Raw genomic sequence first — 57,671 nt, forward strand, 5'->3', positions numbered from 1 at the left:
CGGTGCAGCGATCGATATGCCGGCGGGCCCGTCTGAAGTGCTGGTCATCGCTGATGAAACGGCTGATGCTGACTTTATCGCGGCAGATTTGCTCAGCCAGGCAGAACACGGCCCTGATTCACAAGTGGTTTTAGTGACGCCGTCACCTGTTATCGCTGATCAGGTCACTGATGCGGTGCAAAAGCAGTTGGCGCAGCTTTCTCGCTCTGCAATTGCTGAGAAGGCACTGGCATCAAGCCTGATTATTATTGCCGAGTCCCTGACTCAGGCGGTCTCTATCTCTAACTACTATGGTCCGGAACACCTGATTGTTCAGACTAAGAATCCACGTGAACTGGTGCCTTTGCTTGATAATGCAGGTTCTATTTTCCTCGGTGACTGGTCACCGGAATCTGTCGGTGACTACGCTTCCGGTACCAACCACGTATTGCCGACATACGGTTATACCCGTACGTACTCGAGTCTTGGTCTGGCGGATTTCAGTAAACGTATGACAGTGCAGGAGCTAAGCGCAGATGGTCTGCAGGCTCTGGCTCCGACAGTGGTTGCAATGGCAAATGCGGAAGGTTTGGATGCACACCGACGTGCAGTCACCATCCGGGTTGAAAAGTTACAAAAGGCGTAATCATCATGGAAAAACTCGCTCGTAAACAAGTTCAGGCACTGACACCTTATATGTCAGCGCGCCGCATCGGCGGTAGTGGTGATGTTTGGCTCAATGCCAATGAATCACCATTCGACAACGAGTATAAAACGGATTGTACCCGTCTTAACCGTTACAGCGATTGTCAGCCGCCTGCACTTATCGAGGCTTATGCGGCCTACGCTGGTGTGCAGGGTAATCAGGTGCTGACCTCACGTGGTGCCGATGAAGGCATTGAGCTGCTGATTCGCGCTTTTTGTGAGCCGAATGAAGACGCGATTCTTTACTGCCCGCCGACCTATGGTATGTACGCGATCAGCGCTGAGACAATCGGTGTTGAGCGTAAAGTAGTGCCTCTGACGGCTGAATGGCAGCTGGATCTGGATGCGATCGAAGCCAATCTGGACAACGTCAAACTGGTCTTTGTCTGCAGCCCGAACAACCCGACCGGTAACCTGGTGAAGCGCACTGATATCGTTAAGCTGCTGGAAATGACCAAAGACCGTGCCATTGTCGTGATGGATGAAGCTTATATTGATTTCTGTCCGGAAGCCTCGACGGTTGATCTGCTGGCACAGTACTCAAATCTGGCGATTCTGCGCACGTTGTCAAAAGCGTTTGCGCTGGCAGGATTGCGTTGTGGTTTCACCCTGGCGAATGAAGAGCTGATTAATGTACTGCTGAAAGTGATTGCGCCGTATCCGGTACCGGTACCGGTCGCCGATATCGCGGTGCAGGCACTGTCTGAAGCCGGCCTGGCTCGTGCTAAGTTCCAGGTTCTGGATCTCAACGCCAACCGTGCTTATCTGCAGGTGGGTCTGCAGATGATTGCAGGTCTCACCGTATTTGAAGGCTGGGGTAACTACCTGCTGGTGAAATTCCCGGATGGCGATGCGCTGTTTAAAGCCGCCTGGGACCACGGCATCATTCTGCGTAATTCACCGATTGAAAACTGCGTACGAATTTCAGTCGGAAACCGGGAAGAGTGTGAAAAAACCGTTGCGTTTATTCGCAATTATTACCAGTAATCGATAATTAATGAACACTGATCTGTGATGAGTGTGGCAGTGCTGTCCGCGCTGCCGTTAAGAAAAGGATATTCCCGTGAGCAATCAACAAAAAATTCTTTTTATCGACCGTGATGGCACCTTAATTGTTGAGCCGCCGGTTGATTTTCAGGTTGACCGTTTAGATAAACTGAAGCTTGAACCTTATGTCATCCCGAGCCTGCTGGCGCTACAAGATGCCGGTTACCGTCTGGTGATGGTAACCAACCAGGACGGTCTTGGCACCGACAGCTACCCACAGCAAGATTTCGATGCACCGCACAATATGATGATGGACATTTTTGCATCGCAGGGTGTGAAATTTGACGATGTGCTAATCTGCCCTCACTTTGAGAAAGACAACTGCTCCTGCCGTAAGCCTAAACTGGGTATGGTGAAAGAATACCTGCAAAGCGGCCGGGTGGATTTCCAACACTCTGTTGTGATTGGCGACCGTGCGACGGATTTACAGCTGGCTGAAAACATGGCAATTCGTGGTATCCAGTACCACCCGGAAACCATGGGTTGGCCAGCAATCGTTAAAGATCTGACGATCAAAGCGCGTACCGCTCAAGTGGTGCGCAAGACCAAAGAAACCGATATTCAGGTGGCTGTCAATCTGGATGAAACCGGCGGCAACCAGATTGAAACCGGTCTGGGCTTTTTTGACCATATGCTGGATCAAATCGCCACGCACGGCGGCTTCCAGATGAAACTGAAAGTGGTGGGCGATCTGCACATTGATGATCACCACACGGTTGAAGATACTGCACTGGCCCTGGGGCAGGCATTGAAAGATGCGCTGGGCGACAAACGCGGTATCGGTCGTTTTGGTTTCAGTCTGCCGATGGACGAGTGTCTGGCACAGTGTGCGCTGGATCTGTCTGGTCGTCCTTACCTTAAGTTTGATGCTGAGTTCAGCCGTCCTCAGGTGGGCGACTTGTCGACTGAAATGGTGTATCACTTCTTCCGTTCTCTGACTGACACGCTGGCGTGTACGCTGCACCTGTCTTCAGCAGGTGAGAATGATCACCACATCATTGAGAGCCTGTTCAAAGCCTTCGGCCGTACGCTGCGCCAGGCCATTCAGGTGCAAGGCAATGAGCTGCCGAGCAGTAAAGGGGTGTTGTAATGAGCCAGAGTCAGAAGGTCGTTATCATTGATACCGGTTGTGCCAACGTTTCTTCCGTGCGCTTTGCGATTGAACGTCTTGGCTACGTGGTGACCATCTCCAAAGAGCCTGCTGTAGTGCTGGCGGCAGATAAACTGTTTTTGCCTGGGGTGGGCACTGCGAGCGAAGCGATGCAAAACCTCAAGCAGCGCAATCTTATTGAGCTGGTCAAGAAAGTTGAAAAGCCGATGCTGGGTATTTGTCTTGGCATGCAGCTTTTGGGCAAACTGTCGGAAGAGAAAGGTCAGAAGGCCGATGAGATCGTTGACTGTCTTGGCCTGGTAGAAGGCGAAGTCCGCCTGATGCAAACCGGCGACCTGCCACTGCCGCACATGGGCTGGAATACCGTATCAGCCACGCCAGGACATCCGCTGTTTAAAGATATTGAAGAAGGTGAGTACTTCTACTTTGTGCACAGCTTTGCGATGCCGGTGGGGGATTACACTATTGCTCAGTGTCAGTATGGCAACCCGTTTAGTGCTGCGATCCAGAATGGCAATTACTACGGCGTACAGTTCCACCCGGAACGTTCTTCAAAAGCCGGTTCAAAGCTGATTCAAAACTTTTTGGAATTGTAAGGATGAGTGCCTGATGACTGTTATCAGGCCTTAATAAGGAATAGTGATGATCATTCCCGCATTAGATTTAATTGAAGGCCAGGTGGTACGTTTGTATCAGGGCGATTACGGCCAGGTCACCGAATATAAAGTGGACCCAGCAGAGCAGTTCAATCTGTATCACCAGGCTGGTGCGAACTGGCTGCACCTGGTTGACCTGACTGGCGCCAAAGATACCACGGCACGTCAGCTCGACCTGATTGCCAGACTGCTGGCCAGCACTCCGGCTCACATCCAGATTGGTGGTGGTGTGCGCAGTGAACAAGACGTGATTGATTTGCTGGAAGCGGGTGCACAGCGCGTTGTGGTTGGTTCTACCGCAGTGAAACAACCAGAATTGGTTAAAGGCTGGATGAGCAAATACGGCGCAGAAAAGATTGTTCTGGCGCTGGACATCAACATTGATGCTGACGGCGTGCGTAAGGTCGCGATTTCCGGCTGGCAGGAAGACTCAGGTGTAACCATCGAAGCTCTGATAGATGACTACCTGACGGTCGGTCTTAAGCACGTGCTGTGTACCGACATTTCCCGTGACGGTACACTGGCGGGCTCGAACGTTGATCTGTATGTTGATTTATGTAAGCAGTATCCTCAGGTGCAGTTCCAGTCTTCGGGCGGTATCGGTAGCCTGGCGGATATCGAAGCACTGAAAGATACTGGTGTAGCAGGTGTGATCGTAGGTCGCGCCCTGCTGGATGGTAAATTTACCGCACAGGAGGCGTTCGCATGTTGGCAAAACGCATAATCCCTTGTCTCGACGTTCGTGATGGTCAGGTGGTGAAGGGCGTTCAGTTCCGTAACCACGAAATCATCGGTGACATCGTCCCGCTGGCACAACGTTACGCCGCAGAGGGCGCGGATGAGCTGGTATTTTACGATATCACCGCATCCAGTGATGGCCGCGTGGTGGATAAAAGCTGGGTGTCTCGTGTCGCGGAGGTGATTGATATCCCTTTCTGTGTCGCCGGCGGCATCAAGTCAGCAGAAGATGCAGCGCGTATTCTGGAGTTCGGCGCGGATAAAGTGTCGATTAACTCTCCGGCTCTGGCCAACCCGCAGTTGATCACGGATTTGGCGGATAAATTCGGCGTGCAGTGTATTGTGGTGGGTATCGACTCTTACTTTGATAAAGAGACCGGTAAATACCAGGTGTATCAGTTTACCGGTGATGAAGCACGTACCAAAGCAACCCAATGGGAAACCAAAGACTGGGTACAGGAAGTGCAGAAACGCGGTGCCGGTGAAATCGTGCTGAATATGATGAACCAGGACGGCGTGCGTAATGGTTACGATCTTGAGCAGCTCAACATGGTGCGTTCAGTGTGCAAAGTGCCTTTGATCGCGTCTGGCGGTGCCGGTGCGATGGAACATTTCGCCGATGCTTACAAGCTGACTAATGTCGATGGCGCCCTGGCGGCATCGGTGTTCCACAAACAGATCATCAATATTGGTGAACTAAAACAGTATTTAAAACAACAAGAGATCGAGGTAAGACTATGAGCCAAGCAGTACCAAGCCTGACAGAGCTCTCAGACCGCATTAACTGGGAAAAGGTCGATGGTCTTGTACCGGCAATTGTCCAGGATTTCGCATCCAGCCAGGTGCTGATGATGGGTTACATGAACCAGGACGCTCTGGCAAAGACGCTGCAAACTGAACAGGTGACGTTTTTCTCACGCACCAAAGAGCGTCTTTGGACCAAGGGTGAAACCTCGGGCAATGTGTTACAACTGAAAAATATCGCTTTGGATTGTGACCAGGACACGCTGTTGGTTAAAGTCAACCCAATCGGTCCGACGTGTCACACCGGTACCACGACCTGTTGGGATGGCGACTCGCAAGAGGAGTCACAAATGGTGTGGCTTCATCAACTTGAGCAGCTACTGGCTGCCCGCAAGAGTGCCGACCCAGAGTCCTCTTACACTGCCAGCCTATATTCGCGTGGTACCAAACGTATTTCGCAGAAAGTGGGCGAAGAAGGCGTTGAAGTCGCGCTTGCGGCGACGTCGGGCGATAAGGCGGAACTGATTTGTGAATCGGCTGACCTGATTTACCACCTGCTGGTGTTGTTGCAAGATCAAGGCCTGTCGATGAGCGATGTGATTGATAAGCTCAAAGAGCGCCACAAGTAACGCTTAGTGATACGACAGTACGACATAATACAAAACGCCCTTGAGGGCGTTTTGCTTTTGGCCTGAGAAACAACAATGGGCCGGAGAAGTTTGATCTGTGTGTCAGAGCTTGATCTCTTTCCATTCACCCGGCTGCAGGTCGCCGAGTACAATATCACCCATAGAATAGCGGATCAGGCGTAGGGTAGGGAAGCCGATATGTGCGGTCATGCGGCGCACCTGACGGTTGCGTCCTTCGATGATGGTGATGGCCAGCCAGGTGGTCGGGATTGCAGCGCGATAGCGTACCGGCGGATGGCGATCCCAGAGTTTTGGCTCGGTCATAATAGCCACCTTTGCAGGCAGAGTCGGGCCATCTTTGAGCGTGACTCCGCGCCGCAGCTGTTCCAGATCTTGCTCTTGCGGGGCGCCTTCCACCTGCACCCAGTAGGTCTTCGGCGATTTAGACTGCGGCTGAGTCAGGCGGGCCTGCAAAATACCATCATTAGTCAGAACCATCAGTCCTTCACTGTCACGGTCAAGGCGACCGGCGGCATAAATGTCCTTGAGCGGAATAAAATCCGCCAGAGTTTTACGCCCTTCACCGTCGGTAAACTGGCTCAGCGTGTCAAACGGCTTATTGAAGATCACCACTTTACGGTCTTGAGGAGACACTCTTGGCTTATCGGCACGCGCACGTTGCCCGTTTGTTGGTTTGCGATGACGTTGTGGACTCTTGGCATTACGCACAGAATCGGAAGATTTTGCTCGTTTAAAATGCGGCTTTGAGGCGCCGTGTGTTGAGGTAGCAGAAGCTCGCGGCGAGCGGGATGACATGTTAAGTACCTTGCAAAAATGTGAATGACTTGTATTTCAAAGTTTCCAGACGGGCGGATTTAAGCTATTATTTGCGCGCCCGAAAACAGTAATGACGAACAAGATGATAGACTATTATCTTAGTTTTGTTTAATTATAACTGCCTTCACTCACGGACTGTATCCCAAGTCATTGGATCTGCTGTCAGACCAGAAGCGCATCGGCCCTCAAAAGCAACTTATTGTATGGAATTGAGTTGTATAGAATTGAGGACAGGGAGCGCGGCGTCGGCATCAAAGCAGCGACAAAGCGACTGGGTATTGGACGGACGCGCAGATTCATCGTGTTCGGCCCGGGACTTGAAGACCGAGACTTGAAAAAGTGGGATTATCGTACCCTGGTTGGACGGCGCTTCCTGCTGGGCAGGAGGGGTCAACAGAGTACGGACATTCACACAGTGTGATGCAATTCATTGCGCTGTTAGAACAAATAGGGAAAGTTCATGCCTACAGAAAAACCTACAATTATCTACACCATCACTGACGAAGCTCCGGCACTAGCCACTTATTCATTGCTGCCAATCATTCAGTCATTTACAGCATCGTCAGGTATCAACGTTGAGACGCGTGACATTTCGTTAGCAGGCCGAATTCTTGCCAACTTCCCTGAGCACCTGAAAGAAGACCAGCGTATCGGTGATGCACTGGCTGAACTGGGTGACCTGGCTCAGACTCCAGAAGCGAACATCATCAAGCTGCCAAATATCTCTGCATCTGTTCCTCAGCTGCGTGCAGCCATCAAAGAGCTTCAGGAAAAAGGCTACAGCCTGCCTAACTACCCAGATGAGCCAAGCACTTACGAAGAAGAAGCGATCAAAGCAACTTACGACAAAATCAAAGGTAGTGCGGTAAACCCTGTACTGCGTGAAGGTAACTCAGACCGTCGTGCGCCTGCATCAGTAAAAAACTATGCGAAGAAGAACCCGCACTCAATGGGGGCCTGGTCTGCAGATTCTAAGTCACATGTTGCAAGCATGGACGACAAAGATTTCTTCGGCAGCGAGAAGTCACTGACTGTCGATGCAGCCACTCAGGTTTCAATTGAATTTGTTGGTAAAGATGGTTCAAGCAAAGTGCTGAAAAAACCATTTGCACTGCAAGATAAAGAAATCATCGATACCACAGTAATGAACAAGAAAGCTCTGGTTGAGTTTTTCGAGAAAGAGATCGCTGAAGCGAAGAGCCAGGATGTACTGCTGTCTCTGCACATGAAAGCGACGATGATGAAAGTCTCTGACCCGGTGATTTTTGGTCACGCGGTTAAAGTGTACTACAAAGAGGTATTTGCTAAATACGGCGAGCTGTTCGAACAGCTGGGTGTTGATGTGAACAACGGCCTGGGTGATGTATACGCGAAGATCCAGACTCTGCCAGAAGCCCAGCGCACTGAGATCGAAGCGGCAATCGCAGCGGTTTATGAAACCCAGCCTGCACTGGCGATGGTTGACTCAGACCGTGGTATCACCAACCTGCATGTACCAAGCGACATCATCGTTGATGCCTCTATGCCAGCCATGATCCGTTCTTCCGGCCAGATGTGGGGCCCGGATGGTAAACAGAAAGACACTAAAGCACTGATCCCGGATCGCTGCTACTCAGGTGTTTACCAGGCCGTGATCGAATTCTGTAAGGAAAACGGTGCTTTCGACCCAACCACTATGGGCAGCGTACCAAACGTCGGCCTGATGGCGCAGAAAGCAGAAGAATACGGCTCACACGATAAGACCTTCATCCTCGACGCTGAAGGTAGCGTACGCGTTGTAGACGCGGCGGGTAACGTGCTGCTGGAACAAGCGGTTGAAGCTGGCGACATCTTCCGTATGTGCCAGGTGAAAGATGCACCGATCCAGGATTGGGTTAAACTGGCGGTTGCCCGCGCTCGCGCAACGGGTGCACCAGCGGTATTCTGGCTGGATGAAGCTCGCGCTCACGATGCAGAGCTGATTAAGAAAGTGAACCAGTACCTGCCTGAGCACGACACTGCGGGTCTTGAAATCAAGATCCTCTCGCCAGTCGAAGCGACTAAGTACTCTCTGGTTCGCATTAAAGAGGGGCTGGATACGATTTCTGTCACTGGTAACGTTCTGCGTGACTACCTGACTGACCTGTTCCCGATTCTGGAACTGGGTACTTCAGCGAAAATGCTGTCTGTTGTTCCTCTGATGAACGGTGGCGGTCTGTTCGAAACCGGTGCGGGCGGTTCTGCGCCTAAACACGTTCAGCAAGTAGAGAAAGAGAACCACCTGCGTTGGGACTCACTGGGTGAATTCCTGGCTCTGGCTGCATCTTTGGAGCATCTGAGCGAAGTCAGCAATAATCCTAAAGCTCAAGTGCTGGCGGATGCACTGGACAAAGCGACCGGTCAGTTCCTGGATACCAACAAATCTCCTTCACGTAAAGTGGGTGAACTGGATAACCGTGGCAGCCACTTCTATCTGGCTATGTACTGGGCACAAGCTCTGGCTGAGCAGACTGCAGATGCCGACCTGGCCGCAGAATTCGCACCAATCGCGAAACAGATGCAAGACAACGAAGCAAGCATTGTTGCTGAGCTGAACAGCGCGCAAGGTGTGAGTGTTGACCTGGGTGGTTACTATGCACCGGTATTTGAAAAAGCATCCGCTGTTATGCGCCCAAGTGCGACTCTGAACAGCATCATCGATCGTGCGTAATACCTGACACGGAGTCGTTACTCACATACAAGTAACCGTTACTCACATACGGGTAACGGTTTCACGGTAGTCAACGCTCAGATGTATCAGATGTAATAAAAAGAACACCCGCCATATGGCGGGTGTTCTTTTTACGGCAGTCGGTAACGCTTACCGAACAAAATATCTATCATCTTTTGGCAGCGATTATTTTGCTTGTTGACCCTCAATCGGTACAACGCTGCTGGCGTGGTAACCTTTAGGGCCTTGTTCAACTTCATACGATACTGTCTGGCCCGCTTTCAACGTCCGATAGCCATCCATCTGGATCGTTGAATAATGGGCAAAAATGTCTCCGTCTTCACCTTCCGGACAAATAAATCCAAATCCTTTGGCGTTGTTGAACCATTTAACTGTACCTGTAGCCATGCTTTACATCCCTCATGCATTTTCGTTACTGATGTTGTTTAAGAGAAAACTCACTTGTTCTCCATCGTCGTGAGCTCTCCAAGTAGTGAATAGCCATTTAGCCGCTGCCAAATTTTTAGTCACTATTTGACCAATGTAGCCAATGATTGAACACAGTCAATAGGAAAACCGTATAAAGATATGTAGTTTTATAAGTAAATCACTATTGGTCGTACGTAACTCAAACTTATGGCACATGTTGGTGAGTAATTTGCAATTTGTTAATGGCAGGTTGCTAATTTGATAATTTTAACAGTTGCAAATAGCGAAGCATGTTGTGAGTTTATTTGCATATTGACGGTTGCTTTTTGTTCAAATGCATGGGTGATGGCACTGAATAGCAATCTTTTATTTGCAGCGATACAATTGCTGCATTAGTCTCTAATTAAGGGTTGTTTTTCACCTGAAGTGACAGCATGTTAGGTTATGAAACCGTGTTGTGAATGGGACTGAATAGGTTATTGATTTGAGAAACAGTCTGAATAACGGCCGTCATGAGCAAAAACTTTGAATGGGTGTCTCCGGGCTCAGAACTTCTGGAGCGAGAAGAAACAGGGATCAAGCCACCGGCTATGTATAACGTATTGTTAAACAATGACGATTACACACCGATGGACTTTGTCATCGAAATCCTGGAACGTTTTTTCTCGATGGATATCGAACGAGCGACGCAGGTAATGCTCAAGGTGCATTACGAAGGTAAAGCAATTTGTGGCACATTTACTGCAGAGGTTGCAGAGACGAAAGTCGCACAGGTGACAATGTACTCAAGGGAAAATGAGCACCCACTGTTATGCACCATGGAGCAAGCTTAGAACTTGCGACGACGATGTGGTTGTTCCTTAAGGAGGACTTATGCTTAACAAAGAACTAGAGTCGAGTCTAAATGGCGCGTTCGCTCGAGCGCGGGACAAAAGACATGAATTTATGACCGTCGAGCACCTCCTACTCGCATTGTTGGAAAACGATGCCGCGAAGGAAGCACTGCTGGCGTGTCAGGCTGATATCGACACATTACGTCGTGAGCTGGATACATTCATCGATCAAACGACGCCCCTCATCCCGGAAAATGACGAGACGCGTGAGACACAACCAACGCTGAGTTTTCAGCGCGTTTTGCAGCGTGCCGTTTTCCATGTTCAGTCATCCGGGCGTAGCGAAGTGACCGGAGCTAATGTCCTGGTCGCCATTTTTAGTGAGCAAGAGTCTCACGCAGCTTACCTGCTGAAGAAAAACGACATCAGTCGTCTGGATATTGTTAACTTTATTTCACACGGCATCACCAAAGCGTCCAGCTCCGGCGAAGACTCTTCATCCGATTCTTTCGGTACCGAGAGCGGTGAAGAGGTGAGTGCAGACGAACGTCTGGAAAGCTTTGCCACTAACCTCAATCATCTGGCCAAACAAGGTAAGATTGACCCGCTGATTGGCCGTGACAAGGAGCTGGAAAGAACCATTCAGGTGCTGTGCCGCCGCCGCAAGAACAACCCGCTGCTGGTGGGTGAGGCCGGCGTTGGTAAAACGGCGATTGCTGAAGGTCTGGCATGGCGTATCGTTGAAGGCCAGGTACCTGAAGTGATCAAAGACAGCGTGATTTACTCGCTGGATATCGGCTCTCTGCTGGCGGGTACTAAATACCGCGGCGATTTTGAGAAGCGCTTCAAGTCGATTCTTAAACAACTGGAAAAAGAGAAAGACGCTATCCTGTTTATCGATGAAATCCACACTATTATTGGCGCGGGTGCAGCATCGGGTGGCCAGGTTGATGCCGCTAACCTGATTAAACCTCTGCTGAGCAGCGGTAAACTGCGCTGTATCGGTTCGACGACTTATCAGGAATACAGCAACATTTTTGAGAAAGAGCGTGCGTTATCGCGCCGTTTCCAAAAAATTGATGTGGTAGAGCCATCATTGGATGACACCACCAAGATTCTGATGGGGCTAAAGCCTAAATACGAAGCGCACCACGACGTCCGCTATACCAACAAAGCACTGCGTGCGGCTGTTGAGTTGTCGGCGAAATACATTAATGAGCGTCACCTGCCAGATAAGGCTATCGATGTGATTGATGAAGCCGGTGCGCGAATCCGTCTGCTGCCAGCCAGTCGTCGTAAGAAAACCATCGGTGTGGCTGAAATTGAAGCCATGGTCGCAAAAATGGCGCGTATTCCGGAAAAATCAGTGTCGTCTTCTGATAAAGACATCCTGAAAAATCTGGACCGCAGAATGAAGATGCTGGTATTCGGACAAGATAATGCGATTGACGTACTGACCGAATCCATCAAGTTAACCCGTGCAGGGCTGGGCTCGGACAATCGTCCGGTGGGTTCCTTCCTGTTCGCCGGTCCGACCGGGGTAGGTAAAACAGAAGTCACAGTCCAGCTGTCTAAGTTGCTGGGTATTGAACTGCTGCGCTTTGATATGTCTGAGTACGGTGAACGCCACTCTGTGAGCCGCCTGATTGGTGCGCCTCCGGGTTACGTTGGTTTCGACCAGGGTGGTTTGCTGACGGATGCGGTGATTAAGCACCCTCACTCGGTGGTACTGCTGGATGAGATTGAGAAAGCTCACCCGGATATCTTTAACCTGCTGCTGCAGGTGATGGATAACGGTACGCTGACGGATAACAATGGACGTAAAGCGGATTTCCGTAATGTGATCCTGGTGATGACGACCAACGCCGGTGTGGCAGAAACCGTGAAGAAATCGATCGGGATGATCCAGCAAGATCATAGCCATGATGCCATGGCTGAGATCAAGAAGGTATTTACACCTGAGTTCCGTAACCGACTTGACCATATTATTTGGTTCAACGCGCTCGATGAACGGGTTATTCATCAAGTGGTCGACAAATTTATTGTCGAACTGCAGGTCCAACTGGATGCTCGTGGCGTATCTCTGGAAGTATCCGAAGATGCTCGTCACTGGTTGGCAATCAAGGGCTATGACCGTGAAATGGGTGCACGCCCAATGGGCCGTGTTATTCAGGATAAACTGAAAAAACCATTGGCGAACGAATTGTTGTTCGGCTCACTGGTTGACGGCGGTACGGTGAAAGTTGCGCTGAGTGACGATAACCTGACCTTTGAATACATGGGAACCCGCGAAGAAGTGGTTCACTGATTCACTTGTCATCGAGCCAGGTTGACCTATCTGCAATAAATGCAAAAAGCGCACTGAAATCAGTGCGCTTTTTTGTGTTTCGGATCTGGACAGTCTGTTCGATTTGCCAGCCAATTCAAGTAGTACAGAACACGGGCTATCGGCTTGTGTGAATCATCCGGTTGCCGGTTTGTCAGCTCTTTGCAGAGAGGCATCGTAGCTCTGTAGGGAACTCGCAGACTCAATAGCGGACGATACAAGCAGGGGAAGACGAGCTGCCCCGGTGGGCCGAAAAACAAAAACGGAGCATTAAGCTCCGTTTTTGTTGCATTCGAAAATCAATGATTAACGAGCACGGAAGACGATGCGCCCTTTTGTCAGGTCGTATGGTGTCATCTCTACAGTCACTTTATCACCCGTCAGGATACGGATGTAGTTCTTACGCATTTTACCAGAGATGTGAGCAGTCACTACGTGACCGTTCTCTAGCTCAACGCGGAACATTGTGTTTGGAAGAGTATCAAGGACCGTACCTTGCATCTCAATTACGTCTTCTTTAGCCATTTAATCCTCTTTAGAAATTAGGCAAATATTAACGGCCGCATTCTGCCGCTAATTAAACAATATGTAAAGTTGGGCAGTATTCTACCCTTGCCAACGCTGATTTACTAGCCTTTGATGACGTCTGAAACGTACTTTGTAGTTCATTGCCGGACATTCATCAATTTGATATCCCAGATAAAGCCACTGTTTATCCAGCTGTTTACACAGCTCCAACTGGGTCAGCACGCCCAACGTGCCCAGCGACAGCGGATGGTCCGGGTCGAAAAAGGTGTAAAACGCACTGGCACTGTGGGGAAGGATATCGGTTATTGCGACGGCCACCAGTTTATCCTGGTGGTATATATGCAAATAGCGGGTATCTAACCAGGCGCTGCGGGCAAATTTATCAAATTCATCTTTACGCGGTGGGTACATGGTACCATCGCGGTGACGTGCTTTGATATAGCGCGAATAGAGACTAAACCAGTTTTTATCCAAATTCTGTTTAAGTTGCCACGAAAATTCGCTACGCATCTTGCTGAGCAGACGCTTTTGGCTTTTGGATGGCACAAAGTCGCTGACCGAGACACGCAGAGCTTCACAAGCGTTGCATGCATCACAGTGAGGTTTATAGATGGTATCGCCGCTGCGACGGAATCCGTTTGCCAGCAGAATTTCATAGTTTTCGGCGGATTGCATCTGGCTGTCGATAGCGACAGCGACACGTTCCATGCGATCTTTGAGGTAACTGCACGGGTGATTACTGGTCAGTCCAATACGAATATTTTGCAGCTCAGAGCTCATGTTTATTCCTCAGTCGTTGTTTGCGCCGGACAAGGCAGCCACTGGGGCTCAAAACAACGTTTGCTTACGTCCTGTTTCTTTAAAGATAGCAACAAATCCATGAATTTGTCGCGGGATAACTCCTTTGCACCCAATGATTTAAGGTGAGGGTTCATCACTTGGCAGTCAATGAGTTCTCCCCGATGAGCGGCAAAATGGTGGCAGAAATACCATAGTGCTATCTTCGAGGCATTCGGTTTGAGACTGAACATTGATTCGCCGCAAAAGAGCCTGCCGACCTGAATGCCGTACAGGCCACCAATAATTTGCTGGTTGTGCCACACTTCAACGGAATGGCAATGTCCTTGACGCGCCAGTTGCTTATAAGCTTGACGCATTTCGCCATTCAACCAAGTTTCTTCAGGTGTGCGCACGGCGGCACACATATCGATGATATGGGGCGTATTGTGATTAATACTGACGGTATAAGCGTGCTTACGTTGAAATTTTTTCACACTTTTGGCGGCGTTGAATGTCTTAGGATCAAACACAGCACGTGGAGACGGGCTCCACCATAAAATCGGTTCGCCCGGGCCATACCAGGGAAATATACCGTTCTGGTAGCCGTTAAGAATCCGGTTTGGGTGCAGATCGCCACCAAAAGCCAGCAGGCCGTTTGGCTCTTGCAGAGCAAGGTAGGGGGATGGAAAACTAAAATCATCCCTGGCTAACTCGGTGAGATAAATCGTCATAGTAAGCGTTTCCGGTAATCAAGAACCCGACAGGAGTAAAACATGAACAAGTGGATTTGGATCTTATTGATTTTTCCTCTCTTTGCCAATGCTGCCTATCAGCGAAATCAGGCAAGGCCGGTAAATGAGGTGGTGTTTGGTACTGTAGATACAGTACGTTACATCTCTCAGCAGGACATTGTCCATTCTAAGGCGAATGGTTGGGAAACCCTGCTTGGTGCAGTCGTCGGTGGTTTGATTGGCCATCAGTTCGGTGATGGGCACGGACGACAGGTTGCGACAGCGGTTGGTGCTATTGCCGGAGCGGGTATCGTCCGTCATCAGGGCGATCAGAGTTATCAGGTTGAATACCGTCTGGTTGAAATCCTGATTAAGACCGAGGATGGCCAATTGATTGACGTTATTCAGGACATTGATAACCAGATGCTGTTTGCCGCCGGTGATCGGGTACGTATCCTCTATTTTAATGACGGAGTGCGGGTTGATAAAGAGATGTGAGACGCGTTTGGTACTGCGTGATAGCGAACAATGTACTGACCCAAGCGCAAACCGTCAGAATTTCATTTCAAAGCCCCGATTAACACTGGCATTGGGGGGGGATTTTGGTTAGTCTGCGGATACGAAGAATTTTCACTGCCGTAACGATCATTGCACAAGACAGGAGTAGCGGCAGTGCAAGGAAACACAACTTTAATGGAAAGCCTCACTTTACAACCCATTGCAAAAATTGACGGACAAGTGAACCTGCCAGGTTCAAAAAGTGTATCAAACCGCGCGTTGCTGCTGGCAGCGCTTGCTAAAGGCACAACCCGCCTGACTAACCTGCTCGACAGTGACGATATCCGTCATATGCTGAATGCCCTGACTAAGCTGGGGGTGGTATTCCGCCTGTCTGATGACAAAACTGAATGCGAAGTGGAAGGATTAGGTAAGCCGTTTACCGCCACTGATGTGCAGGAACTGTTTTTAGGTAATGCAGGCACAGCGATGCGCCCGTTGGCAGCCGCTCTGTGCCTGGGCGAGGGGGATTTTCTCCTGACCGGCGAGCCGCGCATGAAAGAGCGTCCGATTGGCCACCTGGTTGATGCACTGCGTCAGGCCGGCGCTCAAATCGACTATCTGGAAAATGAAAATTATCCTCCGTTGCGTATCCAGGGTACAGGTCTTCAAGCCGGCAGCGTATCGATCGACGGCTCAATCTCCAGTCAGTTTCTGACGGCGTTCCTGATGTCAGCTCCGCTGGCGCAGGGGCAGATTACCATCAATATCGAAGGTGAGCTGGTTTCTAAACCATACATTGATATCACGCTGCACATTATGGAACAGTTTGGTGTGCAGGTCGTTAATAATGATTATCAGCAGTTTGTGATTCCTGCAGGTCAGTCTTATGTTTCGCCAGGTAACTTCATGGTGGAGGGCGATGCATCCTCGGCTTCTTATTTCCTTGCTGCCGCCGCAATTAAAGGCGGTCAGGTGAAAGTGACCGGGATTGGTAAAAACAGTATCCAGGGTGATATTCAGTTTGCTGACGCATTAGAAAAAATGGGTGCACAAATTGAATGGGGCGAAGATTACGTTATCGCGCGTCGTGGTGAGCTGAATGCGGTTGACTTAGATTTCAACCATATTCCGGATGCAGCAATGACCATTGCGACTACAGCACTGTTTGCCAACGGGACGACTGCGATTCGTAACGTCTACAACTGGCGAGTCAAAGAGACAGATCGTCTGGCGGCAATGGCAACCGAGTTGCGTAAAGTCGGTGCGACAGTGGAGGAGGGTGAAGATTACATTACCATCACGCCACCAGCACAACTGACGCACGCTGCGATCGACACCTATGATGACCACCGCATTGCGATGTGTTTTTCACTGGTCGCATTGAGCGATACGCCTGTCACCATCAATGATCCTAAGTGTACATCGAAGACGTTCCCGGATTACTTCGATAAGTTTGCTCAGCTAAGTCACGCCGAGTAAAATTATTTTAAAAATAGTTACACAAAGTTGTTGATATAAAAGCCTCTTTAAGAGGCTTTTATTATTTTTGCAGCGTAAACTCGTTAGAGAGTTGGTGAGCCAGATATTTAAACATGTTGAACACCGCTGTTGTCTTTTCGGTCGGCATACCGTTTGAATCGAGAAAGTAAGTTCCTTTGAACACCAGAACATCGGCTTTCTCTTCCACACTATCTGCGCGCATGCCCTCGATGTAATTTTCATGCTCTTGAATCAGTTGGTTGGCGATGAGCAGCAGATCGAATTCGCTTATGTGAGTTTTGCTAGTCATAACTTGTCTCCTCGGTAGTCATGTGTTGCCAGTTTAGGGTTGTGACACGCAAATACCATGATCAAAAACAGGAAAAATGAGAATGGTGCATTTGACTAATCTGTGATTTGTTCCATATTTCACCTGTTTGCAGTCGCGCTGCCGAGTAAGTCATTTTAGTATGTGCGGGATTTCCTGCGACGGGTGAGGTTTCGTCGATTTGTCGAGCAAATAAGTGGATTTTTTTAAAAACCTGTTGATCTTCTCTTTATTCGGCTCGATAGTAAAAAAAGAAGCAATATTGTAGAACGTCATGCGATTTACTGTTCGCATAGTGATTAAGGACATTTGAGTCAAATTATGGGTAAATCACTCGTTATAGTGGAGTCGCCAGCCAAGGCCAAAACGATCAATAAATATCTTGGCAAAGACTTTATTGTTAAGTCTAGTGTCGGTCATGTCCGCGATCTGCCAACCGCCGGTCAAAGCACGGCGACGAAAAAGAAAGCCGCACCTGTCTCAACCAAAGAGCTAAGTGCAGAAGAAAAAGCACGCCTGAAGAAAGAGAAGGACCGTGCTGCACTGATCAAGAAAATGGGTATTGACCCATACCATGATTGGGAAGCCAACTACCAGATTCTACCCGGCAAAGAAAAAGTCGTTGCCGAACTGCAAAAGTTAGCGAAAGACGCAGACAGCGTTTATCTCGCAACCGATTTGGACCGCGAGGGAGAGGCTATCGCTTGGCACCTTCGTGAGATCATCGGTGGCGATGAAGAGCGATATAAACGTGTTGTGTTTAACGAAATCACTAAAAACGCCATTCAGCAAGCTTTCCAGCAGCCTGGAGAGTTGAACATGGCTGGCGTGAATGCTCAGCAGGCCCGTCGTTTTATGGATCGCGTGGTGGGCTTTATGGTGTCACCGCTGCTTTGGAAAAAAGTGGCACGAGGCCTATCAGCCGGTCGCGTTCAGTCTGTGGCGGTAAAACTGTTGGTGGAGCGTGAGCGCGAAATTAAAGCGTTTGTACCGGAAGAGTTCTGGGATATCCACGCTGACACTCTGACACCGGGTCACGAAGCATTCCGTCTGTTGGTGGCTCAGAAAGACGGTATGGCCTTCAAACCGTCTAACGAAACCGATGCCATGGCTTCGGTAGCTGCGCTGCAAAAAGCGCGCTACGAAGTGTGTAAGCGCGAAGACAAGCCAACCAGCAGTAAACCGTCGGCGCCGTTTATCACCTCAACCCTGCAGCAGGCGGCCAGTACGCGTCTGGGCTACGGTGTTAAGAAAACCATGATGCTGGCTCAGCGTTTGTATGAAGCGGGTTACATCACTTATATGCGTACCGATTCGACTAATCTGAGTTCAGAGGCGGTAGGCGCGGTACGTGACTACATTACCAGTGAATTTGGTGATGCCTACCTGCCTGGTAAGCCGAACGTGTACGGCAGCAAAGAAGGTGCTCAGGAAGCGCACGAAGCGATTCGTCCTTCAAGCGTGTCCGTTAAAGCGGAAGACCTGGAAGGGATGGAAGCGGACGCTCACAAACTGTATGCACTTATCTGGAACCAGTTTGTCGCTTGTCAGATGACGCCGGCCAAATACGATTCAACCACCGTCAGCGTTAAAGCGGACGAGTACACGCTGAAAGCGAAAGGTCGTATTCTCAAATTTGATGGCTGGACTCGCGTACAGCGTCCTCTGGGTAAAAATGAAGACCAGATTCTGCCAGCGGTCCAGGTTGGTGAAACTCTGGCTCTGGAAAAACTGGATCCGAAACAGCACTTTACTAAGCCGCCGGCACGTTACACCGAAGCTGCGCTGGTTAAAGAACTGGAAAAACGTGGTATCGGCCGTCCTTCAACCTACGCATCCATCATCTCGACCATTCAGGATCGTGGCTACGTCAAAGTTGATCAGCGTCGTTTCTACGCTGAGAAGATGGGTGAGATCGTGACCGACCGCCTGGATGACAGTTTTGAAGATCTGATGAACTACGATTTTACCGCCCGCATGGAACAGAAACTGGACCAGATTGCGGAAGGTGAAACCAACTGGAAAGGTGTGCTGGATAACTTCTTTGAAGACTTCAGCCACAATCTGGAACAAGCTGAGCAGGATGAAGATCACGGCGGTATGAAGCCGAACCATATCGTGATGACCGATATTCTTTGCCCGACCTGTGAGCGCCCGATGGGGATTCGTACGGCCTCGACCGGTGTGTTCCTGGGGTGTTCCGGTTATGCGCTGCCACCGAAAGAGCGTTGTAAGACAACGATCAACTTAGGTGACGAAGAGGGCATTATCAACGTTCTGGAAGAAGACGTTGAAACCGCTGCACTGCGTGCCAAGAAGCGTTGTCCTATCTGTGAAACCGCAATGGATGCGTACCTTATCGATGATAAGCGTAAGTTGCATGTGTGTGGTAACAACCCGAACTGCGACGGCTACATTGTTGAGAAGGGTGAGTTTAAGGTGAAGGGCTACGATGGCCCTGTGGTTGAGTGTGACAAATGTGGTTCTGATATGGTGCTGAAAAACGGCCGTTTCGGAAAATACATGGATTGCACCAGCGAAACCTGTAAGAACACACGTAAGATTCTGAAAAACGGAGAAGTGGCACCGCCAAAAGAAGATCCGGTTCACTTCCCTGAGTTACCGTGTGAGAACTCAGACGCGTACTTTGTTCTGCGTGATGGCGCGTCAGGTCTGTTCTTTGCGGCAAGCAACTTCCCGAAATCACGGGAAACCCGTGCGCCGTTGGTAGAGGAGCTGGCGAAATACAAAGATCGTATTTCAGAGAAATTCCATTATCTGGCCGATGCGCCGACTCATGACCCGGATGGTCGTCCGGCAGTGGTCCGCTTCAGTCGTAAAAGTAAAGAGCATTACGTACGTACTGAAGATGACGGCAAACCGTCAGGATGGACGGCGCTGTTTAACGAAGGTAAGTGGGAAATCACGGATAAGCGTAAGAACGCCAAATAACGAGTTATTGTAAACCAGCGTGTTACACATATCTGCAGGCAGCCAATCGGCTGCCTTTTTTATCATTGTTATACCGGGTAAAAGTGAGTTTGTGTCGCAATTTTCTGACCTGGTTATGAATATCGTCACTTGACGGTATCCTCTGTCACATTTCACTCCTACACTGCTGGTTGAATGTTCGTCACTTTAGGCGAAAGCCGTAACGGAATTGTTAGTTTTTAGGTAGTAATAACCCTCTATTTTGTGAGCGTTATTAGGTGTTGGAAACGCAACAACAGATTCCATTAGAGAATGCTGATTCCTGAATTGTATTCCTGTACGGTTTAGATAAAGTAGATAACTAACTGGTTGCATTTTGCGTTTCCCCACGTATCTGCTAGCTGTATGTAATGTTGCCGGTTGAAAGGAAAACGCCGTCATCCCCCCCACTTTTCAGATATGACGAGCGCAATACAAAAAATGGAGAATAATAATGACTGGTGTACTAGGTATGATTTTAGCCGGTGGCGAAGGTTCCAGACTGATGCCGCTGACCGCTTCCAGAACCAAACCTGCCGTGCCGTTTGGTGGCAGTTACCGATTGATTGACTTCGCGCTGAATAACTTCGTCAACGCGGATATAATGCGTCTCTACGTACTGACGCAGTTTAAATCTCAATCACTCTACCTGCATATGAAAAAAGGGTGGAATGTCTCCAGTATTCGTGACCGTTTTATTGATACCATTCCTGCCCAGATGCGCGATGGCAAACGCTGGTATGAAGGCACGGCAGATGCTATTTATCAGAACCTGCGTTTTGTCGAAATCTCAGAGGCGGATCAGGTGTGTATTTTTGGCTCTGATCATATCTACAAGATGGACATTCGTCAGATGCTGGATTACCACCGTCGTCAGGAAGCTCGTATGACTGTTGCTGCGATTCGTATGCCTATTTCGCAGGCATCCTCGTTCGGGGTTATCGAAGTCAATGAAGAGGGGCTGATGGTTGGCTTTGAAGAGAAGCCTGAATGTCCTAAATCCATTCCGGGTCAACCGGAGTGGGCGCTGGTATCAATGGGGAACTACATTTTTGATACCGAAATTTTATGCGACGAATTACGTCAGGATGCCGCGAACGCAAACTCCAGTCATGACTTTGGTAAAGACATCATTCCGAAGATGTTCCCGGAAGGCGGAGTGTACGTGTACGATTTTTCTACCAATAAAATCAAGGGTGAGAAGGAGTCAAGCTACTGGCGCGATGTGGGTACGATAGAGTCTTACTGGTCAGCGCATATGGATCTGCTTGATAAAGAGCCGCCATTCTCTCTGTATAACCGTAGCTGGCCGCTACATACCTATTATCCACCACTGCCACCGGCTACCTTTGTCGATGTTGGGGATAAGAAGGTCACCATTAAAGACAGCCTGGTATCAGGCGGCAGCTACATCCAGGCTTCGAAGATTTATAAGTCGGTTTTGGGGTATCGCAGTAACATTGGCACTGGCTCTTACATTAGTGAATCTGTTATCTTGGGAGACGTGAAAATTGGTGCAGGCTGCACAGTTAAGCGCGCCATTATCGACAAAAATGTGGAGATCGCCCCAGGGACTGTTATCGGCGAAGACTTGGAATTGGACAGACAACGTTTCCATGTGTCCGACGAGGGGATCGTTGTCATAGCAAAAGGAACAAAAGTTGGATTCTAACCTTGAACACATTAATGTTTGGTTTGTTGTATCAGAAGCCGAAGGGTTGGTGAAGAGTGGTGGCTTAGCGGATGTTGCTAAGGCACTGCCTAAAGCACTGGCTGAACTTGGTCACCAGGTGGCGATTGTACTGCCTGGGTATCGCACAGTTGCAGACAAAGATTCAGCTCCGGTGATCCTTGATACCGAACTGACCCATTGGCCGCATATCCGTTATCAGGTACGCCAGCGTGAACTCGATGGTGTGCCGGTCTATCTTATCGATTGCGACCAGTATTTTGACCGTCCTCGGCTTTATGCTGAGGGCAACCAGGCGTATCCGGACAATGGAGAGCGTTTTGGTTTCTTCTCTTCCGCCTGTCTGGACGTACTGCCTAAACTGGGTATCAAACCGGATATTATCCACGCTAATGACTGGCATACCGGTCTGGTTCCTTTTTTGCTCAAAACCCGCTATCAGGATGATGGGTATTTTGAGGATGTAAAGAGTGTCCTGACCATCCACAACGCCATCTTCAAGGGGATTTTTTCTTACCATCAGCTGGAAGTTATCCCGGAACTGAATTTATCGGGAATGGAATTTCTGCAATATGGTCATGATCACATCAGCATGTTGCGCGCCGGTATTGCGTTTGCCGATAAGATTAATGCGGTTAGCCCGAACTACGCATCGGAGTTGCTGACACCACTCGGCTCGCACGGTCTGGTTGATGATTTTGTCCATCGTGCCCGTGATTTGCACGGCATTGTCAATGGCTGTGACTATTCAGAATGGAACCCGGCAACCGATAGCTACCTGCCTCAGACATACACAGCCGAAACGGATTCTTTGCTTGCCGGTAAAGCCGCCAGCAAAGCCGCATTGCAAACTGAACTGCAATTACCGCAACGCGATATTCCGATGTTTGGCATGGTGTGCCGTCTGACTCATCAGAAAGGCTTTCACTACATTCTGCCAATTCTTGCGCAGTTCCTGCGTAATGATGTGCAGTTGGTGATTGTGGGGACTGGTGAGCCTGAAGTTGCGGCTAAGCTGCATAAGATTGCCGCAGCTCACGCTGATAAGTTTGCGTTTGTCGAAGCCTACAGCAACCGGTTTGCCCACCTGGTCGAAGCTGGCTCAGATTTCTTCCTGATGCCATCAGAGTTCGAGGCCTGTGGTCTGAACCAAATCTACAGTATGGCTTACGGTACCTTGCCTATTGTACGTGAGGTTGGCGGGCTGAAAGACACAGTACATGATTATGACAAGTACCCGCATGAGGCGACCGGTTTTGGCTTTCAGGAGCCGTCACCTGAAGCTCTGCTGATTACAATGCAACGTGCTTTGCTGTTTTACCTGCAACATCCCGATGAGATGCTCAAAGTGCAGCAGCGCGCGATGGGCACCGATTTCAGCTGGAGCGAGTCGGCGCTGGAATATGTCAAGATGTATCGTCTGGCCCGGTTTGATTAACCCGACGCAGATAAAGGCCGATATTCGTCTTTAAAGAGCTGCCCGGTTGCACTGCTGTCAAAGCAGAGTTCGGATATCTGGTGTTGAATCGACAAGGTTTATGAGCGGAATGTGAAAGCATTCCGTTTTTTTATGGTAAGTGGCTTGTTTTGTGCACAGTTGTCGGTGTTGGATGACTTACGCTGGCGCAGATTATGGTAGTCTGTGCGCGAGTGATTACTGAGCCTGTTACTAATGTCTGACAACATTTTGTTCCATAAAACGTATCTGCATCCATTCAGCTCGGAGTGGGTGGTATTTGTGCATGGTGCCGGAGGCAGTTCGTCGATTTGGTTCAAGCAAATTAAAGCCTATAAACAGCACTTCAATTTATTGTTGATTGATCTGCGCGGGCATGGTAAGTCCGGCAAATTGCTCAAAGAGTTAATCTCTCATCGTTATACCTTCCACTCCGTGACTCAGGATGTCCTGTGTGTGTTGGATCACCTGCATATCCGCACTGCTCACTTTGTTGCTATGTCTTTGGGGACCATCATAGTGCGTAATATTGCGGAAGTGTCGGCTGACCGGATTTCGTCTATGGTGCTGGGCGGGGCGGTTACCCGCTTTAATGCCCGCTCTCAGATACTGGTTCAGCTCGGACGCCTCGGCCAGCACATCATTCCCTACATGTGGCTGTATCGTTTATTTGCCTACATTGTCATGCCGCAGCGCAGTCAGAAAGAGTCACGCCACTTGTTTATTCGTGAAGCGAAAAAGCTGTGTCAGAAAGAGTTTAAACGCTGGTTTACTCTCGCGGCTGATGTCAATCCGCTGATGGGCTATTTCAAACAGAAGGACAGTGCGATTCCTACGCTCTATCTGATGGGAGAGAAGGATTATATGTTTATTCAGCCGGTCAAAGAGATGGTTGCTGCGCACCGTCACAGTGAATTATACCAGATACCTGATTGCGGTCATGTGTGTAACGTTGAGCAACCTGAGCACTTCAACCAGGTTTCAATTGGTTTTATTCAGCAGCATGTTGCTGTTTCGCCGAGCATCACCAGATCGCTTGTGCAGAGCTGACAGTGGTTGCTCTCGCTACTCTTGGTCAGCTTTTCCGCACTGCCAGCAGAGGGCAAATTGCGCGTCATTCATTTCACCACAATAGTGACAACGCCATGCCGCCGTTTTGCTGTCGGCAGCCGGACGTGTGTATTCTTCAATCAGTGCTTGGGCCTGTGCCAGCTGTTCAGGATGAAAGAGCCAGATATACGGAGCAGTATCATCATTGAGCGGCAATTCGCCGCGCAGGCCAAACAAGCCTTCACCTCGTACATCACAGATTATTCCTGCTTGCTTGAGTAATTCGCATAATAAGTGTGCGTCGGTTGGGTTAGCGGCAATGAATATTTTCATAGACTGAGCATCCGGTTAAGTGGCATCGGAGCGACGATGGGGAAGCTTATTGAGCAGCCACTTCATTAGCAATGGGAATACCCCCAATAGTGCAAAAGCCAGCAGCACGGAAGGCGAGACGACACCTGCCAGTGAGTCTATTTGGGCAAGCTGAGTGCCGGCATTCAGATACACCGCAGTGCCAGGCAGCATTCCTAATTGGCTTACCCAATAATAACGGGTGGCTTTGATGGATGTCAGCCCCATAAGTAAGTTAATCAGAAAAAACGGAAACACCGGTATCAGGCGCAAGGAGAACAGGTAAAAGGCGCCATCACGATCCATACCGCGGTTGATGGTTTCCAACTTGGCCCCAAATCGCTTTTGCACCCATTCACGCAGCAGAAACCGACTGCTGAGAAAAGCCAGTGTGGCACCCAGGGTACTGGCAAATGAGACCAGCAGCAGGCTTAACCAAAAACCAAACAGCGCGGCCCCCAGTAGTGTGACAACCGCTGCGCCCGGAATAGATAATGCTGTGATCACCAGATAGCTGAAGAAATAGAGAGCGGCGGCTGAAATTAAATGGCTCTGAATATACTCATTGAGTAATGATTGCTGTAATTTCGCATTCTCCAGAGTCAGGGAAGGGCCCAATACAATACTGGCTGTTAAGATAATCCCGATAAGCAGAATTCCCCAAACCCACTTGCGACTCATATGTGCTCCTGATGGTGATAACCTGAAAGATAAATAGCGATGTTTTGCTAGATAATTAGTGAGACAGGTTTTATCGTGTTTTTCTTTCACCATAAACCAAATTTCACCCAAAACAAAAAAGTTTCACCCAACAACAAAAAAAGCACCCGCATTTGCGAGTGCTTTATTAAGTGAAGTTGCTCTGATTTTTAAGGGATTAAGACAAACGTTGTAACAACTCGTCGCGACGTGCCTGAGGGATTACTGACCAGTGCTTGCCCTCTATCGCGCCTTCCAGTGCCCACAGAAGTTCCAAACCGACATCTGAAGAATGTGACTGTCTAACGGCTTTGTAAGCTTCTACGGCACCTTTTTCCTGCAAGTCTTCAACGCTTTGAATGCCGGCTTTTTTCAGCATCCGTTCTGTTGCTAATCGCAGGTTAGGTAAGTCTTTTAAACGATCTGGTTTTGCCTGGGCTTGTGTTTCCCGTTCTGCTTTTGCAACGGCAAGTGCAGCTTTAGCATCTTCCAGAATACGTCCGGTGTCTGACCAACAGTCTTCCGGTAACGCAAAATATTTGGTTACGACCGGGAAACCCCGCTTCTTATAAACATAGGGTTCGAAACCTTGTTGCTTAAATTTTGCAGTTGAAGCGTCGTCGGCACGTATGTGTAATTTATCATTAACTACTAATGCGAACATGGTGTCATCGACAAAAATGCCGAATCCGCCGAACATTGAACGAGATTTAACGCGTCCTAATTGTTCGAATAGCCGCATTGAATCTTTAAGTATTGGTTTATCCATGCTTTAAGTCTCGGTGTATTAATTAATACGCCACCAAAATCAGGTCCGAGAGAGTAGCAAAAGAATGCAGTATGTGTGTCAGTAGGGAGTCAACTTCGTAATTAATGCATTTTTGCCATCGGTAACCCCGCTACCTACCAGAAACTGGTTCAGGCCGGAGGCTTTGCGTCCCACCTTTTCAGATGGTTTGCCCTGTGCGTGACATCTCCTTTTTATCAAAGGATGATTAAATCATTGAATGAGTATCACATTTACAGTCTGCAAATGTGATACTCATTCTAAAGTTTATATTTAACGGGTGCAACAAAATTAACACAACTAACGCGTGCTCATATGGGATGCGATGCGTATTTTCGATAAAACCCTTATTTTGTCAAGTGTTTTACCGTATCACGTACTACTATTTCCGGATGCATCTCGAATACACGGCGCTCGTGTTCTTTATCCTTGATGCGCTCCAGCAGGATCTCAAATGCGTTTTTACCCACACGACGTTTTGGCTGGTGGATAGTCGTCAGCGGTGGTGAGAAATATTCGGCTAATTCGATGTTGTCGTAACCAATCACAGACATATCATCCGGTACACGTACACCGCGTTGTTGCAGACGGCTGATCAGACCCAAAGCCATGGTGTCATTGAAACAGAACACGGCAGTTGGACGCTTATCCATGGCAATCAACTTGTCTGCCGCCAGTACAGCGGTATCACATTCGAAGTTACCTTCCAGGATCCAGTCTTCACATACCGGCAGATTGGCTTCAGCCATCGCACGACGGAAGCCCGCAATACGTTCCTGACAAGCCGCTTTGACAAAATGGCCGCTCAGACAGGCTATATCCTGATGCCCATGATCAATCAGATATTTTGTCGCGAGGTAACCCCCTTCTTCTGAGTTGTCCATGATTTTATCGGCCTGAGAAGTTTCCGGCCCCCAGTCCATGATCACTTTCGGAATGTCTTTATGTGCTTCAAGCATTTCCAGCAGTTCTTCGGTCAGATCCGAACACATCACCAGCATGCCATCAACTCGCTTTTCTGCCAGCATGCGAATGTAGTCACGTTGCTTTTCATAGATACCGCCGGTGTTACATAAAATCAGCGTGTAACCCTGTCGGTAGCAGTAACTTTCTACGCCATCGATCACTTCTGAGAAAAACAGGTTGGTTGACTGGGTTACCAGCATACCGATCGTACGGGTGGTGTTGCATTTTAAGCTGCGAGCTACGGCACTTGGTGCATAATTCAGCTCTTTTACCGCTTCCATCACTTTTTCTTGTGTAGCTTCTGCAACGAAACGGGTTTTGTTAATTACGTGAGATACGGTTGTTGTTGAAACGCCGGCCAGGCGAGCAACGTCTTTAATCGTAGCCATAGGTTTGTCCTGTCGATGACTGCCGATGCAACAATATCGTGTCATGAACGGTATACGTCATGATGGATGTTGCCCGTTGAGCAGTATATCCCGCCGTTCGGGGGAAGCCATGCTCAGGTTCAGCAGCGGTTAGGCTTTGACACAAAGTGAAGCCTATAAGTAGTAAAAACACAAAAACCGCCCTTAAACAGCGGTTTGCATCTTAACGTTGTATTTTATCGTTTGCGGCCAAGATTCTAGACTGCAACGCCCTAAGTCGCAACGAAATTCATCGGATGAGTCTAAATTATCATCACTGAATCGGACCGCTTAGGTCACCTAAAGCGCTATAAAAGCCTGTTACTCGTTGGTGAGATAAGCTAAGTCGAGTTTTAATAACGCAACCAGCAGGTCAGTGACGGCCGCGTAAAATCCGAAGGTGTCATGCTCACGGCACCGCTGGGCAAATTGTGGCACCCAATTGATTAAACTGTTCTCGATAAAAATGGCCTGTTCAGCGAATGCCTGCTCCATATGGACCGGTTTCTCCAGCTCATTGCTGCGCATGATCATATGGCCGAGAAAGTCGAGTTCCACCGCGATGTGATCGGCAGGTTGCGTCGGTGAGTGATTAGCAATGCCGGCGGCTTTCATCAGCTGCGCCATTTCTGACGCAGCTGTGTCATGGCCGGGAGTGGATGTGTTGTTGTAATGAGAAGCGCAGGGGATAGGCGCTTGAGGTTGGATCCCCTGAAACAAACGGCAAAAATCGGCGGCGAGCTCAAATTGCGCGTCCTGTCTTTCCAGTAATCGGTTAAGGGCGCTGATGATGTTGCGGACGGCGGGCTTGAGTTCGTCATTTTCACCTAATCCGGAAAGGAAACCACGAATCTGCGGAGAATGATATTGGGCCAGCTCTTTGGCGCTCAGTTCCTGGTTGAATAAACTGGATAACCACCAATAGAGTTCGGCGCGTTGATCATTGAAAGCTTTCAGTTCTTGCATGTCTTGCATGGTCAGACTCCGGCTGCGTGTACTTGTAGTAAGTCTAATCAATAATCATCAATAGTAATAATGCGTTAAGTGAAAAAACGGTTAAACAAAATAGGTTTTGTTGTTTGTGGGGAGAAGCCATTGCTGTCAGAGCTTGTCTTGAATCAATAAAGGCGTGGATTTTTGCCGTGAATGCTAGAATTGCCATTGGCAATATTTAAAATTGGTTGCATCGTTTTTATGGGTCCAATTATGCCATGAGCAATCATATTCTTGTTGTTGTTGACGATGATGTGACACGTAATACCCTGGTTGGTTATTTTGACAAAGAAGGATATCGGGTTTCACAGGCAAGTGATGCTGCGGGATTACGGGCGATATTCACACAACATCATGTGGACATTTTGATCCTGGATATTAATGTATCCGATGAGGATGGTCTGCTGCTGATCCGAGAGCTGCGCGGGGAATCAACCGCCGGTATTATTTTGCTGACTGGCCGTGTCGACAGTATCGACCGGATTATCGGCTTAGAGATGGGCGCTGACGACTGTATTACGCATCCGATAGCCTTGCGTGAGCTTTTAGCCAGAGTTAAAAACCTGCTGTGGCGGGTCTCTTTGATGGCTGGAGATATGGTCTCTGAAAGTGTGCTCCCGCCTGGAACGGTTTCCTTTGGGGACTGGCGTTTTGATATAGCCCGGCGCGCGCTCTTCTATGATGACAAGCCGGTGCGACTGACCAAGGCCGAGTATGAGCTGCTGGTCGCTTTGACTTCTTGTCCGAATCAGGTGCTCAGCCGGGAGAAAATTCTTAATCTGCTCAGTCATCGGGTGGATATGCCAAATGACCGAACGATCGATGTTCTGATTCGTCGTTTACGCGCCAAAATAGAGTTTGACCCCAAGAACCCGCAAATTTTTGTCACAGTGCATGGCGAGGGCTACATGTTTGCCGGTGACTAATTTCGCCGGTGACTAATACTTTTGTCAGTGGTTAACCCTAAGGTGAGGCGTGATGTAACCAGCCTGTCAGTAGGAGTCATTCACTAGTGAGTAAAAAGACCAGCCTGAAGCTGGTCTTTTTATTGTATCTGCCATTATTCCAGTGTGGTTTCAGAACCTTGTAGCGGAGCGGTTTGCTGATGTCCCGCTACCCAGTCCCGCAGAGATTGCCAGATAAGCCCCATACTTTCGTACCAAAAGCGTTCAGTCTGCTCGAGATAGAGTGCTTTGGGCGTGTACTTGTCCCATGGCTGGGTAATATTGCTCTGTGCCAGATAATTAGTCGGTGCAGGGATCGGTTGCAGACCGGCAGAGTGGAATTCGTTCAGCGCCCGCTGCATATGACTGGCGGACGTCACCAGAACCAGGGTTCTCTGCTGCACAAACGCCGCAGCCTGACGTGCTTCCTCCCAGGTATCCTTGGCGGTTTCCAGCAAGATGATATCTGATTTGGGGACGCCAAGCGCTAACGCTACACGAGCCAGCATGCGCGCATGACTGAACTCACTGCCGCCTGCATAACCAGACAGTATTAACTTAGAGCCGGGATACATCCGCATCACCCGAATCCCCTCACTCAGGCGCATTAATGCCGCCCGGCTCAGTTCGGATGTCGGCGGAATCTGGTCATCAACCACATGGCCATTACCCAGCACCATGATGTAGTCAACGGTGCCATCCACCGGTAAAAAAGCCGTATACTGACGCTCGAGCGGCATCAGCAAACGACTGGAGACCGGCTGAAAAGAGATCAGAAAAATACCGGACAGGGAGAACAGTACAACAAGGCATCCGGTTTTGCGTTTGGCCGTGAACATGATCAGCATCAGGCCCACAAAACCAATCAGCAGCAATGCCGGAAGTGGCATCATTAAAGAAGAAACAATTTTTTTCAGCTCAAACATAAACAAATAGTCCGAAAAAACAGCACTTGATAATAAAAAGGGCTAAAAGCCTCTTTATTCCTGCCATTCCTATGACAGAATAGCAGCACGATTTATTATCATAACGCATGCTACAGTGACAGAAGATCGCAATTTCGACGATATTGCCCACAAATTTGCAAAAAACATATACGGTTCTGACAAAGGCGAGATTCGCCAAGTCATTGTTTGGGAAGATTTACTCCAACTGTTAACGCATTTTGATGGAATAAGCAAACCTTTGCACGTTTTAGATGCAGGAGGCGGTCTTGCTCAGATGTCTCAAAAACTGGCCCGCCTGGGCCATCGCGTTACCTTGTGTGATCTGTCTTCTGAAATGCTGCAACTGGCAGAGAAGGATATTGCAAATAACGGGTTGCTTGAGCAGTATCGCTTGGTTCATTCACCGGTACAGTCAGTACAGGAACATTTATCAGAACCGGTGGATATTGCCATGTTCCACGCTGTGATGGAATGGTTGGCTGATCCAAAAGCTGCACTGGACAACCTGCTCGCTCAGGTAAGACCGGGTGGCATGGTCTCGGTGATGTTTTACAACTATCATGGCCTGGTCTACAAAAACGCCGTGTGTGGCAATATTCCGCATGTCCTTGATGGCATGCCACATCGTAAAAGATTTAAACTGCAACCGCAGCAAGGGCTTATCCCGATCGATGTTTATCAGTGGATAGAAGCGGCCGGATTTGAGATCTGCGGTAAGTCAGGCATTCGCTGTTTTAGTGATTACATCGGTAACATGAAAAACATGGGCGAATACCAATATGAGGATGTGCTGGCCCTGGAGCAGAAATTTTGCCGTCAGGAGCCGTACCTCTCATTAGGCCGATACATCCATGTATGGGCCCAGAAAAAACAATAACAGGAATAACAATGAGTGAGTTAACTCAGAACGCTGCGGAGCAGCCAATCGACGAATTGGTCAGTTGGGTCAAGCAGAACGATTTCTCATTGAACCTGAGCACCGAACGGTTGGCGTTTCTTATCGCCATTTCGGTGTTAAGCAACGAACGGTTCGATGAAGAGCTAGGTGAAGGCGAGTTGCATGATGCGTTTGTGATTGTGACCCGCATGTTCGAAGACACGGGCGAAGCGTCTGCTTTTCGGGCCAACAATGCGATTAATGAGCTGGTAAAACAGCGTTTGATCAGTCGCTTTACCAGTGAAGTCACCGATGGTGCCAGTATCTACCGTCTGTCTCCGCTGGCCGTCGGCATCACCGACTATTATGTTCGCCACCGCGAATTCTCCAAGCTGAAACTGTCGATTCAGCTCTCGATGGTGGCTGACGAAATGGCGAAAGCGGTGGAGTCTGCGCAGCAGGGCGGCACGCCGGGTCACTGGAAGAAAAACGTCTACGGAGTGCTGAAATACTCGGTAGGCGAAATTTTCGATCGTATCGACCTTAACCAGCGTGTCATGGATGAGCAGCAGCAGTCCGTCAAACAACAGATAGCTGAGCTGCTCAATAAAGACTGGCGCGATGCGATTATCAACTGTGAATCTCTGCTGTCGGAGACCTCGTCCACACTGCGAGAACTGCAAGACACCTTGCAGGCGGCGGGCGATGAATTACAGACCCAGATCCTGGATATTCAGGAAATTGTCTATGGCGATGAGGAACTGGACTTTATCGGAGAAACCCTGTTTGGGTTGCAGATGAAGCTCGACCGGATCACCAGTTGGGGCCAGCAGGCGATTGACCTGTGGATTGGCTACGACCGCCATGTGCATAAATTTATCCGTACAGCCATCGATATGGACCAGAACCGGGCCTTCAGCCAGCGTCTGCGTCAGTCGGTGAATGATTACTTCGATCAACCATGGTATCTCACTTACGCCGAAGCGGAGCGCCTCAGTGATCTGCGCGATGAGGCTCTGGTGCTGCGTGACGAAGAAGTGACGGGTCATGTGCCGGTCGAAGTAGAATATGAAGAATTCCAACAGGTCAATGATGAGCTGGCAGAGCGCATCGGCGAAATGCTGAAAGGTCATAAAGAGCAGGGCATGCCGATTGATCTTGGCAGCGTGTTGCGTGATTACCTCGCCGCTCACCCGAGAACTCATCATTTTGATTTAGCACGAATTGTGGTCGACCAGGCGGTACGTCTCGGTTACTCAGGCTCGGATTATCGGGCAATTCAGCCAGACTGGCAGGCGATCAACGAATTTGGTGCAAAGGTACAAGCAAATGTCATCGACCGATATTAATGAATACATGCCAGAAAATCTGGCCAAAGCGATCGCGAACCCTCTGTTCCCGGCGCTGGACAGCCTGCTGCGTGCCGGCCGTCATATTTCCAGTGACGACATGGATAACCATGCCCTGTTGTCCGACTTTGAGCCGGAACTGGCTCAGTTTTATCAGCGTTATAACACCGAACTGGTGCGTGCGCCGGAAGGCTTCTTTTATCTGCGTCCACGTTCAACCTCACTGATTAGCCGCAGTGTGCTGTCTGAGCTGGACATGCTGGTAGGTAAAGTGTTGTGTTTCCTGTACCTCAGCCCGGAGCGTCTGGCTCACGAGGGCATCTTCACCAATCAGGAGCTGTATGAAGAGCTGCTGGCGTTAGCGGATGAGAAGAAGCTGATGAAGTTGGTCACCAACCGTGCCAACGGCTCTGATTTGGATAAAGAAAAACTGTTTGAAAAAGTGCGTACCTCGCTGCGACGTTTACGTCGCCTCGGTATGCTGATCAATATTGGCGATACCGGTAAATTCCGCATTTCAGAAGCGGTATTCCGCTTTGGTGCTGATGTCCGTGTTGGCGATGACATGCGGGATGCACAGCTGCGTCTGATTCGTGATGGCGAGGCGGTCGTGCATAGCCAAGAGCCGAATCAGCAAAGCCTGCTGGATAACGATGATTTATTGGATTCACAAGATGATGAGCAATCAGAGCGGGAAGGTGATGCATGATTGAACGTGGTAAATATCAATCACTGACCATGGTCAACTGGAACGGCTTCTTTGCCCGTACGTTTGACATCGATAATCTGGTCACCACTTTGTCCGGCGGTAACGGTGCGGGTAAATCGACCACCATGGCCGCGTTTATTACGGCGTTGATCCCGGACCAGACCCTGCTTCATTTCCGTAACACCACAGAAGCGGGCAGCTCCCAGGCCTCACGTGATAAAGGTTTGTACGGTAAATTGCAGCCGGGTGCCTGTTATGCCGCGCTGGATGTAGTGAACTCACGTAATCAGCGCGTACTGTTTGCGGTTAAGCTGCAACAAGTCGCCGGCCGTGATAAAAAAGTCGATATCAAACCATTTTTGATTCAGGGCCTGCCAAGTCATGTTAAGCCGACCGATGTCCTGGTTGAAAGCGTGTCAGACAACCATGCCCGCGTGCGTCAGATCAATGAAGTTAAAGACGCCGTTACGGCGATTGAAGGCGCGCACTTTAAGTCATTTGCTTCGATAGTCGATTACCATAACCAGATGTTCGAACTGGGTGTGGTACCGAAGAAACTGCGTAACAGCAGTGACCGTTCAAAATTTTACCGCCTGATTGAAGCCTCTTTGTACGGCGGTATCTCCAGTGCGATTACCCGCTCGCTGCGTGATTACCTGCTGCCACAAAATGGCGGGGTGAAAAAAGCGTTCCAGGACATGGAATCCGCGCTGCGTGAAAACCGAATGACGCTGGAAGCGATCAAAACCACTCAGGCGGATCGTGATCTGTTCAAACATCTGATCACTGAATCGACCAACTATGTGGCTGCCGACTACATGCGCCATGCTAACGATCGTCGTCAGAAAATGGATCAAGCCCTGGCGCTGCGTGGCGAACTGTTCAGCGCCCGTGAAACCTTGATTGAGCAGAACAGCCTGCTTAATCGGGTGCATGAAGAGCTGGAACTGCTGGTGGAAACGGAAGCGACCCTGGAGCAGGACTATCAGGGGGCTTCCGATCACCTGCAACTGGTGCAGAATGCACTGCGCCAGCAAGAGAAAATTGCCCGCTATCAGGATGATCTTGAAGAGCTTAACATTCGTCTCGAAGAGCAGATGATGGTGGTTGAGGAAGCGCAGGAGCGCGTCCTGACGGTGGAAGAGCAGGCGTTGATTGCTGAAGAAGAAGTCGATAGCCTGAAAACGCAACTGGCTGACTACCAGCAGGCTCTGGATGTTCAGCAAACCCGCGCTCTGCAATATCAGCAAGCGGTGACCGCACTGGAGAGAGCACGCACGCTGCTCGATGATCAGCATCTGAGTGCCGACACGGCTCAGTCGTTGGTTTCCGGCCTCAAAGCTGAGCAGGAGAACCGTACGACTGAACTGCTGGCGCTGAAACATAAGTTGGATATGTCATCTGCGGCAGCGACCCAGTTTGATAAAGCTTATGCTCTGGTGAAAAGCGTGCTGGGCGAAGTCGCGCGCGGTGACGCGGCCGATAAAGCCAAAGCTCTCGTCCGTCAGGCGATGGACGCTAAGCAGGTGGTACAGAACGAACACCAGTGGTACTCGCAGCAGCGTGACCTGGAACGCCGCATCGAGCAGCAGAATGTGGTTCGCCACCTGGCAGAAAGCTATCAGTCGCAGCATCAGGTGACTCTGAGTGATGAGATGACGGTTGAGCAAGAGCAGGAACGCCATGCGGCGTTGCTGGAAAGTGTTGAAGCCTCATACGAAGAGCTGCGTGAGAAACGCAGTGAGCAACGCCGACTGGAACAGGATTACCAGGCTGAGATTAGCCGTCTGGAATCCATTGCACCGGCCTGGATTAAAGCCAGCGATGCGCTGGAAACGCTGCGTGAGCAGAGTGATGCTGAACTGGCTGACAGCCAGTCAGTGATGGCGCAGATGCAGATCGTGCTGGAGCAGGAAAAAGCTCAGTCGATCGCCAAAGATCGTCTGGCTGAGCGCCGAACTCAGCTTGACAGTGAAATTGAACGCCTGGCGTCGCCGGGTGGTTCGGACGATCCGCGTCTGAAAGGTCTGGCGGATACGCTGGGCGGTGTATTGCTGTCAGAGATCTATGATGATATCACCATCGACGATGCGCCATACTTCAGTGCCATGTATGGCCCGGCACGCCACGCGATTGTGGTGTCGGATCTGTCTGGAATCAAAGATAAACTGGTTGAACTGGACGACTGTCCGGAAGACTTGTACCTGATCGAGGGCGATGTGGATGCCTTTGATGACAGTGCGATGAATGCGGAAGAGCTTGAAGGCGCGGTCTGCGTGCAGCTTAATGCACACCAGATCCGTTACTCACGCTTCCCGAAAATCCCATTGTTCGGCCGCGCGGCACGTGAACAGCGCCTGGAACTGTTGCGCAATGAACGTGAAGAAGTGGTTGAACAGCATGCGAAAGCAGCGTTTGACTCGCAGAAACTGCAGCGTCTGTACAGCAGCTTTAACCAGTTTGTTGCCCAGCACCTGCAGGTGGCGTTTAATGACGATCCGGAGCAGGCACTGCAGCAGATTCGCGATAAACGCAATCAGGCTGCGCGTACTCTGGCTGAACTGGATAACCAGGAGCAGCAACAACGCAGTCAGCTGCAACTGAGCAAGCAGGCACTGACGGCACTGGACAAAATTGCGCCGAATATGCTGCTGCTGGAAGATGATTCCCTGCCAGAGCGTTTAGAAGAAATCAGCGCCAATATTGCTCGTCTGAGTGAAGCAAAAACCTTCCTCACCGCGCACGGTAAAGCGGTCGCCGAACTGGAGAATATCGCCTCAGCGCTGGAAGCGGACCCTGAGCAGTTTGATGCGCTGGAAACCCAGTACCAGCAGGCTGACCAGGCACTGCAGACCCTGAAGACTCAGATCTTCGCCTTGTCGGATCTGCTTGAGCGTCGTCATCACTTCGCTTATGAAGATTCGGTTGATCTGCTCAATCAGAGCAGTGAACTGAGTGAGCAACTTAAAGCCAAGCTGGTACAGGCAGAAAATCAGCGTGGTCGTCAGCGTGAAGAGCTGAAACAGGCTCAGTCACAGCTCAACCAGTATAACCAGGTTCTGGCGTCGCTGAAGAGTTCGCATCAGGCCAAACTGGAAACCGTACAGGAATTCAAAGCCGAGCTGCAGGAATATGGTGTGCACGCAGACGAAGGCGCCGTTGAACGCGCTCAGCGTCGTCGTGATGAACTGCAACAGCGCCTGCACAGCTCGCGCAGTCGTAAAAGCGAATATGAGCGTACCATTACCTCGACTGAGCTGGAGATGAAGTCTCTGGCCAAGCGGATGAAGAAGGTCGAGAAAGACTACAAAGAGCTGCGTACTTTCGTTGTGAATGCCAAAGCGGGCTGGTGTTCAGTACTGCGTCTGGCGCGTGACAATGATGTCGAACGTCGTCTGCATAAGCGTGAACTGGCTTACCTATCGGCTGGTGAGCTGCGTTCGATGTCAGATAAATCATTGGGTGCACTGCGTCTGGCGGTGGCGAACAATGACGATCTGCGTGATGCGCTGCGTCTGTCGGAAGACAACAGCCGTCCTGAGCGGAAGGTTCTGTTCTACATTGCTGTCTACCAGCACCTGCGTGAGCGGATCCGTCAGGACATTATTCGTACCGACGATCCGGTGGAAGCAATCGAAGAGATGGAAGTGGAACTGGCCCGTCTGACCGAAGAGCTGACTCAGCGCGAAAACCGCCTGGCGATCAGTTCAGATTCCGTCGCCAGTATTATCCGTAAGACGATTCAGCGTGAGCAGAACCGGATTCGGATGCTCAACCAGGGCCTGTCAAACATCGGGTTTGGTCAGGTCAGTGGCGTGCGCCTGAACGTGAAAGTACGTGAAAGCCATGAAATTCTGTTGTCCGGTCTGGCGGAGAATCAGGCTCAGCACAAGGACCTGTTTGAAACCTCGCGCTATACTTTCTCTGAAGCGATGGCTAAGCTGTTCCAGCGTGTGAACCCGCATATTGACATGGGGCAGCGTTCACCGCAGGTACTGGGTGAGGAGCTGCTGGATTACCGTAACTACCTTGAGCTGAGTGTTGAGGTTAACCGTGGCTCTGATGGCTGGTTGCAAGCCGAGTCCGGCGCGCTGTCGACCGGTGAAGCGATTGGTACCGGTCAGTCTATTCTGCTGATGGTAGTGCAGAGCTGGGAAGAGGAATCGCGCCGCCTGCGCAGTAAAGACATTATGCCATGTCGTCTGCTGTTCCTGGATGAAGCTGCTCGTCTGGATGGTAAGTCGATTGCGACGTTGTTTGAGCTGTGTGATCGCCTTGATATGCAGTTATTGATTGCTGCGCCGGAAAACATCAGTCCTGAGAAGGGTACGACCTATAAACTGGTACGTAAGGTGTTTAAGGACCATGAGCACGTGCACGTGGTCGGACTGCGCGGTTTCGGTCAGGGTGACAAGCCTAAATCTGCACAACAACTCCTGGCTGAAGAGCTGAGTTAAGTGGATAAAACGCCTTCCTTCGGGAAGGCGTTTTTGTGTTTGGTATCCTAATCGACTGATACGGAGGGAAACGATGCCATTGATATTTAAAGCCAGCCCAGAGCATGATGAAGATTTGTGTCAACAGTTAGCGGTTTTTCTAGATGCTCATAAGACGGAGTTTGAAACGCGTTTAATTCCGGATTTAACCCATATCGACCTGATGGCTCACAATGTCAACGGGATTGAAGTGCTGAGTGTTGAGCATATCAGCGATAATCAGTACCGGTTGCGCTATCGCTATGACTGGCAGCTGTTTAACGGCTGTGCCGGAAAAGACGAGTCAGGCATCGAACGTGACAGTGTCCGCTTTACTCTGGATGATAACGGGGTTATCGATATCGCGTTTTTGGTCACGGATGAAAGAGGTACGGCTGATGAACTATAGCCCTGAAACGGATAGCATTAAAACTGATCGTGTTAAAACTGATCGTGTTGAAACTGCTAACCCTGAAGCGTGATGCAAAAGAGTGATGAGATGACCCATCACTCTTTTTGTTGCGGATGAATCAGTTCTTACGCATCAGATAAAGGAAGTAAATTCCGCCCAGCATGGAAGAGATTAATCCGGCCGGGAATTGCCACGGGAACCAGACCATACGCCCGACCCAGTCTGACAGGGTCATGACAATCGCACCAATCAGGCAAGCACTGATTAACTGCGAACGGGCATCGTAGCGTCCCATCGCTCGGGCCATGTGCGGTGCGAGCAGGCCGATAAAGGTCAGCGGGCCGATGACGATGGTGCATAATGTGGTCAGTGCGGCGACCATCAGCAGAATACCTTGCCGCACCCGGCCGACATGCATGCCGACACTGCCGGCAGAGACTTGTCCCAGGCTGACCACATTAACATGACGCGAAGTCACTAGGGCAATCAGCATAAGTGGGCTGATTCCGCCAATGAGCATCAGCACATCACGCCACGACGTCAGATAGGTAGAGCCGGATAACCAGGTCAGTAATGCCTGGGCATCTTCGCTGCTGCTGGACAAGGTGATACGCAGCAGGGCATCCAGTGCCGCACTGAGTGCGATACCGGTCAGGATCACGGTCATCGGAGCGAAATGTTGCTTACGGCTGGTGGCCCAGATCACCGCAGCGACTGTCAGTGCGCCCAGTGTGCCGACCAGTATCTGACCGTCGCGGCCAAGTTTGATACCAAACATCACACATAATACCATGGCCAGAGAGGCTCCGGAGCTGATTCCCAGCACTTCCGGGCTCGCCATCGGATTGGTGGTCATACGCTGAATGAGCGTACCGGCGACCGCAAGACCAATGCCGGCAAGCAGAGCGCTGAAAAGACGTGGTGCGCGCAGTGCCAGTACGTCTGAACTGATGGAGAAAAACCAGCCGCTGTCTTGATTGCCGAGTGTTGCTGCAACGGCGATGACCGCCACTAAACCGGTACCGAGCCACAACAACTGGCGTGTGAACGAGGTCTGTTTGTAATGCAGGGCTGCGTCAGCGGTTTGTGCGTGTTGCGATGGCCAGATGTTTCTGGTCAGCAACCAGAGGAAAAAAGGTGCGCCGATTAACGCAGTCATGGCCCCGGTAGGCAGTAACTGGCTGGTCACTTCTTTGGGTATCGCCTGAATCAGTAGATCCGATAGCAACAGCATTAAGGAGCCCAGTAGGCCGGAGAGCAGGATACGTGCACTCAACGCGCGCACTTTGAGCAGACGCACAATATTAGGCGTGACGATACCAACGAAGCCAATCAGGCCGACTTCACTGACCACAACAGCAGTCAGTAAGATAGCCAGACCCAAGCTAATAATTTTATAGCGCTTTACGTTAACGCCGATTGAGTCTGCAACGGTATCACCGAGCGCCAGCGAACTGAGCGGGCGTTGCACCAGCAGCAACAATGCCGTGGTCGCGGCAATGACCGGTGCGAGATGCCAGACACCATCCCATCCATTCTGATTGAGAGAGCCTGTCCCCCACACGAAAATATTGGTCAGATGTTTTTCATTGACCAGCATCAGCATGGTGTTCACTGAGCCGAGAAACAGGCTGACGACCATGCCTGACAGCACCATCTGAACGGCTGCGAATCCCTTCCTGGCTGACAACCAGAACACCAGAGCGGTTGAAAATACCCCGCCGATAAACGCAAAAGTCACTGCGGGAAGCATAGCTAAACCCGGCACCAGCAACATGCTGATAATCAGGCCGAATTGAGCACCAGAGGCAACACCTAACGTCGTCGGCGCCGCGATCGGATTACGCAGCACAAACTGCATCACGCAACCGGCAACCGAAAGTGCAAACCCGCACAGCAGTGCGACCGTGAGGCGGGGCAGATAGGTCAAACCAACCACAATATGCTGATAATTAGCGCTGTCGTAGTCAAACAGTGTCCGGAACAGCAGCTTGCCACCGCCAAAGGGAGCGGTCAATTCGACAAGCACCGCCAGCAGCAAGAAAGTAAACCCTAGCCCCAGCCAAATCCGCCATGAGCGGAAGGGTTGAGAATGAGGGGCAGAAACGGTTAAGTCATTCATGGTTGTTCGGTCAGAAGGCGGGTAATGTTATCACTTAGCCGGCGCGCGGCTATCAGGCTGCCGAATGACCAAATTGCCGGCAGTTCATACACCTGCTTGTTGCGGGTGAATGCCATCGCCTGCCACAGCGGAGACTGGGTCAGGGCTTCTCGGTCTTTTGGACGCAGCGGGCCAAAAATCAGTACACGCGTGTCCTGATGCTCCGCTATTTTACTGATCTCGGTGGTGGCGAATCCCCAGCTGTTGGTTGCTTGCTGCCATTCATTATGCAAGCCCATCTGGGTAATGGTGTCGTTAATCAATGAACCTTTACCGTGGATACGCAGCGTTTGCTTATTGACGAAGCGAATGAACATCAGATTGCGATCATCGGCGCCGGCCCGGCGCAGTTTAGCACCATTGTCTTGCAGATGTTGGCGGGTTTGCTTTATCAGATCCTCGGCCTGCTGTTCACGGTTAAGAATCTGCCCAAGCTCACGTGTCAGTTGTTCAGCATTCGCCAGCGGTGTTTGGCTGTCATTGTAAATATCGACCACTGCGACCGGTGCGATGCGGCTCAGCGTGTCATAAGCGGGCAGCAGGTAAGAGCTGATCAGGATCAGATCCGGCTTGAGTTTAGTCAGCAGCTCAACATTGGGTTCGGTGCGTGAACCAAGATCGGCGACGCTGTCGGGTAATGACGGCTTGCTGACCCATTGGTTGTAATTCTGTGTGTCTGATGCGGCAACAGGTGTCACGCCCAGACTCATTACGGTCTCACTCAATGCCCAGTCGAGCGTTGCCACGCGGGTAGGGGGATGGTCGAGATGCAGAGCGGAGAGGGGGTGAACCGTGTCCGCTGCGGCAACTGCCCAGTTGGTGTAAATAAAAAACAGAGCCAAAAGCATTTTTTTCATCGGGGCGTCCTATGGAATATAGCTGATCAACTGGCCGTTAGCCGGATTACGAAATAGTGCGAGATCCATACCGTAGATGGATTTGAGAACGTCTGCCTGCATGATCTGCTCGGGGTTTCCCTGTGCGATCACCTGGCCTGACTTGAGCGCTATGATATGATCGCTAAAGCGCGCGGCCATATTGATATCGTGCAATACGATCACCACGGTCAGATTAAGGCGCTGGTTGAGCTCGCGAATCATCTCCAGCAGTTCGTACTGATGATGGACATCCAGAGCGGAAGTCGGCTCATCCAGCAATAGGCATTCGCTTTGCTGCGCAAGTAACATCGCAACCCAGGCACGCTGGCGTTCGCCACCGGACAGGGTCGCAACAAAGCGGTCCGCATAAGCCGTCAGGCCGGTATGCTCAATCGCTTGTTCAATCGCCTGATGATCTTCACTGTTGAGCTGGCCAAAAGCGCCTTTCCACGGATAACGGCCAAAACTGACCAGCTCACGCACAGTGACCCCGTCGGTGACGGGCGGATGTTGCGGCAGGTAGGAGACTTTGCGCGCAAATGATTTATGTTCGAAGCCTTGCAGTGGCTTACCCGCAATATCAATGCTGCCACGATTGGCATGATACTGGCGGCTCAGCAGTTTCATTAAAGTGGATTTACCACACCCGTTATGTCCCAGCAGTGCTGTCACCTTGCCTGGCGGAAAGGTGAGATTGGTGGGGTGTAAAATTACAGTATTATCTATCTGATAGCTGACGTCTTTTAATGTGAACATGATTTCTTAGCAGCCATAACCTTTGGCTCAGTGTCATCCGGTGATAAATATGGTAATGTAAATTATTAACAATTAAAAGTAAGTCGCATTTTCAAATGCATCATTCTTTGACGTGTAGGGATAAATAATAACAATGACTCAGATTACGACACTGGAACAACTCCGCGAACTCTATCCAATGCCGGCCCCACTGGTAGTGGAAAAAGATGTTCACCATATTGATCAGCACAGCCGCACTTTTCTCCAGCACAGTACGCTGATGTTTCTGGCGACTGAAGGTAAAGAGGGGTTTCTGGATCTATCGCCGCGTGGCGGTACTCCGGGTTTTATCAAAGTGCTGGATGATCACACCATTGCTTTTCCGGACAGTCCGGGCAACAACCGCCTGGATACTCTGAGCAACTTGCTTGCCAATCCCAAAGTCGGACTGTTGTGCATGGTGCCGGGTGTGGAAGAGATTGTCCGTATCAAAGGAACCGCGTCACTGCACATTGATGAGGAGCTGCGTCAGCAATGTCTGGACGGAAAAAGTAAACCTAAGCTGGTGGTTAAAGTGGCGGTAGAAGCGCTGTTTTTCCACTGCCCGAAAGCGTTGATGTTATCCAAAATCTGGAACAGTGATTCGTACCAGGATCGCAGTTTCCTGCCTTCACTACTGGCGATCATTAAGGATCAGCAGGTGGAGAAAACACAGCACGGCGACTGTTGATGTGAGACTTATGTCACATTAATGAGGCAAAAATTGAACTTGTCAATTAATCTTAGTTCATGGTGTTGAAATAAATGCAAATGATACCTACTATCATTTGCATTTTGATAAAGACAACAGCGTAACACTATGAATAAAACAATGATTGCGACAGTGGTCGCCATGCAATTTGCTTTGGCTGCAATCTATTCTCCTTCTCTCTTTGCCCAGCAAGAGGGCTCATCTCAAACAGCTCAAACGACTCGATCATCCGAGCAGGAAATGGACACCCTTGTGGTGACCGGTCGATATACAGCGACCGAACAAGTATCCAGTGCAACCGGTATGAACTTATCCGATATGGAAACGCCGCAGTCGGTCAGCGTGATCACCGAGCAGCGGATCAAAGACCAAGGCTTGTCGAATGTTAAAGATGTGGTCAATACTGCGGTTGGACTCTCAGTCGATCCAGCAGACACCGAACGAAACACCTTTATATCCCGCGGCTTTGTGGTTGGCAGTTATCAGGTAGACAGTGTTCCGCAATCGCTGGGTGATCTTGGCGGTGCCTTAGGGGAAACTCTGATTGACCTGTCTATCTATGACCGGGTTGAAATAGTACGTGGTGCAACTGGCCTGATGACAGGTTCGGGGAATCCGGCCGCTGCGATCAACTTCGTACGTAAGCACGCGGACAGTCAGGAGTTTCGTGGCTATGTCAATGTCAAAGCGGGCAGTTGGGATCGACGTGAGATCACGACGGATTTATCCGGCTCGCTCAACGACAGCGGCTCTGTACGGGGTCGGATTGTGGCGAAGTACGACAAACACGGTTCGTTTATGGATCGTTACAGTAAAGAGACTTCGGTACTGTATGGTGTGGTGGATGCTGACATGACTGACAACACGCTGCTGAGAGTCGGGGCCGGCCTGCAAAATAATAACGCTGACGGTGCAACCTGGGGTTCACTGCCGTCCCATTACACTGACGGCGAGAAGATTAACTGGTCACGCTCCATGTCGACAGCGACCAACTGGAGTTATTACGACACCGATGCAAAATACTACTTCATTAATCTCGAGCACTATTTTGCTAACGGCTGGCGTCTCAAGACCGATTACAGCCACAATGAATACACTAATGATGACAAACTGTTCTATATCGGTGGTCAGATAGACAAGGCAGATGGTGGTGCTTCACTGGGACAGTGGCTTATCAATGGAGATTCAAAAGCCACCATCGATAGTATTGGTACACAGCTGAATGGTGACTTTGGTTTATTTGGCCGTCAGCACGACTTTGTTGCCGGTGCGCTGTTCAGTCATCAGACCCGCAAAATCTATTACGGCTATCCGGCTGAAAGTGGCCAGAATTTCAACCAGAGCTTACTGGATTATCAGGGCAACGTATCGGTATCAGGCTGGCCTCAACGTTCACTCGATTCCGACTACACCACTGAAGAGCTGGGTTTTTATGCCGCAGCCCGTTTCGATGTAACAGACGATTTGAAATGGATTGTGGGCAGCCGGGTCTCCAACTGGAATCGTGATGGCCTGTATTCGACAGCTTCGGCAACCAGTAAGGTCGACTATGGTGATAACGGGGTGATCACGCCATACACCGGATTACTCTACGATTTGACCGCCCAGAATCGTGCCTACGTGAGCTATGCTGAGATCTTCCAGCCGCAATTCAATAAAGATGCCAGCGGCGACTTCATCGATCCGCTGACCGGTAAAAACTACGAAATCGGACTAAAGAGCAGTTTTGCTGATGATCAGATTCATACTGCCATCTCGGTATTCCGCATTGAGCAGGATAATTTAGCTGAATCAACCGGCACGCTGAACAGCAAAGGTGAAACGATTTACCGTGAAGTTGACGGGGTGACCAGTAACGGCTTTGAGCTGGAGGCGAACGGTCAGGTGACGGACGGATGGAATCTGAGTGCGGGCTACTCGCAATATACCGCTAAGGACAAAGATGACCAGCCAGTTAGCACAACTCGCCCGCGTAAGCAGTTCAAACTGTTTACTACCTATAACTTTACCTCAGCACTGCCTGAGCTGACTTTAGGTGGTGGTGTCAAATGGCAAAGCCGTATTTTCGCTGATGACAGCAGCGGTTATCGCACCGAGCAGGGTGACTATGCTTTGGTTGATCTGATGGGGCGCTACGACATTACCCGCCAGACTCAGGTACAGGTCAACATCAATAATGTGTTTGATAAAAAATATTACGCCGGGATCTGTACGACCTGTTACAGCTATGGTGATCCTGCTAATGTCACCGTCAGTCTGCAACATAACTTCTGATGGTGTGACAAGCGTTTACCGCTGACGGACTAGTAAAGTTGCACGACAAACATAATCAATCAGGAAAGCTATGATTTCTAAAAATACCAAGCTCAGGGTCGCACGTCCGACCGACAATCTGGAAACCATTGCCGATATGTATATCCGGGGACTTGGTTTTGAGCTGTTGGGCCGTTTTAGCGACCACAATGGTTTTGACGGTAGCATTATCGGCCACCCGCAGCATAACTATCATCTGGAGTTCACCCATCATCGGGGGACTCTGGTGGGCAAAGCGCCGACGCAGGATAATTTACTGGTGTTTTATCTGCCCGAGCAATCAGAGTGGCAGCAATGCTGTGCACAGATGCTGGAGGCCGGTTTTATCCGGGTCACTGCATATAATCCTTACTGGGATGTGGTTGGTAAAACATTCGAAGATGTTGATGGCTATCGGGTGGTATTGCAGAACCGGGAGTGGTCAGCCTAGCTTAACGAGAATCTACAACACTTAACGCCGCAACGCGTCTGCATAAACATCATACGCTGGCAGAACATGGCACACGTATTAATGGCTGGTGCATTGCGCGGTATCGAGCTGGAACAAGAAGCGCTGTGATATATTGCGGGCTGACTGTGATAGATGCGGCCTACGGCGATGTTTGCCGATAAGGCCGCTACAGGCTAGTTAGGCGCTAAGTTTAAACAGAGCAACCAGATCATTCAGTTGGTCGGCCAGGCGGGCAATTTCACTGCTTGAACTGCGGGTCTGGCTTGATGCCAATGCGTTTTCCTGGGCAATGCGTTTTACGTTGACTACGTTTTCATTGATGGTTTCGGCCACGGTGCTTTGTTGCTCTGAGGCGCTGGCAATCTGAATGTTCATATCATTAATGACACCGACCGCATCTGTAATCGACTGCAGCACAACCCCGGTTTTACCCGCTTGTTCAACACAATCGTCCGCCAGGGATTTGACCTGATTCATCACTTGCACCGAGCTTTTAGTACCGGACTGCAACTGCTCAATGATCGACTGGATTTCTGACGTTGAACCCTGCGTTCTCGCAGCAAGCGAGCGCACTTCATCGGCGACAACAGCAAAGCCGCGCCCTTGTTCGCCGGCGCGAGCCGCTTCGATCGCAGCGTTGAGGGCTAGTAGGTTGGTTTGATCGGCGATCGCGCGAATCACATCCAGAATCGAGCTAATATTCACCACATCTTGCTGGACCATGTGCAGTTTCTCTGAGGAGAGATTTACACTCTCAGACAAGGTGCCGATGGAGTTGACCGTTTCTGCCACGACTTTGGCGCCACTTTCTGCCTGTTTATCGGCATCATTGGCGGCATCCGCTGCCCTGGCGGCATTCGACGCCACATCATGCACGGTTGTCGCCATTTCATTCATCGCCGTCGCGACCATATCGGTCTCGGTTTCTTGTCGTACAATGCCTTGTGTGGTTTGGTCTGTCACCACAGCCAGTTCTTCTGAGGCAGAGGCGAGTTCGGCACTGGCACTGTGGATGGTTGATATCATGTCGGTCAGATGATCGGCGGTATTTTGAATAGCGTTCAGCAGTGTGCCTGTCTCGTCTGTACGATGTGTTGCGACTTGTATAGTGAGGTCACCCTGGGCAAGCTGATTGGCGGCCCCGACCGCGGCCTGAATTGGTTTGGTTATGTTGATAGTGAGCAGGTAAGCGGCCACGACTCCCAGCACGATCGCCGCAACGGACAGTATCAGAGTTAACTTGAATACTGCTGTCGGTGTTGCGCTCTACTTCTGTGCCAAGAGCGTTTTGATCACCGATAATCGACAGTTTCACCTGCTCAACCTGACGGGCGACATTAGGCCCCTCGATATCCAGAGCCTGAGTTATCATCTCGTTACGCTGATTGATCATACGGTTAATATCGCGCATCTCAGCCACATAAGCGCTGTGAGCCTGCTTGAATTCACTTAGCATAGCGAGGTGTTGTGTAGTGAAGAGATTCTTTTCAAGGTTGGGCAATACCTGCTTCATCGCCTCGTCCATATTGGCAAGAGCCTGCTCAAAATCCTGCTTTGAATTGGTTTGTAAGAACTTAGCGACGTAGAGGCGGCCGGTGAGCATGACTTTTTGTACCTGACTGGCGTCATATGCGGCTTCGGTGTTGCCATCGTCGTACACGGACTGGATAAGGTTGTCGATTTGGCGGCGCATTTTTTCCCCGCTGGGCACCAGGCGCTGATCATGGGCAGTATTGCGTTGCTCTATCAGGCGGGTGACGTTCTCAAATGCGTTCTGGTATGTGATGACCGATGAGGCGATGGACTGGATCAACTGTACACGAGAAGGTTCCTGAATATCGTCTTTAGCTTGCTGTAAAAGATGGTTCATTTTGGACAGATAGTTTTTATAGTCCTGCAGACTCCGTTCATCCTGAGCAATCAGGTAGTTTTTTACATTCATGCGAACCATCAGCATATTGGCCTGCAGCTCTCCTGCCAGGTTACTGTCATCGGCGAGATCACCGTAACTCATCAAGCCCTGATTGGTTTTAGTTAATGCCAGAATGCTGATTGCCAGAACGACAGAAAGCAGTGTTAACAAGGCACCAAAGCTCAGCGCCATCTTCTTGCCTAGTTTTAGGTTATTAAACATGCCAACTTCCTTGTATCTAAATAAAAGCCTGTATGCAGAATAGTCTAGTTTTTATTAGTTAAATATAGGCAATAATTTATATCGTACATTGTTTTTATTCTAGTGATAATAGAAGTATCAATATATTTTTCATGATGGTAGTTATTAATATAAATAATATAACCAAGCTTGAGGTGGGTGTTTTTTTCTAGGAGAAGTGCTGTTTTTTATATTGGTAACAGTCACATGGTTATTCTTCAAGAAAGTGCAATAAAAACATATTATTTAAATGTTAATTTAATTATTGTAAGTTGCAGTGTTTTATCGGATTCCAGTTGTTAATGATTCAATATAACCGGAAAAAATTGGAATAGAGATAATTAATCTATCGCTTTATCCAGCTCGTTTCGTGGGAAATACTGCATCAATCATTCATCCAGTAGAAAATCAATAAAAAATTGAAATGATATTTTTTATTGATTTGTGATCCGAGTCGATGATTCATTGCTGTTGCAAAGCACATTTCAGGATAAATTATTTTTCATGCTGCATGATTCGGCGATGGTTGCGTTCTTGTATAAATATGAATACTCTGACCGACTGATATACCAGTAGGCTATTTTATGAAAGACAGTCTCAATCACAAAAACGTGGCGTTGTGCCGACAATGTTCCGGGTCCAGTAAGCTCGAATTTGATTTCACGATGGCATTCCAGCCCATTATCGACTGCACATCACAAACAGTGTTTGGCTACGAAGCTTTGGTCAGAGGGCTTGATAATCAATCCGCGTATTCGATTATTTCTCAGGTCAATGATGACAACCGCTACCTGTTTGACCAGTTGTGTCGTGTCAAGGCGATTACCTTAGCGGCCAGGCTGAAAATAAATTGCATGCTCAGTATCAATTTCCTGCCTAATGCGATTTATAATCCTCAGCGCTGCATTCGAACCACGCTAGAGGCCGCCAATACTCACCAGTTTCCAATCCAAAATATCCTGTTTGAGTTCACCGAAAGTGAGAAGGTCGAGGATAGTCACCATATCCGTGCCATTGTAGAGTCCTATCAGGCGATGGGATTCAAAACTGCGATTGATGATTTTGGAGCCGGCTATTCTGGGCTCAATCTTCTGGCGGACTTTCAGACTGATATCGTCAAGTTGGATATGGCGTTGATTCGTAATATTGATGCTGATAAAGGGCGTCAGACCATAGTTACACACACGTTGAATATGTTACGTGATCTTGGGGTCAGAGCATTAGCGGAAGGGATTGAAAGTGAGGCAGAGTACCGCTGGTTAAAAGCGGCCGGGGTGGAGCTGATGCAGGGCTATTACTTTGCTAAACCTGGTTTTGAATCATTACCTGAAGTCGACTTTTCTGCGCTTTAGACTTTCTCCACGTTTTCAATGCAATGTCAGCCATTCGATACAGGGTCAGTGGCTAACTACTGGCTTATCGATTCACGACTGATTTGCTATTAACGGCGGCCTCAGCGGTTAACGGCTTGCTCATCGCTTAAACATCATGTTTGTGATGAAAGAGTGAGCCAGAAGTTCGCTAAAAATAAAGAGATAAAAAACGGAAGTCACCGTGACTTCCGTTTTCAGATTAGGATGTGTTTAAATATTTCCGTTGTTAGGTCAGAACACGCCGTTAGAAGCTGACGGCTTCACCCTTAACGCCAAATTTCTTCATTGAATAGGCGACACGCTCGGCCGGGGTCGGTGGGATCAGCACGCTGCCCAGATTCTCAATGTGGTGCAGGCGTGGTAACAGGCCGGCACCATTGGCAATCTGGATCGCAAGCCCTGGACGGGCATTCAGTTCCAGTACCATAGGGCCTTCTTCTTTATCCAGCACCATATCCGTCCCCACGTAGCCAAGGCCGGTCATTTCCCAGGCGCTGGCCGCAAGCGTCAGCAGTCTTTCCCAGTGCGGCACTTCGAGAGTAAACAGATCTTTACCTGTATCGGGATGATGAGTCACCGGACGATTAAACTGCACCGCTCGCACCGCTTTGCCGGTCGCGATATCAATCCCGACTCCGACAGCGCCCTGGTGCAGGTTCGCTTTACCATCTGACGCTGAGGTAGAAAGACGCATCATCGCCATCACTGGGTAGCCTTTGAAGACGATGATACGCACGTCCGGCACCCCTTCGTAGCTGAAACCGTCAAAACAGTCATCGAACTTAATCAGGTTCTCAACCACAGCCACGTCATTCTTACCACCCAGAGAAAACAGGCCAGCCAGCGCGTTACTGATATGACGTTCGACATCTTCTTTACTGATGGTTGCGCCAGACGGTTTAGTGTACACCCCATCTTTGTGAGAGGTGACTACCAAAATCCCTTTCCCCCCGCTGCCTTGTGCTGGTTTGATGACAAAGCCTGGCCATTTTTTAACCATGTCATGAATGTGTTTCACATCGGCCTGGTTAGCAATGACACCAATCAGCTTCGGCACGGTACAGCCAGCCTGCTGCGCGATCAGTTTAGTCTTGAGTTTATCATCCACCAATGGGTATTTTGAACGGTCGTTGTAACGACCGATGTAACTGTGGTTACGCTTGTTCATACCCATGATCCCCTTGCGACTTAGCTTGAAAGGGGAGGTGTAGTCAGAGAGAGAAAACCGCATATTAATCTCCGTCAGCCAGTGGTTTGAAGCGACGCAGTTCTGTGATGCGGTAACCGGTATAGGTACCAAATAGCAGAATCGCAGCCAGTACAATCAACTGCAGACCGATGAAGTTAAAGGTCAGGTGCTGCACGTAGGAGTTCGTCATGGCCAGATAGATCAAGACCGCAGTAAATAGCGATCCGCCACCTTGCAGAATGACTTCCTTCGCACCTTCTTCCTCCCAAAGAATCGACATACGCTCGATGGTCCACGACAAAATGATCATCGGGAAGAACGTAATGCTCAGACCTTCGGTCAGGCCGACTTTAAACGCCACGACGGTAAAGACCGAGATAATCAGAATCACCGAGATGATTACCGCGGATATTCGCGCCACGAGCAACAGGTTGAGCTTCGACAGATAACTTCGGATGATGAGACCTGTGCCGACGATCAGCAGGAAGCCGATAATACCTGTGGTGAGCTGAGTCTGTACAAACGCCACCGCGATCAACACGGGCATAAAGGTGCCCGATGTTTTCAGACCGATAATGACCCGCAGGAACACCACAATCAGCGCGCCGATAGGGATCAGCATGATGGTTTTAAACATCGCCTGTTCTTCCAGCGGTAGGCTGTGAATCGACAGGTTGAGCAGTCCGTCAGACTGAACCTTGTTACTGGTGGCCTGTTGCGGGGTCACATCCTGGGCAATCATGCTGAAATGCACCTGGCTATTCTGACCGCCCATTACATCCAGCAGTGAAATGTTGGATTCATCCCACACCAGCAGATTCGGATGGCTTGGCTGGGTTCCGGTTTCCGGATTAAACAACACCCACTTTTTGCCATTCCAGACTTCATTCATGTGCTGGATGGTCTGGCGGCGACGGCCGTCTTCCAGCTCGATCACGCCCACCACTTTATTCGGTACCTGAGCGTATGACAGCAGTTTTTCTGCCGCATCGACCTTGCTCATGTTATTCAGCAGCAAGGAGGCATTCTGACTTTCTGCGTCATTGAGGGTTTTGATCAGCTCGCGTGCAAAGGTGATGTGATCGGCGGAGCGTTGTGTTGCGCGTTCGATCAGAGCAATAGCGGATGCCTCTTCCGGACCGTTAAAGGTCGGTTTAGCCGGTTTGCCGGTCGGGGGAACAGGTTTGGCTTGTGACTGAGGATCAACCAGGAATTGAGTTTTGTAGTAAATAGTTTGCGGGCCACTGGCGTGGCGAATGGACCATTCGGCGCGGCGACCGCTTTCGGTCGTGATGTAGGAGACGCCATAGCCTGGTGAAGAAGCATTTTCGCCCACTAGGGTAAAACCGTCCTGGGTGTGCGGCGCGGCCAGAGAAACTTTGGCTTCTTTGCCTTGGGCGACAAATTCGATTCTGGCTTCAATATCCCAGACCTGACGAGTCTCACCCGGCGTCCAAGGGACACCATAGCTCTGATGGCGAATCACACTTAAGGTAATGCCGATTGCGACCAACAGAATAATCGATAGATAAAACGGAATTCTTGACGTCATAAGTGACCTTATTTCTTATTTTGATCCTGTCTGAATGTGTTTGCGACTGACATCCACTACGGCGATATCGCGAATAAATTCGCGGCCAAGAAGAATCGGATGGCTCATCTGTGAACGGTCAGCCAGAGTAAATTGAGTTTTTTCATGAATAGCGCCGAGTTTGACCCAAAGTTCAACCACTGCGCGACGCTCGGTATCCTCACTTGTTGACTGGCGAATACGCACATAACGTAAGATTGGTGCTTCGATCCAGTTGGTGTCATCTTTCGCACCTTGCTCATCACTTAAATGAAAGCGTACCCAATTTTTACCATTGCGTTCGAATTCTTCAATATCCACCGCGTTGAGCGATGAAGTCGCAGCGCCGGTATCAATGCGGGCATTAAATGATTTGTTAACGACATCCAGTGTCACGGTTTCAATTTCACCCAACACAACTTCATGACGCGGCTTGGTCTGAACGACAGTCGGTTGCGGTGAAGGCGCAGGGGCAAGGGCTGCTTGCTTTTTATGTTCTTCAATAGTGGTTTGCAACTCGTTAACTTGAGTCGTTAATGTGGAGACGTGATTTTCAAGACTATCGATATAATCCATCTGGTTACTGATATGCAGTTCCAGGTTAGTCATCTTATTGGATAACGTGGATTCGGACTGTTGAATCGCGTCCAGCGTAGCATGATGATACTCATCGCCTTTCAATAGTGTACAACCAGAAAGCATTGTCAGTGCGACGACGGGTGCAATTCGCTTAAACATTTGCGACCTTATTCTTCAATTATCAGTTGATGTAGTTATAGCAAAGGATGAGCAAAGCATCCTTGGCTAGATTATTCCTATCTGAGGAATAGCGAGTTAAAACTGTGTCAAATATCCCTGTTTCTTCAACAGATTCAGGGAATATTAATAGCATTAAGTGACAGCAGTGTCGCCTGATTCAGACGGGTTTTTTGGCGACCAGAATAGCGCGACGTGGTGCCGGATATCCTTCCACGGTTTTTGACGGGTCATTCGGATCGATATAATCCGGCAGGGAATTGTGCGTCATCCATTCCGTGGTGCGTTGTTCGCCCAGTGAAGTAACATTCTCATCGACTATCCGTACGTCTTCAAAGCCTACTTTCTCCAGCCATACCTTAAGTGCTAGAGCGGAAGGGAAGAAATAGACGTTACGCATTTGCGCATAGCGGTCAAACGGCACCAGCACCGCGTTTTCATCACCTTCAATGACCAGGGTCTCCAGGATCAGTTCGCCACCGGCAATCAGCTGATTTTTCAGTTGCAGCAGGTGATCAAGGGGTGAACGGCGGTGATAAAGAACCCCCATACTAAATACCGTATCAAAGGCTTCCAGCTCCGGCAGTTGTTCAATACCCAGCGGCAGCAAATGAGTACGCGGGTCACCCCCCATCAACTTGCGCACGGCCTCAAACTGAACCAGAAACAGTTCGGACGGATCGATACCAATGACCTGATGGGCACCTTCCCCGAGCATACGCCACATGTGATAGCCGTTGCCACAGCCCACATCAAGCACGCTGCGACCTTTTAAAGGTGTGATGTGCGGCAGCAGGCGATCCCATTTCCAGTCTGAGCGCCATTCGGTGTCGATATGAATACCGTGCAGGTGGTAGGGGCCTTTACGCCACGGGTGAAACATTTTTAATAAGCTTTCTAGCTTTTTCTGTTCACCCAGAGCCACGGGCTGCTGGTTAGTTACACTTACCGACTCTTTCAGGTCAATGTTGTCTGGTTTGAAGTCCGGGAGCTTCTTTAAAGCACGTAACCAGCGGTCCATATCACCGTGGCTTTTGTCTTGCCAGTCAGCGAGTTGCTGAGGCAGGATTTTGAGCCAGGGTTGCAGACGCGTATCCTGAGCAAGTAGCGAGTAAACATTACCAAAGTCAAACATGGCAGGGGATTCCTAATTCCGACATCTTTGCCCTGACCAAATAATTAATGCAATCACTGATTCCGTCAGGGCAGGGAAACGCGTTGCCTAAAGCTGATTTGTGCGCCAATCGGTTCAGCGCGAGTTGATCCGTTTTCGCAACGGATCTGTGTTCGAACAGAGACGCTTTTAAACTGAGCGGCTTTCGAGCTTCGCTGCTTGAAAACGTACTTACTTAATCGCAAACATCGAGCCGAAGTTAAAACACTGGAACCAGACTTCGTAACTGGAGAAACCGATTTTTGCAAAGCGCTCTCGGTGGATTTCTACTGAGTCGGGGCGCATGACATTTTCAATTGCGCTGCGCTTCTGGCTGATTTCCAGTTCGCTGTATCCGTTGGCGCGTTTAAAATCATGGTGTAAATCAATTAATAATTCGTTCGCCACCTGATTTTCAAACACATATTTTTCCGACAGTATTAAAATACCGCCAGGACGCAAACCGGCGTATATTTTTTCCAGCAGCGTGAAACGATCGTGCGGAGAAAGAAACTGCAGGGTGAAATTAAGCACCACAACCGACGCATTTTCGATCGTCATATTGCGGATATCGGCTTCAATAATTTCAACCGGCGTATCTGACCGATAAGCATTCACGTGCAATTTGCAGCGCTCAACCATCGCTGCGGAGTTATCGACACCGATGATTTTGCAGCCTTCTTGTTTAATACCACGACGCATGGACAGGGTAGCCGCGCCCAGTGAGCAGCCCAGGTCATACAGGTTGCTGTGGGGTTTAGCAAAACGCTCAGCCAGCATACCAATCGCAGAAATAATATTGGCATAGCCGGGAACCGAGCGCTGAATCATGTCCGGAAAGACTTCAACCACACGTTCATCAAAGGTAAAGTCGCCAATCTTATCGATTGGTGATGAGAATATAGTGTCTTTGTTGCTCATGGTGACCTCAAGGCGGCTAGCGTCAGCCTGACCAACAGCATCAGGCTCAATAAAAGGCGCATATTTTATGAAAAATTTAGTCTTATGTCATTAGTACCCGGACTGCGATAACGTATTCCGTCTCATTTGTTTAGAAAGTGCTGAAAATATCAGCGCGTCAGGGCAGAGAAACCACTAAAACGAGTATGTAAACAGCTAAAACATGCTGATTTGGCTGTCGCCCTGGCTGGCCGGAAAGGTGGCGAGATCCGGTAAAGGCAGCTGTTGCTGCAGTTGCTGATAAAGTGACAGCGCGAGTTCCGGCGCCAGATTGTTATCCGGGGTATGTATCATCACATAAGGCTGTTTACCCTGGGCGACCCACAGCGGGAGTTTTTTTAGCCAGGGCTGGAAAAAAGCGAGATTGGCGTCAAGATCCGGATGGCCGATAAAACGCATCATCGGATGGGTGGCCGTAGCGATGGCATGCACCGGCACTTTAGGCTTTTTCATCTGCGCATCAATGATCACTTCATTGACCGGTTCAGCCGCAAACACTGGGCGACTGTCCATAATGATGCGGTCTATGCCTTGTTCCAGCAGCCATTGATTGAGGCGGCGCTCTTCTTCTCCCTTAGCGAAAAAAACGGGATGACGCACTTCAACTCCGAGCGGAAATTGTTTGGGGAAATAGCTGCAGAACTTTTTTAACTGCTCCAACTGAGCCGGACCGAAGGCCGCCGGTAACTGAATGGTCCACATGCCGACACGTTCATGCAGCGGCTCCATCAGCGTCATGAAGTTTTTTAACTCGTCCTGGCAGCCCAGTAACATTTGCTGGTGGGTAATCTGTTTAGGCAACTTAAAGGTGAAGCGAAAATCGTCATGGGTGGCCGCTTTCCAGTTACTGACGGTCACCGGGGAAGGGGACGCATAGAAGGTGGTGTTACCTTCTACGGTATGAAATACCCGGCTGTACTTTTCCAGTCTTTCCGATGCCTGGGTGCCCCGGCCGTAAAAGCTGCTTTGCCAGGCAGGGTGGGACCACATTGTCAGGCCCAGTCGTAGGGGAAGTTCCGTCATGATTGATTCTCGTCTGCGGTGACTTGTTTCTGGTTTGTATCGCTATTTTATCGGTGGCCGTGACTTGTGGGTAAACGCCACGGGCGCGTTCAGAGAGTGATTCAGTGTCGGGCAGGATACGACAGATTGACGCTTTGCCCAAGTACGAAGCAATCTGAGGGGCGCTAATCTCGCAATTCGCCGCCGCTTAGGGTTATAATCAGCGCCAATTTTTCGTGTTGCGCCGCAGCTATATGTGGATTTGACGCATTATTGTACTAAAAAAGCGCGACACTGGATAAATCACAACAAATTGTATTCTGTAAGGTCGATTTTAGCTGCCTTTCAGCGTATAAATGAAACTTTGCGCCGCGCCGGAGGCTGTTTCTGGCGCGGCTTAGAATTTGATGACTAATTAGAGATTGGGAATTTCACTATGCGTAGCCATTATTGTGGTCACCTGAACAAGTCCCTTGCAGGACAAACTGTAGAACTGTGCGGCTGGGTAAACCGTCGCCGCGATTTAGGCGGACTGATCTTTATTGATATGCGAGATCGTGAAGGCGTCGTTCAGGTGGTGGTTGATCCCGATATGGCAGACGTTTTTGAAGTGGCAAACCAGCTTCGTAATGAATTCTGTATCAAACTGACCGGTGAAGTGCGTGCACGTCCTGAGAGCCAGGCGAATAAAGACATGGCGACAGGTGAAGTGGAAGTGCTGGCGACGGGTCTGGCGATCATTAACCGTTCCGATGTTCTGCCACTGGACTTCAATCAGAAGAACTCAGAAGAGCAACGTCTGAAATATCGCTATCTGGATCTGCGTCGCCCTGAAATGAGTGATCGCATTAAACTGCGTGCTAAAGCGTCAAGCTTTGTACGTCGTTTCCTCGACAGCAACGGTTTCCTGGATATCGAAACCCCGGTTCTGACCAAAGCAACCCCGGAAGGCGCTCGCGACTACCTGGTACCGAGCCGTGTGCACAAAGGCAGCTTCTACGCGCTGCCACAATCACCACAGCTGTTCAAACAGCTGCTGATGATGTCAGGCTTTGACCGTTACTATCAAATCGTAAAATGTTTCCGTGACGAAGATCTGCGCGCTGACCGTCAGCCAGAATTCACCCAGATCGATATCGAAACGTCATTCATGACGGCAGATGAAGTTCGTGCAGTGACTGAAAAAATGGTTCGTGACATGTGGCTTGAGCTGCTGGACGTTGACCTGGGCGAGTTCCCGGTGATGCCATACAGCGAAGCGATGCGCCGTTTCGGTAGCGACAAACCAGATCTGCGTAACCCGATGGAAATGGTGGATGTCGCTGACCTGCTGAAAGATGTTGAGTTCAAAGTGTTCTCTGGCCCGGCTAACGATGCGAAAGGCCGCGTTGCTGCACTGCGTGTACCTGGTGGTGCTGCACTGAGCCGCAAGCAGATCGACGAATACACTTCATTCGTTGGCATCTACGGCGCAAAAGGCCTGGCATGGCTGAAAGTGAACGATCTGGCTGCAGGTATGGAAGGTATCCAGTCTCCGGTGGCTAAATTCCTCAACGAAGAAATCATCAGCTCTATCATCGAGCGCACTGGCGCGCAAACCGGTGACATCATCCTGTTTGGTGCTGATAAAGCGAACGTGGTTTCTGAAGCGATCGGCGCACTGCGTCTGAAAATCGGTAAAGATCTGGGGCTGACTAACGAGTCAGCTTGGGCTCCGCTGTGGGTTGTAGACTTCCCGATGTTCGAAGCGGACGATGAAGGTCATGTCTCTGCGATGCACCACCCATTCACTTCTCCGCTCAACATGACAGCGGAAGAGCTGAAAGCGAATCCGGAAAATGCACTGTCTAACGCGTACGATATGGTACTGAACGGCTACGAAGTCGGCGGTGGTTCGGTACGTATTCACGATGCGAAGATGCAGGCAGCAGTATTTGACCTGCTGGGTATCGATGCAGCTGAGCAACAACTGAAATTCGGCTTCCTGCTGGACGCGTTGAAATTCGGTACGCCACCACATGCGGGTCTGGCATTTGGTCTGGACCGTCTGGTGATGCTACTGTGTGGCACGGAGA

The 57,671-nt window shown here is 49.8% G+C and carries 50 protein-coding genes and 1 riboswitch (2 of these 51 cut by a window edge); of the genes, 27 read left to right on the forward strand and 23 right to left on the reverse strand.

The genetic code is table 11. The annotated features are described in order from the left end of the window. From hisD to hisIE, 7 genes are all read left to right on the forward strand, one after another. On the forward strand, positions 1 to 625 hold the final stretch of the coding sequence (hisD, locus tag E6C74_RS09330; protein WP_136484446.1) for a histidinol dehydrogenase. 668 nt of this gene lie to the left of the window's left edge; the window shows 625 of its 1,293 coding nt (coding positions 669-1,293); its start codon lies off the left edge, out of view; the stop codon is at positions 623 to 625. Between the two features lie 5 nt (positions 626 to 630). Beyond that, a complete protein-coding gene (gene hisC, locus E6C74_RS09335) occupies positions 631 to 1,671 on the forward strand; it encodes a histidinol-phosphate transaminase (RefSeq protein WP_136484447.1) in 1,041 nt (346 codons plus the stop codon). Positions 1,672 to 1,747: 76 nt separating this feature from the next. Further along, positions 1,748 to 2,821 carry a bifunctional histidinol-phosphatase/imidazoleglycerol-phosphate dehydratase HisB gene (hisB, locus tag E6C74_RS09340; RefSeq protein WP_136484448.1) on the forward strand — a complete coding sequence of 358 codons (1,074 nt, stop codon included), beginning with the start codon at positions 1,748 to 1,750 and terminating at the stop codon, positions 2,819 to 2,821. Continuing rightward, positions 2,821 to 3,438, forward strand: a complete 618-nt coding sequence (gene hisH, locus E6C74_RS09345; protein ID WP_136484449.1) for an imidazole glycerol phosphate synthase subunit HisH — start codon at positions 2,821 to 2,823, stop codon at positions 3,436 to 3,438. Before hisB ends, hisH begins: the two co-directional genes overlap by 1 nt. Before the next feature lie 46 nt (positions 3,439 to 3,484). Beyond that, positions 3,485 to 4,222: a 1-(5-phosphoribosyl)-5-[(5-phosphoribosylamino)methylideneamino]imidazole-4-carboxamide isomerase gene (hisA, locus tag E6C74_RS09350; RefSeq protein ID WP_136484450.1), complete on the forward strand. Its 738-nt coding sequence runs from the start codon at positions 3,485 to 3,487 to the stop codon at positions 4,220 to 4,222. Continuing rightward, positions 4,204 to 4,977, forward strand: coding sequence for an imidazole glycerol phosphate synthase subunit HisF (gene hisF, locus E6C74_RS09355; RefSeq protein ID WP_136484451.1), 774 nt, complete (start codon positions 4,204 to 4,206; stop codon positions 4,975 to 4,977). The genes hisA and hisF overlap by 19 nt, the downstream gene beginning before the upstream one ends. Continuing rightward, positions 4,974 to 5,609: a bifunctional phosphoribosyl-AMP cyclohydrolase/phosphoribosyl-ATP diphosphatase HisIE gene (gene hisIE / locus E6C74_RS09360; RefSeq protein WP_136484452.1), complete on the forward strand. Its 636-nt coding sequence runs from the start codon at positions 4,974 to 4,976 to the stop codon at positions 5,607 to 5,609. Before hisF ends, hisIE begins: the two co-directional genes overlap by 4 nt. A 102-nt stretch (positions 5,610 to 5,711) precedes the next feature. Here hisIE and E6C74_RS09365 read toward each other — a convergent pair whose 3' ends face one another. After that, the gene (locus E6C74_RS09365; protein WP_136484453.1) at positions 5,712 to 6,425 is read right to left on the reverse strand and encodes a pseudouridine synthase; all 714 of its coding nucleotides are present in this window, start codon (positions 6,423 to 6,425) and stop codon (positions 5,712 to 5,714) included. A 481-nt stretch (positions 6,426 to 6,906) separates the two neighbouring features. Here E6C74_RS09365 and E6C74_RS09370 point away from each other — a divergent pair, with 481 nt between their 5' ends. Then, positions 6,907 to 9,135: an NADP-dependent isocitrate dehydrogenase gene (locus tag E6C74_RS09370; protein ID WP_136484454.1), complete on the forward strand. Its 2,229-nt coding sequence runs from the start codon at positions 6,907 to 6,909 to the stop codon at positions 9,133 to 9,135. A 186-nt stretch (positions 9,136 to 9,321) separates the two neighbouring features. On the opposite strand, the gene cspD is transcribed toward E6C74_RS09370, so the two are convergent. After that, entirely contained in the window at positions 9,322 to 9,543 is a 222-nt protein-coding gene (cspD, locus tag E6C74_RS09375) for a cold shock domain-containing protein CspD (protein ID WP_136484455.1), read from the reverse strand. Positions 9,544 to 10,076: 533 nt separating this feature from the next. Here cspD and clpS point away from each other — a divergent pair. Beyond that, entirely contained in the window at positions 10,077 to 10,397 is a 321-nt protein-coding gene (gene clpS / locus E6C74_RS09380; RefSeq protein WP_136484456.1) for an ATP-dependent Clp protease adapter ClpS, read from the forward strand. Positions 10,398 to 10,437: 40 nt separating this feature from the next. After that, on the forward strand, positions 10,438 to 12,705 hold the full coding sequence (gene clpA, locus E6C74_RS09385; RefSeq protein ID WP_136484457.1) for an ATP-dependent Clp protease ATP-binding subunit ClpA: 2,268 nt from the start codon (positions 10,438 to 10,440) through the stop codon (positions 12,703 to 12,705). A 324-nt stretch (positions 12,706 to 13,029) separates the two neighbouring features. Here the strand turns inward: clpA and infA are convergent, their stop codons facing one another. From infA to aat, 3 genes are all read right to left on the reverse strand, one after another. Continuing rightward, positions 13,030 to 13,248 (reverse strand): translation initiation factor IF-1, encoded by a 219-nt coding sequence (gene infA / locus E6C74_RS09390; protein ID WP_006075347.1) that lies wholly within the window; start codon positions 13,246 to 13,248, stop codon positions 13,030 to 13,032. Positions 13,249 to 13,329: 81 nt separating this feature from the next. Then, the gene (locus E6C74_RS09395) at positions 13,330 to 14,031 is read right to left on the reverse strand and encodes an arginyltransferase (RefSeq protein ID WP_136484458.1); all 702 of its coding nucleotides are present in this window, start codon (positions 14,029 to 14,031) and stop codon (positions 13,330 to 13,332) included. A 2-nt stretch (positions 14,032 to 14,033) separates the two neighbouring features. Continuing rightward, entirely contained in the window at positions 14,034 to 14,762 is a 729-nt protein-coding gene (gene aat, locus E6C74_RS09400) for a leucyl/phenylalanyl-tRNA--protein transferase (protein WP_136484459.1), read from the reverse strand. 42 nt (positions 14,763 to 14,804) lie between these two features. On the opposite strand from aat, the gene E6C74_RS09405 reads away from it, so the two are divergent. Continuing rightward, positions 14,805 to 15,260: a glycine zipper 2TM domain-containing protein gene (locus tag E6C74_RS09405; protein ID WP_136484460.1), complete on the forward strand. Its 456-nt coding sequence runs from the start codon at positions 14,805 to 14,807 to the stop codon at positions 15,258 to 15,260. Between the two features lie 195 nt (positions 15,261 to 15,455). Further along, positions 15,456 to 16,742, forward strand: coding sequence for a 3-phosphoshikimate 1-carboxyvinyltransferase (gene aroA, locus E6C74_RS09410; RefSeq protein WP_136484461.1), 1,287 nt, complete (start codon positions 15,456 to 15,458; stop codon positions 16,740 to 16,742). A 61-nt stretch (positions 16,743 to 16,803) separates the two neighbouring features. On the opposite strand, the gene E6C74_RS09415 is transcribed toward aroA, so the two are convergent. After that, the gene (locus E6C74_RS09415; protein WP_136484462.1) at positions 16,804 to 17,052 is read right to left on the reverse strand and encodes a YciN family protein; all 249 of its coding nucleotides are present in this window, start codon (positions 17,050 to 17,052) and stop codon (positions 16,804 to 16,806) included. Between the two features lie 339 nt (positions 17,053 to 17,391). Between E6C74_RS09415 and topA the strand changes: the two genes are divergently transcribed. The 4 genes from topA (at position 17,392) to E6C74_RS09435 (ending at position 24,236) form a co-directional block, all read left to right on the forward strand. Next, positions 17,392 to 20,022 carry a type I DNA topoisomerase gene (gene topA, locus E6C74_RS09420; protein ID WP_136484463.1) on the forward strand — a complete coding sequence of 877 codons (2,631 nt, stop codon included), beginning with the start codon at positions 17,392 to 17,394 and terminating at the stop codon, positions 20,020 to 20,022. 469 nt (positions 20,023 to 20,491) lie between these two features. Continuing rightward, positions 20,492 to 21,712, forward strand: a complete 1,221-nt coding sequence (gene glgC, locus E6C74_RS09425) for a glucose-1-phosphate adenylyltransferase (protein ID WP_346762936.1) — start codon at positions 20,492 to 20,494, stop codon at positions 21,710 to 21,712. Next, positions 21,702 to 23,168, forward strand: a complete 1,467-nt coding sequence (gene glgA, locus E6C74_RS09430; protein ID WP_136484465.1) for a glycogen synthase GlgA — start codon at positions 21,702 to 21,704, stop codon at positions 23,166 to 23,168. Before glgC ends, glgA begins: the two co-directional genes overlap by 11 nt. Before the next feature lie 219 nt (positions 23,169 to 23,387). Next, positions 23,388 to 24,236, forward strand: coding sequence for an alpha/beta hydrolase (locus E6C74_RS09435; protein WP_206208403.1), 849 nt, complete (start codon positions 23,388 to 23,390; stop codon positions 24,234 to 24,236). 15 nt (positions 24,237 to 24,251) lie between these two features. Here the strand turns inward: E6C74_RS09435 and E6C74_RS09440 are convergent, their stop codons facing one another. From E6C74_RS09440 to torD, 5 genes are all read right to left on the reverse strand, one after another. Next, a complete protein-coding gene (locus tag E6C74_RS09440) occupies positions 24,252 to 24,569 on the reverse strand; it encodes a DUF2007 domain-containing protein (protein ID WP_136484467.1) in 318 nt (105 codons plus the stop codon). A gap of 15 nt (positions 24,570 to 24,584) precedes the next feature. Then, positions 24,585 to 25,268 carry a TVP38/TMEM64 family protein gene (locus E6C74_RS09445; RefSeq protein ID WP_136484468.1) on the reverse strand — a complete coding sequence of 228 codons (684 nt, stop codon included), beginning with the start codon at positions 25,266 to 25,268 and terminating at the stop codon, positions 24,585 to 24,587. A gap of 196 nt (positions 25,269 to 25,464) precedes the next feature. After that, complete coding sequence (locus tag E6C74_RS09450; protein ID WP_136484469.1) at positions 25,465 to 26,055, reverse strand: TfoX/Sxy family DNA transformation protein; 591 nt, start codon at positions 26,053 to 26,055, stop codon at positions 25,465 to 25,467. Positions 26,056 to 26,172: 117 nt separating this feature from the next. Next, positions 26,173 to 26,257, reverse strand: a riboswitch (cyclic di-GMP riboswitch). A 163-nt stretch (positions 26,258 to 26,420) separates the two neighbouring features. After that, entirely contained in the window at positions 26,421 to 27,428 is a 1,008-nt protein-coding gene (gene purR / locus E6C74_RS09455) for an HTH-type transcriptional repressor PurR (protein ID WP_136484470.1), read from the reverse strand. 339 nt (positions 27,429 to 27,767) lie between these two features. Next, entirely contained in the window at positions 27,768 to 28,412 is a 645-nt protein-coding gene (torD, locus tag E6C74_RS09460) for a molecular chaperone TorD (RefSeq protein ID WP_136484978.1), read from the reverse strand. Positions 28,413 to 28,657: 245 nt separating this feature from the next. On the opposite strand from torD, the gene torR reads away from it, so the two are divergent. Further along, positions 28,658 to 29,365, forward strand: coding sequence for a two-component system response regulator TorR (torR, locus tag E6C74_RS09465; protein ID WP_136484471.1), 708 nt, complete (start codon positions 28,658 to 28,660; stop codon positions 29,363 to 29,365). Between the two features lie 134 nt (positions 29,366 to 29,499). On the opposite strand, the gene elyC is transcribed toward torR, so the two are convergent. Beyond that, positions 29,500 to 30,309 carry an envelope biogenesis factor ElyC gene (elyC, locus tag E6C74_RS09470; protein ID WP_136484472.1) on the reverse strand — a complete coding sequence of 270 codons (810 nt, stop codon included), beginning with the start codon at positions 30,307 to 30,309 and terminating at the stop codon, positions 29,500 to 29,502. Between the two features lie 115 nt (positions 30,310 to 30,424). On the opposite strand from elyC, the gene cmoM reads away from it, so the two are divergent. From cmoM to E6C74_RS09495, 5 genes are all read left to right on the forward strand, one after another. Next, a complete protein-coding gene (gene cmoM, locus E6C74_RS09475) occupies positions 30,425 to 31,207 on the forward strand; it encodes a tRNA uridine 5-oxyacetic acid(34) methyltransferase CmoM (RefSeq protein WP_136484473.1) in 783 nt (260 codons plus the stop codon). Positions 31,208 to 31,218: 11 nt separating this feature from the next. Then, on the forward strand, positions 31,219 to 32,556 hold the full coding sequence (mukF, locus tag E6C74_RS09480) for a chromosome partition protein MukF (protein WP_136484474.1): 1,338 nt from the start codon (positions 31,219 to 31,221) through the stop codon (positions 32,554 to 32,556). After that, complete coding sequence (gene mukE / locus E6C74_RS09485) at positions 32,537 to 33,265, forward strand: chromosome partition protein MukE (RefSeq protein ID WP_168797000.1); 729 nt, start codon at positions 32,537 to 32,539, stop codon at positions 33,263 to 33,265. Before mukF ends, mukE begins: the two co-directional genes overlap by 20 nt. Then, the gene (gene mukB / locus E6C74_RS09490) at positions 33,262 to 37,722 is read left to right on the forward strand and encodes a chromosome partition protein MukB (protein WP_136484476.1); all 4,461 of its coding nucleotides are present in this window, start codon (positions 33,262 to 33,264) and stop codon (positions 37,720 to 37,722) included. Before mukE ends, mukB begins: the two co-directional genes overlap by 4 nt. A 73-nt stretch (positions 37,723 to 37,795) precedes the next feature. Next, complete coding sequence (locus tag E6C74_RS09495) at positions 37,796 to 38,149, forward strand: hypothetical protein (RefSeq protein WP_136484477.1); 354 nt, start codon at positions 37,796 to 37,798, stop codon at positions 38,147 to 38,149. Between the two features lie 121 nt (positions 38,150 to 38,270). On the opposite strand, the gene fhuB is transcribed toward E6C74_RS09495, so the two are convergent. From fhuB to E6C74_RS09510, 3 genes are read right to left on the reverse strand one after another with little or no spacing between them, the layout of a single operon-like run. Beyond that, a complete protein-coding gene (gene fhuB, locus E6C74_RS09500) occupies positions 38,271 to 40,274 on the reverse strand; it encodes a Fe(3+)-hydroxamate ABC transporter permease FhuB (protein ID WP_136484478.1) in 2,004 nt (667 codons plus the stop codon). Next, on the reverse strand, positions 40,271 to 41,170 hold the full coding sequence (locus E6C74_RS09505; RefSeq protein ID WP_136484479.1) for an iron-siderophore ABC transporter substrate-binding protein: 900 nt from the start codon (positions 41,168 to 41,170) through the stop codon (positions 40,271 to 40,273). Before E6C74_RS09505 ends, fhuB begins: the two co-directional genes overlap by 4 nt. Positions 41,171 to 41,179: 9 nt before the next feature. After that, on the reverse strand, positions 41,180 to 41,947 hold the full coding sequence (locus tag E6C74_RS09510) for an ATP-binding cassette domain-containing protein (RefSeq protein ID WP_136484480.1): 768 nt from the start codon (positions 41,945 to 41,947) through the stop codon (positions 41,180 to 41,182). 133 nt (positions 41,948 to 42,080) lie between these two features. Here E6C74_RS09510 and E6C74_RS09515 point away from each other — a divergent pair, with 133 nt between their 5' ends. The 3 genes from E6C74_RS09515 (at position 42,081) to E6C74_RS09525 (ending at position 45,420) form a co-directional block, all read left to right on the forward strand. Continuing rightward, positions 42,081 to 42,656, forward strand: coding sequence for an MSMEG_1061 family FMN-dependent PPOX-type flavoprotein (locus E6C74_RS09515; RefSeq protein ID WP_136484481.1), 576 nt, complete (start codon positions 42,081 to 42,083; stop codon positions 42,654 to 42,656). 129 nt (positions 42,657 to 42,785) lie between these two features. Continuing rightward, entirely contained in the window at positions 42,786 to 44,951 is a 2,166-nt protein-coding gene (locus E6C74_RS09520) for a TonB-dependent siderophore receptor (RefSeq protein ID WP_136484482.1), read from the forward strand. Positions 44,952 to 45,021: 70 nt separating this feature from the next. Further along, entirely contained in the window at positions 45,022 to 45,420 is a 399-nt protein-coding gene (locus E6C74_RS09525; RefSeq protein WP_136484483.1) for a VOC family protein, read from the forward strand. A 198-nt stretch (positions 45,421 to 45,618) separates the two neighbouring features. Here the strand turns inward: E6C74_RS09525 and E6C74_RS09530 are convergent, their stop codons facing one another. Then, positions 45,619 to 46,650 (reverse strand): methyl-accepting chemotaxis protein, encoded by a 1,032-nt coding sequence (locus tag E6C74_RS09530; protein WP_168797001.1) that lies wholly within the window; start codon positions 46,648 to 46,650, stop codon positions 45,619 to 45,621. Next, positions 46,556 to 47,575 (reverse strand): methyl-accepting chemotaxis protein, encoded by a 1,020-nt coding sequence (locus tag E6C74_RS09540; protein WP_136484485.1) that lies wholly within the window; start codon positions 47,573 to 47,575, stop codon positions 46,556 to 46,558. Before E6C74_RS09540 ends, E6C74_RS09530 begins: the two co-directional genes overlap by 95 nt. Positions 47,576 to 48,258: 683 nt before the next feature. On the opposite strand from E6C74_RS09540, the gene E6C74_RS09545 reads away from it, so the two are divergent. Continuing rightward, positions 48,259 to 48,945: an EAL domain-containing protein gene (locus E6C74_RS09545; protein WP_206208404.1), complete on the forward strand. Its 687-nt coding sequence runs from the start codon at positions 48,259 to 48,261 to the stop codon at positions 48,943 to 48,945. Positions 48,946 to 49,210: 265 nt separating this feature from the next. Here E6C74_RS09545 and E6C74_RS09550 read toward each other — a convergent pair whose 3' ends face one another. The 6 genes from E6C74_RS09550 to E6C74_RS09575 all read right to left on the reverse strand — a co-directional run bounded on the left by E6C74_RS09550 (position 49,211) and on the right by E6C74_RS09575 (position 55,617). Then, positions 49,211 to 50,203, reverse strand: a complete 993-nt coding sequence (locus E6C74_RS09550; protein ID WP_136484980.1) for an alpha-L-glutamate ligase-like protein — start codon at positions 50,201 to 50,203, stop codon at positions 49,211 to 49,213. Then, positions 50,199 to 51,707 carry an inactive transglutaminase family protein gene (locus tag E6C74_RS09555; protein ID WP_136484487.1) on the reverse strand — a complete coding sequence of 503 codons (1,509 nt, stop codon included), beginning with the start codon at positions 51,705 to 51,707 and terminating at the stop codon, positions 50,199 to 50,201. Before E6C74_RS09555 ends, E6C74_RS09550 begins: the two co-directional genes overlap by 5 nt. 15 nt (positions 51,708 to 51,722) lie before the next feature. Continuing rightward, on the reverse strand, positions 51,723 to 52,463 hold the full coding sequence (locus E6C74_RS09560) for an ATP-dependent zinc protease (protein ID WP_136484488.1): 741 nt from the start codon (positions 52,461 to 52,463) through the stop codon (positions 51,723 to 51,725). Positions 52,464 to 52,641: 178 nt separating this feature from the next. After that, a complete protein-coding gene (gene cmoB / locus E6C74_RS09565) occupies positions 52,642 to 53,616 on the reverse strand; it encodes a tRNA 5-methoxyuridine(34)/uridine 5-oxyacetic acid(34) synthase CmoB (RefSeq protein WP_136484489.1) in 975 nt (324 codons plus the stop codon). Between the two features lie 210 nt (positions 53,617 to 53,826). Beyond that, a complete protein-coding gene (gene cmoA, locus E6C74_RS09570) occupies positions 53,827 to 54,555 on the reverse strand; it encodes a carboxy-S-adenosyl-L-methionine synthase CmoA (RefSeq protein WP_136484490.1) in 729 nt (242 codons plus the stop codon). A 195-nt stretch (positions 54,556 to 54,750) separates the two neighbouring features. Continuing rightward, positions 54,751 to 55,617, reverse strand: coding sequence for a DUF72 domain-containing protein (locus E6C74_RS09575; protein WP_168797003.1), 867 nt, complete (start codon positions 55,615 to 55,617; stop codon positions 54,751 to 54,753). Positions 55,618 to 56,032: 415 nt separating this feature from the next. Between E6C74_RS09575 and aspS the strand changes: the two genes are divergently transcribed. Further along, positions 56,033 to 57,671, forward strand: partial view of an aspartate--tRNA ligase gene (gene aspS / locus E6C74_RS09580; protein WP_136484491.1) — the 5' portion only. The gene runs 137 nt beyond the window's last position; only the first 1,639 of its 1,776 coding nucleotides appear in the window; it begins with the start codon at positions 56,033 to 56,035; the stop codon falls past the right edge of the window.

Source organism: Vibrio sp. H11 (assembly GCF_004804295.1).
Taxonomy (GTDB): Bacteria; Pseudomonadota; Gammaproteobacteria; order Enterobacterales; family Vibrionaceae; genus Vibrio; species Vibrio ostreae.

Bases quoted from the DNA above. Each gene is read 5' to 3' on its own strand.
- E6C74_RS09545 (WP_206208404.1), top strand. From the start codon at position 48,259: ATGGCATTCCAGCCCATTATCGACTGCACATCACAAACAGTGTTTGGC.
- E6C74_RS09515 (WP_136484481.1), top strand. From the start codon at position 42,081: ATGACTCAGATTACGACACTGGAACAACTCCGCGAACTCTATCCAATG.
- torD (WP_136484978.1), bottom strand. From the start codon at position 28,412: ATGCAAGAACTGAAAGCTTTCAATGATCAACGCGCCGAACTCTATTGG.
- aroA (WP_136484461.1), top strand. From the start codon at position 15,456: ATGGAAAGCCTCACTTTACAACCCATTGCAAAAATTGACGGACAAGTG.
- hisA (WP_136484450.1), top strand. From the start codon at position 3,485: ATGATCATTCCCGCATTAGATTTAATTGAAGGCCAGGTGGTACGTTTG.
- mukE (WP_168797000.1), top strand. From the start codon at position 32,537: ATGTCATCGACCGATATTAATGAATACATGCCAGAAAATCTGGCCAAA.
- fhuB (WP_136484478.1), bottom strand. From the start codon at position 40,274: ATGAATGACTTAACCGTTTCTGCCCCTCATTCTCAACCCTTCCGCTCA.
- mukF (WP_136484474.1), top strand. From the start codon at position 31,219: ATGAGTGAGTTAACTCAGAACGCTGCGGAGCAGCCAATCGACGAATTG.
- cspD (WP_136484455.1), bottom strand. From the start codon at position 9,543: ATGGCTACAGGTACAGTTAAATGGTTCAACAACGCCAAAGGATTTGGA.
- E6C74_RS09575 (WP_168797003.1), bottom strand. From the start codon at position 55,617: ATGACGGAACTTCCCCTACGACTGGGCCTGACAATGTGGTCCCACCCT.
- E6C74_RS09510 (WP_136484480.1), bottom strand. From the start codon at position 41,947: ATGTTCACATTAAAAGACGTCAGCTATCAGATAGATAATACTGTAATT.
- hisH (WP_136484449.1), top strand. From the start codon at position 2,821: ATGAGCCAGAGTCAGAAGGTCGTTATCATTGATACCGGTTGTGCCAAC.
- purR (WP_136484470.1), bottom strand. From the start codon at position 27,428: ATGGCTACGATTAAAGACGTTGCTCGCCTGGCCGGCGTTTCAACAACA.
- aat (WP_136484459.1), bottom strand. From the start codon at position 14,762: ATGACGATTTATCTCACCGAGTTAGCCAGGGATGATTTTAGTTTTCCA.
- infA (WP_006075347.1), bottom strand. From the start codon at position 13,248: ATGGCTAAAGAAGACGTAATTGAGATGCAAGGTACGGTCCTTGATACT.
- clpA (WP_136484457.1), top strand. From the start codon at position 10,438: ATGCTTAACAAAGAACTAGAGTCGAGTCTAAATGGCGCGTTCGCTCGA.
- E6C74_RS09505 (WP_136484479.1), bottom strand. From the start codon at position 41,170: ATGAAAAAAATGCTTTTGGCTCTGTTTTTTATTTACACCAACTGGGCA.
- E6C74_RS09540 (WP_136484485.1), bottom strand. From the start codon at position 47,575: ATGTTTAATAACCTAAAACTAGGCAAGAAGATGGCGCTGAGCTTTGGT.
- E6C74_RS09560 (WP_136484488.1), bottom strand. From the start codon at position 52,463: ATGTTTAAGCGAATTGCACCCGTCGTCGCACTGACAATGCTTTCTGGT.
- E6C74_RS09520 (WP_136484482.1), top strand. From the start codon at position 42,786: ATGAATAAAACAATGATTGCGACAGTGGTCGCCATGCAATTTGCTTTG.
- E6C74_RS09440 (WP_136484467.1), bottom strand. From the start codon at position 24,569: ATGAAAATATTCATTGCCGCTAACCCAACCGACGCACACTTATTATGC.
- E6C74_RS09415 (WP_136484462.1), bottom strand. From the start codon at position 17,052: ATGACTAGCAAAACTCACATAAGCGAATTCGATCTGCTGCTCATCGCC.
- E6C74_RS09495 (WP_136484477.1), top strand. From the start codon at position 37,796: ATGCCATTGATATTTAAAGCCAGCCCAGAGCATGATGAAGATTTGTGT.
- elyC (WP_136484472.1), bottom strand. From the start codon at position 30,309: ATGTTTGAGCTGAAAAAAATTGTTTCTTCTTTAATGATGCCACTTCCG.
- E6C74_RS09445 (WP_136484468.1), bottom strand. From the start codon at position 25,268: ATGAGTCGCAAGTGGGTTTGGGGAATTCTGCTTATCGGGATTATCTTA.
- cmoA (WP_136484490.1), bottom strand. From the start codon at position 54,555: ATGAGCAACAAAGACACTATATTCTCATCACCAATCGATAAGATTGGC.
- E6C74_RS09405 (WP_136484460.1), top strand. From the start codon at position 14,805: ATGAACAAGTGGATTTGGATCTTATTGATTTTTCCTCTCTTTGCCAAT.
- E6C74_RS09365 (WP_136484453.1), bottom strand. From the start codon at position 6,425: ATGTCATCCCGCTCGCCGCGAGCTTCTGCTACCTCAACACACGGCGCC.
- E6C74_RS09450 (WP_136484469.1), bottom strand. From the start codon at position 26,055: ATGGATAAACCAATACTTAAAGATTCAATGCGGCTATTCGAACAATTA.
- E6C74_RS09555 (WP_136484487.1), bottom strand. From the start codon at position 51,707: ATGACGTCAAGAATTCCGTTTTATCTATCGATTATTCTGTTGGTCGCA.
- topA (WP_136484463.1), top strand. From the start codon at position 17,392: ATGGGTAAATCACTCGTTATAGTGGAGTCGCCAGCCAAGGCCAAAACG.
- E6C74_RS09395 (WP_136484458.1), bottom strand. From the start codon at position 14,031: ATGAGCTCTGAGCTGCAAAATATTCGTATTGGACTGACCAGTAATCAC.
- cmoB (WP_136484489.1), bottom strand. From the start codon at position 53,616: ATGTTTGACTTTGGTAATGTTTACTCGCTACTTGCTCAGGATACGCGT.
- hisF (WP_136484451.1), top strand. From the start codon at position 4,204: ATGTTGGCAAAACGCATAATCCCTTGTCTCGACGTTCGTGATGGTCAG.
- hisC (WP_136484447.1), top strand. From the start codon at position 631: ATGGAAAAACTCGCTCGTAAACAAGTTCAGGCACTGACACCTTATATG.
- E6C74_RS09525 (WP_136484483.1), top strand. From the start codon at position 45,022: ATGATTTCTAAAAATACCAAGCTCAGGGTCGCACGTCCGACCGACAAT.
- E6C74_RS09370 (WP_136484454.1), top strand. From the start codon at position 6,907: ATGCCTACAGAAAAACCTACAATTATCTACACCATCACTGACGAAGCT.
- clpS (WP_136484456.1), top strand. From the start codon at position 10,077: ATGAGCAAAAACTTTGAATGGGTGTCTCCGGGCTCAGAACTTCTGGAG.
- hisIE (WP_136484452.1), top strand. From the start codon at position 4,974: ATGAGCCAAGCAGTACCAAGCCTGACAGAGCTCTCAGACCGCATTAAC.
- mukB (WP_136484476.1), top strand. From the start codon at position 33,262: ATGATTGAACGTGGTAAATATCAATCACTGACCATGGTCAACTGGAAC.
- torR (WP_136484471.1), top strand. From the start codon at position 28,658: ATGAGCAATCATATTCTTGTTGTTGTTGACGATGATGTGACACGTAAT.